Raw genomic sequence first — 57,031 nt, 5'->3', positions numbered from 1 at the left:
CCTGTATTCCCTTAGCTTTTCCCTCACTTTCCCTAGTTCTTCAAGAACCTCAGGGGTTGTCTTTCCTAGCTCCTTGGAGAGGTCGTCAGGATCTTCCCTCATTCTTAGCACTCCACCCTCAAGGGCTCCCTCTCCTACCAATGTGAAAGCCCTCTTAACGAGTTCCCTATATTCATTAGATGCACTCAGTAGCTCTTCCCATTCCCATACGTAGTACCCACCTTCCTTCTCCCCTACGTCAGCGTCAATGGAGGTCGCAAATCCTTCCCCGGTCCACATGTCCCTAAATAGGAACTGAGAAGTCAATTTAATCACGTCCAGTAGTTGAGGATCCTTACTGTACAGGTAGACGTTGACGTAATCTTCCAGAAGTTCAGCGTTGTCTATGAGCAACTTCTCGAAATGGGGTACATTCCACTCCCTATCCACTGCGTATCTATGGAAACCTCCTCCAAGCTGGTCGAAGACCCCACCTTGATACATTTTTTTGAGCGTGAAAACCGCTAGCCTGGACGTTACCTCGTCCCCTGTCCAAAAAGAGTAGGCAGTCAAAAGTTGATCAACGAGAGGGTGGGGAAACTTCATTGAGTTACCTAACCCACCATATTCCATGTCAAAGGAGGACACAACGGATGAAATAGTTACATCCACAATGTCGAAAGATATGGGGACTTGAGTGTTGGGAGAGTAGTCTATCAAGGACAGGGCTGATTTCCTTAGCCTTTCCCTGTCCTCTCTCCATAGTCTGGCCACCTCCCTCAATAGCCTTTTCATTCCTACCCTTCCGTAGGAGTCTTCAGGAGGGAAATACGTACCTCCGAAGAACACTTCGCCTGAGGGGGTCATGAAAACTGTCAAGGGCCACCCAGACTCTCCAGTAATGCTAGCCACTGCCCTCTGTAACTTTCTGTCCAGCTCAGGCATCTCATCCCTGTCCACCTTCACTGCAATGAAGTTGTTATTGATTAGCTCAGCTACCTCCTTATTGGAGTAAGTTTCCCTATCCATGACATGGCACCAGTGACACCAAACCGCTCCTACGTCAACGAGAATAGGTTTATCCTCCTGTTTAGCTTTCTGGAAGGCATCGTCTGACCAGGGAAACCAATCTACGGGTTGATCAGCTGATTCCCTCAGGAAGGAACTTTGGCTATTGGCTAATCTATTCATAAGGGGATATGTTTTTTCAGACTTTAACTCTGTTTTAGAAAACGAGCTATTCTTCATCTCCTTAAGATCCCCGTCCATAGAGCCCGTGAGGAAAATAGGGTCATTGCTAGAGATATGTGAGATTTCGATCACACATCTTCGCAGACCTCCTCGGTCAGAAGAACTGGGGTCTCCAATTACAAACTTGAAAAGGCCTACAAGATGGCTCAAACGGGAAAATACTCACAGGTAACTTAGGATGTTTTCCCTTCCTGTTATCCTCTTTCTTCCCCTGAATCCCTCCTCAACGTAGTGCCAGTACATTATGTCCTCCTCTCCTTCCTTCCAACATAGGTAGGCTGGTTTTTCGTTTATCACAGCAGGAAAGTCCACTAGACCTATGTTCACGTCCCTGACCACTATGCCCTTCTCGGTGATCTCCCTTAAGATCCTGTCAACCTCTATGGAGTAGATTTCAATATACTCCTTCTTCCCGCTTACCAGTGCCTTCTCAGCGTTTAGCTGGGCGCTCTTCAGCTCCTTCATCTTTGTTTTAACCCAAGGGAGTAATTTCCTGGCTGTCTCGAGATCGAAATACTCAAAGCTCATACGTTATTTAATAGAAAAAGCTGATAATAAATCTAAATAAAGTTTCAGCCTAGCATTATCCTCACTTGTCAGACCTTGTAAAGTTCATCACATGCACTTGAAAGGTATTTTTAATGGTTAAATAACATTCTGTGCTCCGGATAAAGAGTTGAAGAAGCTAGCTAGAGAGATCGCGTCGAAAATTTCGGGATCCAGATGTCTGCTAGTAGTCCCAGGGCATGATAGGAGGTTCGTGGATTATATCGGAGATGAGATCGACTCATCTGAGGTGATTGAGGATGAAAGATTTCAAGGTACCCTCCAAGAGGACAAAGTATACATCTCGCGGTTCCCTGTCCCAACCTCACTTAAGAAAGCACGTAAACTGATTGTTATATCGAATTTTGCTACTCCTAACCTCCTTAAATCCTTTGATCAGGTTATAGTAAAGAAATCTGAGACCCTCATGAAAGAGGGTTATCTTAGCCCATTTAAGGTGAGGTCGTTCGCGTGTAATACCCCAGTTTTCAGGCTTTCCAGTGCAAGGGTAGACTTTATAGCGTCCTTTGACGAAGCTTTAGTTCTCCCTGCAAACGAGGAGGAGGGCAGAGTCCTCCGAAACAGGGGAATAGAGGTTATTGATGTCTTTAAAGTCCCGCAGTCCCCCGAAAAAGGCGCCGTCATTTTAGCGAGGAAGTTAAAGAGTCAACCAGCTTACCTTCAAATGAGATCTTTGGCGTTGAGGGGAGGCGTCATTATAGACCTCGCAAATAACGTGGAGATGGAGGAATGGACTAAAGTCACTCTAGGGGAGCTTGGTTACTTCACACTTTTAAAGGAGGGAACCACAGGCGTAACGTCATACGATAAGTCCCCTAAGGCTCCCATACTGAAGGTTGAGAAAGATGTTAAACCCAGGGATCTCCCAGAGTTTACCTTTGGAAGGGGGATGATAGCGGTAGGCGGAAAAAGGATAGGACTATATAAAATAAGGGGAAAGAGGTTCCATTTGACGGTAAATTGCGGTGAGCAATCTACACTCTCCTCCAGCTACCCATCAATCTATCAGTTCATATCTCCTATGTCCACAGGTAAGTGTTCACTCTTTTTCTCCTGCGTTAAGGTTTTAGGAGACGTGAACTTCTGTAAGGAGGTTTCTTTCGAAGCCTATGTCAACTCCAGGAATTACGTTAACGACGTATCAAGGGTAAACTTTACTAGCGTTGCCAGGAAATACCTTAAGGGAGTCAGACTAGACAAGTTGAGGGAAGGTGTTACCCTGGAAATTAAAGTGGCAGAGGAGATAATTAGGCTTAGCCTGAGGACTGAGGGAAATAAATTCCTAGTTATGTGCAGGGACTGTGGAAACTTCAAGGAGACCGCTGTGAGGATCAGAGGAGTACCTGAAAATTACAGGAAGCTGGAGAGGGTTATAAGGGATATCCTTCTGAAGGAAATGATCACCGTGAAATCCAGAAACTAAGCCTCAATAACCTTACCATTTGAGAAGATGTTGTCGCAAGTAACAATGACCATAGTCCCCTTGTACTTATCTATCCATTCCTTTACAACATCCTTGTTTTCATCTGAAAGATGAGCCTCTGGATCTTCCAATACCACTACTCCGTTCTCGGGAGCCATATCTAAGGACAACTTCAGACCAATTAGGCTTAGCATTTCTGGGTCCACGTTGTAAAGTGGCTCCCCATCCAAGAATAGACCTTCCTTCTCGTCTATGGTGACGACGCGACCGAGAACATTGGTGGAAAACCCTTGTGGAAGCACAATGGAATTGATGTACTCAGAGATTATCCCTAATGTTTTTGGTATGCCTGAGGCACTCTCGGTTTGAAGAACAAGAAATCTGTGAAAACCTCCTAGAAATCCGTCCTTAGAACCTGGGATTAAGGAAGGTTTTGGTCTCTCAATCCCGGTGAAGTAGAAGGAGTCGACCTCAACCATTCCTCTAAGACCCGTAGAGACGTTACTAGGCTTCTCAAGTAGATCTACAGTCACCTTTAATCCATTTCCATCAATTTTTCCTGAGATCGCGAACCTCTTGGCTAGAAGCGTAAACTCCCCCTTAAGTCTTATCTTTCCTGGATCTAGATGGGAGCTTAAAATTGAGGCGTATTTCTGTTCAAAGTTCCTCTTCCATGCCTTCACAGGGTCCGAATCCGCCACCCCGTAAAGTCTAGGCATCTGGGAGAAGGTTTTTAGCGTAAAGTACAGGAGCCTTGAGGTCAAATATCTCTTTTTACCCTTTATTATGATCTTATCTGTTCCAATTGGTATTTCTGCACCGTTTATTACTACTGTTAGAGTCACAAGACAAGATTCAGGAAGCAGGTTTTATCTCTTTGTGAGCTCTATCCCAGAGGTCTGAAACCATCGGAAATGTCCTTAGATTGAGCGCGTACTTCCGTAGTGTGGTGAAATATACAGCTAATTCTAACTCTGAGCTAGGTAATTCAATAGTCGTAGGTCACCGCGAATATGGCTATCTTCGTCCATGTACGATGTTAGGAACTCCCTGGATGTTATCTTAAAGGATCAGGTGTAACAACCCCTCATCATGTCTCAGGTAAGGTTGGGTTCTTCACCAGTTGAACATATGCGTTCGGGCTAAAAAATTCTTCAAAACCAGGGGAAATTCCGTAGAGCGAGAGAGTACGCTGGCTACTCCAATAATTCCACTAAGTTATGAGTGAATATCCTACACCTCGAGTAAGCATATTTCTTCGTGACATTCTCGTTCGAGACAAGCATTCTATAGGGATATCGCGAAACCGTGAAATGTGAAATACCTTGCGTCAACTATTTTAGGAGATGGAAAAGGACCTCCAACTTGGAAGTCTACGATCTGACTTCCTCCCAGGCCCAAAAGGCAGGCTTTCCTCCTTTGTAATTGTCAAGGGAGGTGAAATACGCATTAATTTTGAAGAAAATAAAAAAGGTGAACCTAGATTTTACTCTGACCATAAGCTTAAATGGTTAAACATCAATATGTCCTCAACGTCCGCAGTGGAAGAGGATCAATTCCAGCCCGATGAGTTGAACCGTCACTTATTAGTTAATACGCTTCTTTAGGACTATTCAGGTGATGAAAGCAAAGAAATTTTGACAATCGAAGGAGATCCAACTCTAGTTAAGGACGATGAAGATAGTCTTCAGCGCTGAAAAGGTAGTCTCCTTTTAGGGCGCGAAGGAGGTCAGCTATCTCCTTCTAGTAAACCAATAAACCCCGCCTATGACAGCTAGGAGACCAATTCCACTGAAGCTGAGCCCAACGTTTGTGGTCTTAACCACTGAAGACTTAACGAACTGGGCAGTTAAGTTAGCGTTATTGTAGACAATATACCATATTTGAGAACCTGATAAACCTCCGCTCCAGTTGACCGAATACCCACTGTTTGGAACACCTACGATAGTGAGAATGGTTCCAGCTACGACTTTAATTTTTAAGGTCTCGTTGGTCTCCACTTGAGATGAGTTCTCAAAACGTACCACCACGTGCCCAGGACCTACAACTTTGATCTCTAAGAAGTAGTATGTTGGCTCAGACGTAATGTTAATGTTGTTAACCCTCCATGGAAGGAATGTAAGGTTGTCAGTCTGAACTCCATTTATAAATACTTTAGAGGAAGGGTCAAAGGAATTTACGAAAAGCTGAACTGTCCCATTAGGTACTTCGACTGTGTCGTTCCTTGATACGCTTAGGAAGCTTCCATTCACGTAAAGAAACGCGTTCACACCCTGACCGTAGATGTAAATATGTAATGTAATCCCGTGCACAACAGGGACCACCAAAAGAGGTATAAGAAGAAGCGCTCTCATCATGTTTAAGTGGTAATATCATGAATGTCACTCTCTCTTCCGATACTAACTTGTTCCAACTCAACGGGGTGACAAAATAAGTTTTGAGCTACTGGGACCATTTTGGTATCTCCATGAAATCAGAAGATAAAATTCAGAGGCGGTCTAAATCACCTAAAAGCATCATAGGTTTTCCCTTACGGAAGGTCGTTAGGTGTCCTCTTTAAGCAATGACCAGATGGACGCTTACTTAACCCCCTAGGGTTGAATAGATTCCTTTCAGGAAATTTCAAATGAACGGATCTTCAAACCCCCAAAATCAATGGAAGAATTATAGGAATAACTAAAGTTAAAACTGCTCCGCTCATCATGGCGCTTACCGAGTAGTCCCCACCAAAGATTGATGAGTATAGGCCTAGGGTGGTGTCCATCGATGTCGCGCCTCCTATGGCTATAGCAGAGTAGGGATTTGATTTAACCCTTACGAGGAGTGGAATGAGGAGGAAAGCAAGTTGTTCCCTAAAGAAGTTGGTTAGGAACGCTATTACCCCGTAAATGGGACCGTAGTACGACGAGACTATAGGCCCTGTGTAGCTATACCAACCGGATCCCATGAAGATGGCTAGGGATAGCTTAAGGTTAGGGACTATCCCCAGAGCGAATGCAACGACACTAGATATGATTGCCCCCAAGAATACTACTAGCATGGTTAATGTGGCATCCTTTGTCACGTTGAAAATCGCCCTGAATCTAATCTCGCTTCCCATGTTAAATCCTATAACAATGGCTAGGGCATAAAGCTCGTAGTCTATAAGGCTTGAAAAAGGTAGGTCGGGTCTAAACAAGAACCCTAGGGCTATGCCCAACAATAGGGGGGCACCATACTTTAATTGGTAGAGAGCTAAGTCGTGGGATCCTCTGACAGGAACGGTTTTCTTCAAGGCCAAACCTCCAGCAAAGGTAAGGAGCACCACCAACAAAGATAGTATTAAAGAGGTTGAGAGAATTCCTGTGAGAGCATTTACTGAGATTACCTTCGCCCCACCCCATAGCGATATGGAAAAAATGAGCAAAAGCACTACCGAGTCCCCAACCTTCGGAAACGACCTTTTACCAATCTTACCTATTCCTAAAAACGCCACATATAACAACATAAAAACTATGGTAAAATCCACGAGAGATGTATGGTTCTCCAACTTATATTATTTTCAGTGCGGTGAGGCTCTTGGAAGGCAGGAAGATTTGCTTAGAACCTTCCTTCACGTGCGTTACCAGACCAGAGCTCTCCAGGAGGTCCAAGTGATATCTAACGGTAGAATAGTTTAGATTCAGTCTTTTTGCAAGATCGTATGGAGTTTTTGGACTGGAAATTAATTCCTCTAGAATTCTTTTCCTTGTTTCCCATCCTTTTCCGCTTACGACTTCATCTAATTTCCGCATCATGTGATCTAGTGTGGCACAGTATATATTAATCCTAGAGTTTAGAAACGGCATTAAATTTAGTAGAACAGCCACATAATACAATTTATGTCATGAATTCCATTCAAGTGAACCGGAAAATAAGCTAAAATGGACTCCTATTATAGTTTTTAATGAAATTAAGAAGGATTAGTCCCACCAAAAGTACCACTCCAAGTAAATAAAAATCCCCATGCAACGCTAAGAGTAAGACCATAATAACTGTAATGGGAATAAATGTTTTATTCTGAAAGAAACCAAAAACAGAAAGGGAAATTGCACCGAACAAAGCCAGGGGAAACACAAGGGAAAGTAGCAGGAGGAAAATAATTAGTAATAGCAAAATGAGTTGGTAAATATCTATTTTCTGACTTATCACAACATTATTGTGAGGTAATGGAATTTAAACATTACTAACTAGGATTGAAAGTAGACCTGCCTGTTGCCTCGAAATCTATTGGTTAACTAGGAAAAAAAGGGTCGGTTAATCGCTTGGGGAACACTTCTCCTCTATTGATTAGTTCCTTTGGTTTGGGTAGCGGTTTGCGTCTGTTTAGGGTAAAGATAAACCTTGTTTCCGATCACCAAGTTGTTAGGTATTATGGCAACTGTCCCATCCTGTTTTTGAACGTATGTGAACAACGTCGTTATCTCTTCAACAATTCCCTCATCCCCAGTTACGCTAATGTGATCTTTGATCTTGAAAGGCCTTGAAAGAAGAATGAAAAGACCATCTAACGCTTGACCTAATACCTGTTGTGACGCAAAACCCACCACAATGCCTATAAATCCGCCTAGAGCTACCCCACTAGCACCTCCAGCAACTGCCCCAGCTATGGCAGCAACCAGAGCTCCTATACCAATGAGTCTGAACACGCTCCTCATAGAGGCAGCTATGGAGTGATCATACTTTAATCTAAGATTCCAATAGACAACTGATACGAAAGCCTGGATAATGAAGTAGCCAAAAAGGAGGGATAAAAGAATATTGACATATGGAGCATAAGACGCTATGCCTATCCCGGAGACGCTCGTGGAAACAAGATTAAGCCTGAGCGACTCCAGATATGGAAAGAGGAAGTTATTCACCAACGCTTCTATAACTACAAAGATGACGATGTATAATACAAGTCTACCTATACTTTCGGTTATCTTCTTCCTTATTTCGTTTACGGACACTATCTCCTCGTCTTTCATTACATTAAACGATTTCAATAAGAATATAAAGTTAGTGGGAAAAATTTCCCATATAAAGCCTTAGACATTTATTATAATATCTTTGAGAACCATGTACATTTATGACTTCTTCTTAGAGGAAGAGATTTTTAGCGATAGTCAAGGCATTATGGAGGAAAAGTTATTTGAGTTAACTAGTCAAATTTTTAAAGTTTCGTGATTTCCATATAAAAGGAGAAGGTTCCTAGATACTGTATATAATAAAAAGAACAGCAAACCTCGCCCTTCAGGACGGGAAGGAGGTCAGCTATCACTTATCTAGAATTTATAATTATTAATAATCCCTAGTTATAGTGACATGAAACCTAAAACCTCACTAGGAGGAAAGATCCTGGTGATTTCAGTAGCACAATTTTGGATATTTATGTTATTATCTGAGGAATTATATAAGGGCTACAACCTCAATCAAAACTACATCAGCGACCTTGGAGTAGGAAGCACTGCGATAATTTTCAACTCTTCCATCGTATTAATGGGCATCCTCATAATATTAAGTGGACTTCTCTTCTCAAGCAAGATCCTGAGTTCCTTCCTTATCATAGGTGCCATAGGGATGATAGGAGTGGGAGTTTTCCCGGAAACTACTGGTACACCTCACTTAATTTCGGCCCTTTTGGCATTCCTATTCTCTTCACTTGCGTCCTTTCCTGCTTTTAAGATGATCAACTCTAACCTAAGATATCTCTTCCCTATCCTAGGCGTAATTTCCCTAATTAGCTTGGTCTTCTTCATTTTCCACGACTATGGTCCCATCGGACCCGGTGGAGTTGAAAGGTTTATAGTTTTGCCCGATATTGTATGGGCAATATCCTTCGGTTCCATAATGGGGAGCAAAAATGAAACTCAAACAACCCCCTAGAATAAAGGTGTTGGAGGCCCTCGGCGCTATAGCTGACGGGAGGGTCAAGAAAATGGGGGATAGATACGTTGTTGTTTCATCTGAGGGAGACAAGAAGTATACAGTTGTCATCGAGGAAGGGAAAGTTAGTAGCGATGATAATGGTACAAAGTATAGGAACTATGTGGGATATCCAATAATAGCTGCGCTTATGATGGAGGGTAGGTTGCCCTTTGATCAGAGGATATCCCAGGCTCTCCATGGAGTTCCGTGGAGGAGGCTGAACGAGCAGATGAAAGACTACTCAAAGGTTGAGGAAGTTGTCCTTTCTCAAGTTGAGAAGAAAGGTATAACTAGGGAAGAAGTAAATGGCTTCGTGGATGCGGTGATGGAAAACGTCAGAAAACTTCGACTCAACAAAGTTACCTGAGCCCTTAATGAGAGTGACAGAAGATGTCATTAGAGAGGTTAAATTCAGTCTACAACGCGTTCATAACCATTCAGACTAGGAAGGAGGCCGTAGGTCCCCTTTCTGGACTTACATTTGGTGTTAAGGATATCATTGAGACTAAAGGGATTAGAACTACAGCTGGTTCCAGGTTGCTAGAGGGCTATATTCCTAAAAGTGATGCGTGGATAGTAAGGAGAATCCTAGATTTAGGTGGCGAGATCTTAGGGAAGACCAATACCCATGAGTTCGCCATTGGTGCTACCAATACCTCATCAGTGGCCGGTCCCGCGAGAAACCCCAGGGATCCCGAGAGAATAAGCGGGGGATCCAGCGGAGGTTCTGCTGTGGCAGTAGCACTCAAAATGACGGACATCGGTGTAGGTTCAGACACAGGGGGGTCCGTCAGGATTCCTGCGTCCCTTTGTGGAGTGATAGGCTTTAAACCCACTTACGGAATAATTCCCACTCAAGGCGTAATCCCATTTAGTTGGTCCTTGGATACCTTGGGCTTTCTCACTAGAGACGTGGAGACCATGTGGAACACTCTTAACTGGGTAATACCACAAGAAAATAAGAAGGTATTACTATCGACCTCCAAAACAGAGATACGGGTAGGTTTATTTTTATTTGACGAGAGTCAAATCTCAAGACTAATGTTGGAGAAGGTGAGGGAGTTCTTTCCCAACTTTAAGGAATTACATCTCCCTCTCATGGAGAGACTTGGATCGGAAGTCAGGAGGACAATAGCCTCTTCAGAGGGATCGTCCTATCACCTGTCTAACTTGAATAGCAGAGCAGAGTTATACTTTCCAGATGTTCGGGAATCCCTGGAGTCTGGACTAAGGGTGAGGGCAGTGGATTACATTAACGCACTGAGGGTGAGAAGATTAATCCTGGAAGAGTATGTAAAAGCCTTTGAAGAGGTCGATGTAGTGGTCTCGCCCACAACCAAAATAACTGCGCCCAAGATCTCGGAGGTAGTGGGTAGGGAGAAGGAGTATAGGTCTAAACTTGTTGCCAATACTGAGCTTTTTAACCTAGTCGGAGCCCCCTCTTTGAGCGTCCCATTCATGGAAGTAGAAGGTCTTCCCGTAGGGCTCATGTTGAGCGGGATGCCCTTTGCTGACGGTACCGTCCTAGATTTAGCAAGATACATTCTATCATCCAATTGATTTCCTTATCATAGCCATCTCTCTGATGTACTGCCTAGCCTCGTCATACCTCCTTTCCTTAAGGGAAAGGGTAAGGAGCTGAGATAGTAACGCATGTTTCTTTGATTCGTAACCCCTAGGACCGACTTTTACACCCATGGTGGACTCAAGGAAGAGCATGTCCTCCCTTATCTTCTTTGAAGTCTCCTCACTTAAAAGGCCGTAACTTGAGAGAGTGGATAGGCTCTCAGGGTTGACGAACTCAGAAGCTCTCTGAAGGTCGTTTTTAAGGAACTTATAGTTATCCTCTAATACCTCCCACTCCTCTTCCTTCAGTTCACCAAGGGACGAGAGACCAATAATTTCAGGTGGTATTCCAACGCTATACAGAGATCCCACGAAAGTGATGGCCCTTGGGAGGATCACTTTTCCGGTGCTCCTAGCGTATCCAAATAGGCTTATGTGTAGTTTTCTAGCCCTTCTTTTAGGCATATAAATCGCGACTAGGTTGATCAGGTCAGCCATCTCTTCAATTACTGGCTGATACCTGGCAGTGTACTTGTTTATAATGCTCTCAACTATCTTCTCTTCCTCTACGCTTAGGATTTTGGGGTCCTTTACTTGTTCCCTATTGATGTGGGAGATTGCACCCTTCACCTGGTTTTCATCGTAGTCGTACTTGAACGCAGATTGTATTGTAAACGTGTAAACTCCCTCATATTCCTCCATGACCCTCTGATAATTTTCGGGGTTTAGGTGCCCTCTGAAGGGTAAGGATCCTACCCCAATGATCGGATAGATAGGTATCCCGAGTTTGCTCGAAAGTTTAGCTATGGAACTTAATGCATGTTTAGCCAGTAATACTGCAGTGAGCATTCCATAGTTCATGGCAGGATCGGATCTGGCAATGAAGACCCTCATGTAAGATGGCTTTATGGCATTGTAATATCCTTCCACTATTTTTGACGTTTTTAGGAGGGAGTTCTTGTCCTCAATGAGAGGGATAACTTCTATTCGCTTCGGAAAAATTTCTCCCACCAAGTCCCTTACGTTGACGTTGTCGTAAAGTTGTATGTCCTCCTCCATAGCTACGGCTTTTTCGTAATATTTGGCAACTGAGATAATGTCCAGATCCTCCGTGGTAAAGGGTAAAATTACCTCAAACACAGGAACTATCTTTCTACCGTAGAACTTCTCAGCAACATCAAAGGTTACGGGTATGCTTTCCATGGTCTCCGCGAAGACTTTTCTTTCTGCACCTTCGATTTTAGGGTTTGGAATCCTATAAGTTAGAAATATATCTTCCCCAAGAAGGTTGGACTTGAAGTATTCACCAAACTCAGAGAAGAGTTTTCTAACCACATGCGTATCTACGTCTTTGCCCTCGGCGTCCCACATAACTTCATTAACTCCTAAGGTGGAAAAGGAGTAATATGCCTCAATGACCTCGCTCTCCCCCTCTATAACCTCCCCTTTTGCCCAATCGGGAACCAAGGCGTTGTCGGGGTGTTGGGTAGACATTGTCCTGGGAATCTTCCTCATGAGTTCAGGAATTCTGACCAAACGCTTTTAAGGTTTTCATAAGTGATGTAGAATTATGTTAAACACAGGAGAAAAATCTCCAGAATTTGAGGCCGAGTCCTCCTTAGGGAGGGTGAAGTTGTCAAACCTTAGGGGAAAGAAAGTGGTTCTTTATTTTTACCCTAAATCCTTCACCCCTGGGTGCACTAGGGAGATTCAAAGGTTTGTGGAGCTCTACGACGAGTTTAAGAAGCTGAACGCAGAAGTTTTGGGAGTCAGCGTTGACTCTGTGGAGACTCAGAAAAGGTTTAGCGAGAAGTATGGTGCTAAGTTTCCAGTGGTGTCAGATAAGGAAAAGAAAATATCTGCTGCATATGGCGTTCTTAACGACAAGGGAACAAGTGCCCAAAGGGTTACCTTTATAATAGATGAAAAGGGGGTAATAAGGTCAGTCCTCAAGAACCTAAAGAAGGCTGAGGATCATGCTGACCTAGCCCTAGATGAGCTCAAGAAGTTATGACCCTTTTGTACACCCTCTTTTTGAAAGCCTCGATGGGATTGGAAAGAACCGCGGGGATTTTCTGCACTATGTCTGATGCAGTAATGTGAGGACCTAATTCCGAGTAAGCTAAGGTACCAGCTAAGCTGTTAACTAAAGCCCCCATGTAGGCAGAGGTGAACGGGTCGATGCCTTGTGCCACGAAAGTCGCAACGATCCCGGTGAGTGTATCTCCAGTTCCTCCTGCTGTCATCCCTGGATTCCCAGCCTTATTCAGCTTGAAACTGGTGCCGTCGCTAATTACGTCCAAGTAACCTTTGAGAAGTACCACACAATTACATTCCCTAGCTTTGTCCATAACTTGTTCTATCCTTTCCCTTTCACTAGCTGAAGGCTCAGTCCCGAAATATATCTTGAACTCCCCAGGGTGTGGAGTAATTACCACGTTCCTTGAGAGCTTGGAGCCCTTCATAATCTTTAACCCGTCAGCGTCAAGTACCAATGGTTTACCCATTTTCAACACGTGTTCAACGAAAGTAGGCGTGGCCCTTACAGCGTCCTCGCTTAAGCCTAGGCCAGGACCAAATACAACCACGTTTGCCTTCTCGACCCACTGGGTCAACTGCTCGACGTTTTTCTCATTAAAATTCCTTCCCTCTAGTTTTATTGTAATTAAATCAGGTGAGTAAGATGATATTATCTCAGCCGTCCTCTCTGGGGAAGCTACGTAAACTAAGTCAGCCCCTGTCCTTAGACTAGACAGCGCTGATAGTGTGGGGGCTCCAGAGAAAGTCTCACTACCTCCCACAACGAGGACCCTCCCCCCAATTCCCTTCTTACTTTTCATTTCTCTTGGCTTCAAATTCACCATGAGATCCCCTGGTCCAGCGTAAAGGGAAGCTTCAGGGGGGATGCCTATCCTTTTGACAACTACCTTAAAGTCAGTCCGCAAGAGACCCTGTTTCATATCGTGGAATGTGACTACGAGATCGGGTTTCACGGACTCGCCCAAGTCCTTCCCAGTATCAGGATCAAGCCCAGAAGGAACGTCAATTGACACCTTAAAACCCCTAAGTTGGTTGAAAAGCTTAATGGCACTCTTAAACGGCTCCCTGATCTTGCCCCTAACCCCAGTCCCAAGCATAGCGTCCACAAGGACATCCCCGTTTAGATCTAACCCTTCAACTTCCTCGAAGTTCCTCAAGGATACGGAGAAATCCATATCTAGTATGGACTGAAGGTTAGTAACGCTGTCCTTATGTTTGATCTCGCCAAGAAGGACAATCTCGACTTTAGCTCCCCTTTCCGATAGATGCCTACCTGCAACTAAGCCGTCCCCGCCCTTACCTCCGTGACCTACGAATATCACAACCTTAGAGTTCTTCACCTCAACCTCTCTCTCTATCTCATCCGCCACAGACCTACCAGCGTTTTCCATTAGTTGGAGAGTTGAAACTCCAAAGGCCTCTGAGTTTATCTCCAGTGCCCTCATTTTAGAGGTTGTTATCATGTTTAGCTTTTTGCAACCCAGATTAAAATCTTCTCAGATTCGAGTTACATAATCATCATGTCAAAATTGGAGTCACTCATCATCTAAGCTTAAATAGTACAATAACTTTTTAACATTATCACTACTTTTCTTTATGCAGGAACCAATAACCTATTTTGAAATACACTTCTGATTTTTTGGTAAATGTATTATAATGACGATAATCAAAGTTTATTAACTTGTGTTAATACGTAATAATAGTGATCCGAATGGTTCTGGGAAAAGAGACGGAAATGGGTTTAAAGGAATTGTTTAAGGCTAATGCTGAGGACTACATGCTCCTCAGCTTCCTAGCTGACAAGCTAGAGGCAGCTGGAAAGAAGGAGGAGGCCAAGACACTCAGGGAGAAAGCTAAAGTAGAGTATGGACATGCTAGAGGAATATTTGAGAAGCTTTACACTCATGCAGGTTCCAGCTCGATGCTCAACGAGTTCACCAGAGAGGAGGCAGAAGAGCACGTAAGCGAGTACAACAACGTTGCAATGAAAGCCAAGGCAGAGGGACATATGGACGTAGAAGCGATGCTATGCGCATACGCTGAGCAAGAGAGAGACATAGCTGAGGCAACCAAGAAAGTCTCCGCGATGCTCAACGAGTTCACCAGAGAGGAGGCAGAAGAGCACGTAAGCGAGTACAACAACGTTGCAATGAAAGCCAAGGCAGAGGGACATATGGACGTAGAAGCGATGCTATGCGCATACGCTGAGCAAGAGAGAGACATAGCTGAGGCAACCAAGAAAGTCTCCGCGATGCTCAACGAGTTCACCAGAGAGGAGGCAGAAGAGCACGTAAGCGAGTACAACAACGTTGCAATGAAAGCCAAGGCAGAGGGACATATGGACGTAGAAGCGATGCTATGCGCATACGCTGAGCAAGAGAGAGACATAGCTGAGGCAACCAAGAAAGTCGCTAAAGCACTTTAACTCGAACACTCTTTTTCTCAATTTTCTATTTCTTATTTCATGCGGATTTTTCCTACTAGTTTTGCGTTTTAGCAGCTCGTAGTACACGTATGTAATATTCGCCTCTTTGGACAACTAGGTTTCAATCACTTAACCTACAATAAGCTCTGGGTTCTGTGCCAGGACGTAATACCTCCATATAAAGTATTACCTGAAATCTTCAGGTTATCTTTATAATATACGTCATGCTAACTAAATCCATGAATGTGGGCTACGTTATAGGAGAGTCCTCCCCAGAGGAGGCTCTAATGCTAGCGGAGAGACCAGTCAGAGTGGGAAGGTATGTGGTGTTGGAGTATGACGGAATGAGGGTAATAGGCTTAGTGACGTCGGTCTTCCGGGGTAGCCCTTTGCTAGACCCCACGCTTAATGATGTGAAGATAGTCCAAAGGTTAAAGACCTTGGACACCTCAATTCCCCAGTTCGTAAAGGCTACAGTTAAACTCCTTTACGAGATGAACACCGGTACTTTGCCGGATATGCCTCCTGGTCCTGGTACTCCAGTCAGGTTCGCTCAAGAGGAGGAGCTGAAGGACATCTTTGCTGAAGGAGATATAACCATAGGTACCGTCATAGGAGTCAACATCCCAGTTAACATAAAAGTGAACTCTCTCTCTAGGCACTTAGCTATCTTGGCAGCTACGGGAAGCGGAAAATCCAACACGGTCGCAGTCCTATCGCAGTCTCTAGCAAACATTGGTGGTGCTGTGGTCATTTTTGACTATCACGGTGAGTATTACAACTCCGATATACAGAATCTAAATCCTATAGAGGCAAAATTAAATCCTTTATATCTTACTCCGAGGGAGTTTGCAACATTATTAGAACTGAGATCGAATGCTATTATACAGTATAGATTTTTAAGGAATGCATTCACCACTTACGTCTCTGAAATCAGACAGAAAATTAAGGAAGGTAATGTGGATTACTCTGAACTGAATGCCAATTTTGCTCAGGATATTATTGACAAGGTGAATGAATTAGCTGGTGGTGAAAATCAAAGGAACCAGAAGGACTCTGCGCTTGAGGTCATAAACAAAATAGAGGAGTTTGTGGACAGGTATGAAGGTATTATCGATCTCACCGTCCCTGACATTCCCTCCAGAATAAGGCATTCATCGGTTAATGTAATTAGTATAAACCACCTCGATGAGGATGCCATGGACGCTATAGTTTCCCACTATCTGAGGAGGATTTTGGACTCAAGGAAGGAGTTCAAGCACAGGAGGACCGGGCTGAGTTTCCCAGTGGTGGCTGTGATTGAGGAGGCACACGTTTTCATTTCAAAGACAGAGGATACACTAACCAAATATCAGGCCTCGAAGATAGCAAGGGAAGGGAGAAAGTTCGGCGTAAGTATGGTCATAGTCAGCCAGAGGCCTAAGGGCTTAGACGAGACCATCCTGAGTCAGATGACCAACAAGATCATTTTAAGAATGGTCGAACCTACAGATAAGAAGTACGTACTTGAGGCAAGCGACAACCTTACTGAGGACCTGGTTGAGCAATTGTCTTCCTTGGGGATAGGGGAGGCCATTGTTATTGGTAATTTAGTGAAGTTGCCTGCCTTTGTGAAAGTAGCGAAGTTTCCTGGAAGACTTGGAGGCTCAGACCCCGACCTTAAGGGTGAGTGGAACGCATTGAAGGAAAGGAAAATTGAAACGGAGTTTGGGTGACCTCGTTGCAGTTCCTTCATATCTCCGATACTCATCTCGGCAAGAGAATATACAACTTGGACTCCAGGGAACAGGACGTGTATGACGCTTTTTCCCAGCTTACTGATATAATCAAGAGGGAACACGTCAAGGTAGTAGTCCATACTGGGGATCTTTTCGACGTGTACAAACCCAGCAACAAGTCCATAAAGTTCTTTATAGATAGGGTTAAACCCCTGAGGGACTCAGGTGTGGCTTTCCTTAATATTCCAGGGGATCACGACACCCCAAAAGTAAGGGAGGAGATTTACACCCAGAGGATTCTGGGAGAGTCCTTGGGTCTCATCAGGCTACTCATGGGGGATCAGGATCCAAGGTACTACGAACACGTAGAAGATAACCTCAAGGTGAGATTCTATGGTGTGAGACATCACAGTAACGTGTCAAGGGACTCTTTAGTCAACCTCCTCAACAACTTGAAACCGGAGGGAGATAGGAACGTGTTAATGCTCCACCAGGGGATAAAACCCCTTTTACCCTACGACTCCTCATGGGAGTTGGAGATAGAGTCCCTCCCCAAGGGATTTCAGTATTACGCTAGCGGACACATCCACACTAGGGTTCTAAATAGGATGCCCGATGGAAGTATCTTTGGCATTGCCGGATCTCCGGAAATCATGAGAAACGAGGAGATTGAGGGTTGGAAGAAGCTGGGAAAGGGAGCTTACCTCGTGGACTTGAGCAAGAAGGAACCTAGCGTCCAACCAATAAACGTAGAAGTCAGGCCTCAAGAGATAATTCATGTGGATGTCTCGGAAATAGATAAGACAATCTTGGATATCAAAAGCAGATATGTAGGTCTCCAGAGGAAGCCTATACTCCACATTGTCCTAGAGGGGGACTCCAACAAAAAGAGCTACGCCGTCAAGAAGCTAGTCGAGTTGAAAGATATTGCTGAACACTATAGATATGACGATAGGACCGTTGATCCAAACATGAAGACGGTAAGGGCAGAACAGACGGGAACGGTCTCAGAACTCATATCAGGCTACCTTAAGCAACAGGGGTATACCCAGGGAGAGGTAGACCTCATACTTGAGATCATTAATAAGTACGATTCAGACGACGCTGACGAACTCTTGCGGAAATTCGCGGAGGGTCAAAAATGAGGATAGAGAAATTGAGCCTTAGGGATTTCCTAAGCCACGAGAGGACTGAAGTGACCTTCAAAGGGGATATTAACGTCATAATTGGTCACAACGGAGCAGGCAAAAGTTCCCTAGTGGATGGAATACTGTTTGCCCTCTTTAGGGACGCTAGGGGTAAACAGGAAGAACTTGTAAAGAAAGGGAAGACCACCTCTGAAGTCGAACTTTGGTTGAAGGATCAGCTCTCTTCAGTTTACGTCAAGAGAGTAATACCAACCAGCAAATCCGATCAGGTTTTAATTAACGGGAGACTCGAGGCTAGATCAGCTAACGAAGTCACGAGGAAAATTGAGAGGTTGGGACTAGATGAGAAAGTTCTGCCTGCCACAGTATTTGTAAAACAAGGTGATATTGAATCCATTTTTGATAGCCTTACTGATGTACTTAAAAAGATAATGAAAATTACAAATTTAGAAAAACTTACTGAATCTGGAGGAAGGATTCCTAGCCTAATCAAGGAATACGACACCAGGATTAAACTTTCAGAGAGGGATAGACAGGATCTAAATAAAATTCAAAGCGAAAGGGAGCAAGAGGAGAAAAAGATAACAGAATTGCAGGAGAGGATTTCTAGTCTAAAGGGTGAGCGCTCCAAGTTAGAGGAGGAGAAAGGCAAACTTGAGAAGGAGATTGAAGAGCTAGGGAAGAAGAAGGAAATGTTTATAAAACTGGATCAGACTAGAAGGAACGTAATCTCGGAAAGGGAGAGGATCATCTCGGAGCTCAAGGACTTGGAGAACGTGGAGAGAGACATAAGTGAGACTCAACGTGAGATAGAGAGATTAGAGGCTTTGAGAGGGAAAAGGGAGATCCTCACCCAGTTGGAGGAAAAAACAGAGAGGAAACTGGAACTGGAGAAGAGCGTCAAGGTCTATCGACAGAGGAAGGAGAAGTTGGAATCAGACGTCAAGCTGAAGGAGTCCCTGGAACCCGTCTATAGGGAATACGTTAGGCTAAAGGAGGATAAGGAAAAACTGGGAAAATCCCACGACATGTACTTGTCCTTGAGTAGTGCTCTTAACGAAAAGAGGGACGCATTGAAGAAGGAACAGAGGAAGCTAGATCTCATTCCTACACACAGGGACTTAGAACTAATAGACAAGGAGTTGAAGTCTACAGAGGGGGAGATCACTGAGCTGAACGAGGAGATCAGCTCCCTCGCCAACGAGAAGAAACAGTTGGAGAAAAGTGTAGAGTCCCTTAAGACAGCTAAGGGCGGAAAGTGTCCAGTTTGTAACGGTCCACTCGACGACCTTCACAGGAGGGAGCTTTTGGAGGAATATACCCAACGGATAAAGGACATAGAGGGAAAAGTTTACAAGCTCAGGGCATCTCTCACCTCCTTGCAGGGTAAGAGGGAAAATCTAGAGAAGGAACTAATGGAAGCCAAGAGGTTAGAGGACAGGAAAAGAGATTCCATGGAAAATGTCAACAAACTGTCCACCGAGATAAAATCGTTAGAGGATAAGGTAGAGGAACTCAGGAGAGATGAAGAGAGCTACATAAACGTGGACAGGAGACTCAAAGAGATAGAGCAAAAGGCCGTGAAGTACCTTACAGTAGCCAATGCCAGTAGGGAGGAACTAGAGAGCATAGAGATGGAGATAGCTTCGATGGACCAGAGATTATTCGATATCGAAAATGATATCGAAAATCTAAGGAAACAGTTGGGGGACGTTACCGCTAAAGATATAGAGGAGTCTGAGAGGAAACTGAGCTCCCTTAAGGAGAGACTGTCCCTGCTTCAATCCAAGCTGGGGAGAAAGCGAGTGTTATCGGATAGGCTGGAAACACTGGAAGACGAACAGAGGAGGGTAGAGGGGGAGCTGGCTTCCCTTAACTTCAATGCGCAAGTCCTAGAAAGAAAAAACAATGAGCTGAAGGTTCTTCTCGCTCAGTTGGAGACTTTAAGTAGAGATGAGGCTACAGAGGAAGGGAGATTGACTTCATCTATGCAGAACTTAGAGAGGATAAGGAAAACAGAGGAGGAGATCAAGGAGAGGTTGTTAGAGGTAAGTAAGTTTGAGAGGGCAAAGGAGAGGCTTGAGAGGCTCAGGAAAGTTCTAGGTGAAGGTATGTTACAGTCCTACTTGATATCCACGCTGAAGGGCAGAATAGAGAACAATCTAAACGATATAGTTTCAATGTTCAACCTGTCCTTCGTGAGGATTGAAATAATAATCGAACAGACTAGGTCGCTGACTGGTAAGGTGAACCTATCAGTTCGTACACCGGCAGGGCAAACTCTATCCATCAATATGCTTAGCGGTGGGGAAAGGATAGCTATAGCTTTAGGCTTAAGGTTAGCGATAGCCAAAACCTTGATGGGAGAACTAGGTTTTATGATCCTAGATGAGCCCACAATACATTTGGACTCCCAGAGGAGGGCTGAACTCCTCGAAGTGATAAGGGAATCTATGAACGTAGTACCTCAAATAATAGTAGTGACGCATGATGAGGAGGTTCTCAGGATAGCTGATTTCGTTATAAGGGTCGAGAAGGTGGGAGAGAGTAGTAGGGTAAAGGAGGAGATACCCCAGTGATAGAGAAGGTCTATGAGGAACTGGTTGTAAATGCTCAAAATATAGCGGGTAAGCTCAACGTCACTAAGGAGGAACTAACTGAGGAGCTAGGGTCTATAGTCCAGGGTAATTGGAAGGAATTTGTCCCTTCGAGTCCAACAAGGAAGAAATTCATGGCTGTTGATGGTGGAGAATTTGTAAAGGAATTGAGGGCTGGGACGGTGTTTGTGCTTAACGCTGAAGCGTTGATCACGGAGGGAATAAACGTAGTGGATATGGCTCAGGACGTGAGGTCCGGGGTCTTTAGGCCTGGGAATAAAGCTAGGGAGAGGGTTGGGGAGCTGATGAACCTGATGGAACTGAAGTTGGCACTTGAGAATGGAGAGAAGGTCGACTGGATACTCATGGACGGTAGCGTTAAGATGAAACTAGGTGATGTGAAACCTTTGGAAGGGAAATTAACCTTCGAGGAGGGAAAGATCAATTCCCTAAAGCATCAGGACGAGAGTATTATGCTAACACACTTAGTTTATGAAAAGCAGGTCTACATGGCCAGGCTACTGAGCAGATATGGAACCAAGCTAGCGTGGATATCTAAGATGAACAAATCGAGAGATCTGTTTCGTCACGAGATTTCGGATATCGCGATCCTTGAGACTTTAACCGTTAAAATGGGAAGGACGCCAACAACTTGTAGACCTCTCATTAAGGGAGAAATTGACTTAGAGGACGAGCGAAGGGACCTTGAGAACTTCCAGGTCTGTAGCTTTTACGCTAGGCTCGAGGATCAGGAAAGGGTCCTCAGAATTGACGTCATGACTTCAGACGAGGAGGGTATACAAACTCTCATGAATGACCTGTATCACATATCTGTAAAGGGCTACCCTTATCCCTTAGTAAAAGTCCATTTTGATGTAAAAATATCTTACAACGACAGGTCCAGAATAATTGAGATCTTGAACCTCAAGAGGAAAAGAAGTGTGGATTGGTGGCCTGGACAGTTCTATTGATGGAACTTCACACTCATTAGGTTAAGACTTCCTCTGTTTTCTTAAAGGTCCTCGTTTAAAATGTCGTCGCCCCTGCCCCATGCCTAAAAATCGCTTAAGGAGGTCGACATTCATTACGTTATACCTCCAACGAACGGTAAAAAGTTGGTTAAAGTTAATTTACTAGATGGTGCATAATCTATAACAATGGAAAGCTTCCGCTCCGTTATAATTGATGTCTTTTTGTCCTCTCGGGTGAGCGATTCAGGGAGGATTATTCAGGAGGGAGTCGAAAAGCGTAATCGTTGTAACCATTATGATGGGAAATACTGTAATCTCATCAGGACAAGGGACTGGATACTTTCATCATGGGTGGCGGAGGGCAAGATCAAACCCCATCCCATTCTCTGTTTTTTGTGCCCGTATTATGGCCTCAATCTTGAGGAGAAAGTTGAAATCTCCCTCTTACAGCTCCTGAGGGATTACATCTCCCTAAGGAATAGCATAGAGAAGGAGATATCAAGGTTGGAAGGGAAGATGGGCGAAATGATTTACTCCTCGCTAATGCTGAAGAAGCGTAGAGACGAGCTCATGGGCACCATTGAGCAAGTGGACTTCAAAATTAACCTTATAAAAGTCCTTTTGAAAGAGATGGAATCAAATGTCAATATTCGATGACCCTAAGGGTTACCTTAACTGGTACAAGAATCATAAAGTAACTTATGAAAACGAGAGGCAAGCTGTGGACGCTCTTGACCTCAAGGACTGTCTAGACGTTGGCTCTGGACCCTCCGTGTTTCACGAGGCTCTAAAGGGAGAGGTTATTTCGTTGGATATCTCAGAGTTTGTCCTAAAATACATCGATGGAGATAGGATCCTAGCTGACGCTCACTATCTCCCTTTCAGGAGGGACGCCATTCCTTGCGTATTCTCCTCAGTAACCTTATGTTTCTTAGATAACTTGGAAAAATTCTTCGAGGAGGCTAATAGAGTAACGAAAAGGACATTCGTCAGTTGCATTGTTACTGCAGACTCTAGCTGGGGCGAGTTTTACCGCGATCTAGGCTCCAGAGGTCACAAATACTACTCCAAAGCTCGCTTCTTGACTAGAATGGAGTTTATGAATCTCGTAAAGAAGTTCTTTGAAGTAGAGAGAGTTGTCACAACCATAGACTATGGCCCCATGGAAGAGGAGGTTCCCGAAATCCCGAAGGAGTGGGGGAACGGAGCCTTCATGTGCATCAAGGGTATTAAACGTAACGACCAGTTTGCATACCCCAAATGAATATAGTAATCCCAAAACGTCCACCATCGCGGAGCTGGATTCCTCCACGCCATGAATAATGGGGGTTTCCTCATAGGTCCGGGTTTACAGCCTTCATGTGGGGGCAGCCGAGAGGCTCAGAGAACCCCCTACAAGTTCATGACTGCTATTACATCATTCACATTCTCATAACCGCATGGACAGTGGAAGTACTGTGGGCGACTCCTTCATCTCTTTCCCGTACTGTGGGCATCTAGCAGAGGAGTAGTTGGGGTCGAAGTAGACTACCTTGAGACCGTGTTTTTCCCCATTCAATCGGGTACTGCAGTCTACGGTGCCGCATCAAGTACAGTCTGTCCATAAACTACCTGTTAACTTTTTCACGCCTTTAATCACGTTTTTGCCCTTTAATGGTTAAGAGAAAACAAGCCAAAGACGTTGTTAAAAGACATACAAGGGTACTTACGTGACTCTAAGAGGTTCGGTATACCGTCTAAAGTTGCCCAAGACTGCTATACAGATGCAATCGCAGTATGCAAGTCGTGGTTAAACAGCCCTAAACGCAGTAGGTACTCTACAGTCCGCAACGTCTCTGTATGGTTAATCCCAACCCTATCGTTTTAAATAGATTTCGATAAAAGGAGCGTAAGGGTAACAGGAGTTGGCGAACTGTCTATAAAGGGATATCCAAGGAACCTGCCAGAATACAAGGACTAGGAAGTGAGGGAGGCTAGGCTAGTTGTGAGGAATGGTAAAGCGTACTTGAAGGTCTCCTTCCTTAAGGACCGGAAAGGACCAGAAGTTAAGGACGGTATCGCAGTCGATATCAACATGGCTAAACTCGTAGTTGGAAAAGACGACGGAAAGTACGTTAGGATACCAACTCATTTAGAGGACGCCCATCACTACAAGAGTCTGGCTGAGTCCCTACAGAAGTACGAGAAGAGATGGAAAGAGGACAGGAGGGTTCTACGCAGGATAAGGTCGTTCCACAAGAGAGCTAGGAACACCTTAGAGGACTCCGCAAAAAGGTAGGTAAGTGAATGGTAGATAATTAGGGAGAGCAGAGGGGCGGTGGGGAAAACTTAATTGGAACTGTAGCTCCGGTTTTGTTCCCACTCTTTTTAGCCTCTCCATATCATAGATATAGAGAAATGGAGAAAAGAGGTTTTATATACTTTTTATATCTCCTCCCTAAAGGGAGAGGCTTTCCCTACCTCGTAAAACTATTTGGGCTCGAGAATGGTTACGACCAAAAGATTCTTGCTCAATTTTTGCCCTAGGGATTAGAGCTCACTCTAATGGTCTAACGACCTCAAAAGATCCGAGACGCATCTAGGGAGTATTTATAATTCACAGAAGCCTCTCCCCTTAGGTCTTGGAGGAAGTCAGATAACCAATTGCAAGCTCAAAACTAAGTTCCTATGGCATCAGGGCTTCATAATCACGATATCCTGCTAAGAAGGAGTTTTAAGCTTGAACTCAAATTAGTAATTTATGGGTATTGTTAGAGAATTCATGCCCTTACGGCCGTTTGATACATTGTTATACGCCTCCAAGATCATGGTAATGGAACACGTTCCCAAATCGATCGTTATAGATGAAAACGGAAGACCTGTAGGAGCGATCACACAAAAGGATATTGTAAAGTTCGTGTACAGCATGGGTGAGGAAAGGGCAATGGAGAACGTGATGGTGTCAGAGGTCATGCGGAAGGATGTAGTGTGCGTTAACCCTAATATAGATGCTTTTGAAGCTGCTCAGATAATAGTAGACAAAAGGCAACCCCTCCTAGCAGTGTGTGACGACAACGAGAAGGCAGTGGGGATCATAATAAAGAGCGATCTTTCAAACTTCTATGCAACGCAGGTCAAGGGGATACAAAAGGTGAAGGAATTTATGAGTTCTCCTGTTATTACCATAGAACCGTCCTCCACTCTGGGCGAGGCCGTTGAGAAGATAATACAGAACAGCCTGAGCAGACTTGTCGTTTTCACACCTGGGAGAGTCTTAGGGGTTATAACTACCACAGATCTTCTCTACATGGCTCCAATTCTCAAGTACAAGGATCTGAAGGTTCAGGTTCGTGATGTGATGAGCCCTAACGTCATAGTTGTGGATGAAAACGAGGATATGTCCAACGCTGCGAGACTTATGGCTTCCAGAAAGATAAAGGGCATACCTGTCATGGAAAGAACCGGCAAACTAGCTGGTATAGTGACTACCACTGATGTAGTAAAGGCCTTGATGGACCAAGCAGTTAAGAAGTATCTTTATGAGATAAAGATGTACACGTCATCCTTTTGATAAAGGAATGACAAACCTCCCCTTTTGGGGAGGAGTCAGACTTACTCACCATGAGGGAATGACAATATCGTCACAAGGGATCACGTTAAACTATAATTAACCACTTTCTAGGATGACTGAAGCTAATTTTAATTACTACGATATAATAGTTATTACATAATGGAAATGGATATCGCTGAAATGCTCAGGAATAGAGGATTAAAAGTTACTCCTCAGAGAATAGCTGTAATAAGGGTCATGGAAAGAGGAGGTCACTTTAGCGGGGAGCAGATATTTAACGAATTAAGGAAGACGGAGCCAAGTATAAGTTTATCTACAGTTTACAACGCTCTGGAGACCCTAGAGAAGGCAGGGATAATTAGATCCTTCGAGGCGGGCGGAAAGACTTGGTATGAAATGAGGATGGAGCCACACGTTAATGTATTTTGTGAGGACATAGGCGACATAATTGACGTGGACTTGGATCTGGAGAACCTCCAGAAGAGTCTGGTTGAAAAGGGGATAGAGCCCAAGAACCTTAGCGTTATAGTATACGCCGAATGTTCTAAAATGATGAAAGGACATCAAGTAAGGCAGTCTTGAACCTTTCCCTGTCTGCCTTGAGTACAACTATAGAATTATGTTCCCTGTTGTACCAGTCGACTAGCATTCCCCCTCTGGACAAAGAACAGAGCTCGATATCAACCTTAAGCTTTCTCTCTTCCAATATAGCTTGATTGTTGTAGGCTAGGTAGACGGTTAAGGAGTCTGGATGTACACTCCCAAGATTTCCCTGTAACTTAGAAAATTCTAGAAGAGCCTTATTTGACCTTACGAAGAACTCAGACAACCTACTACCCAACTTCCCTATTTCCTCCCATTCGTTTTCATAAATCACCCCATACTTCTCGGTAACTTCCCACGGAACTATAGTAACTTCAAAACCTGCATTCAGCACAATCTTAGCTGCTTCAGGATCCACCCAAAAGTTGAATTCAGCCAATGGGGTAGTGTTACCCCTAGTGAACGCCCCGCCCATTATCCAAACCTTTTTGACTCTCTTGGTTAGGCCATTATCCCTTAGGTACGCTTGGGCTAGGTTGGTTAGGGGAGATATGGCCATTATTTCCAACTCCCCCTCATACTCCTTGGACAGTCTGAGAATTGCGTCAACAGCGTGCTCTTTCTCGGGCTTTTTTCTGTTAGGGCTGACCCTCCACCCGCTCATACCCCACTTCCCGTGGACTTCCTCAACAGTCCTCCATTGACCTAAGATAGGCCTATCATAACCAATGTAGACAGGGACGTCGTCCCTTCCAATATATTCCAAAGTGAAGAGAGCGTTGTTAACCTGATCTTGAAAGTTTACGTTACCTGCCACTATACTAACGCCCACTAGATCGAAAAGAGCCGAGGATAGTAGGATTGCTATAGTGTCATCTGTTGCAGTATCGGAGTCTACAATTACTTTCCTCCTCATATTTCTAACACCTATATCTGGTAATCATATGCTGAAAACTTAAGATAATATTTTTAAAGGAGAGTGACAAGTCTCGTATCATGAGAATTAGAATTAGCAATATAGGTGGAATAACTAGTCCTCTCGACATAGAAATAAATGAGGGTGTGAATGTATATACTGCCCCTAACGCATACGGAAAGACATCTCTGTCAAGAGCTTTAATCTCTATGTTGACGTCGGAAATAAAGCCAGAAGATCTTCTCAACGTCTTTTCTGACTCGGGATATGTGGAGGTCAAGTATAAAGATAAGGAGTACTACAGGAGAATAAGGCGGTTAAAGAACAAACTGACCGAGAGCGCTAAGCTCATCATGGACGATAAAAGGGCGTTGCTCCTATCGTATTTCTCACCAGAGAACGCGTTGTTAAACCATATTCTGTCCGGGAAAGACGATCTAGAGTGGTTTATATCTTCAACCTCAGAGATTGAGAAGTTAAAACAACAGAAACAGAGCGTAGATGAGAAGCTAAAAATCATTAAGGGAGAACACGAGGAGCTCAAGTCCAAGTATAAGGATGCTGTAACTATTCAGGCTGAGATAAGGAGCATAGAGAACGAACTGGAGTCACTGAAGAAGGAGACTGAGAGCGACAAGTTAATCAATAGCACCACTCAATCCATATCCGTTACTAGGCAGAACAAACTAGCAGAACTTAACAACAAGATAGAGCAAAAGAAAAAGGAGCTATTGGATCTCCAGACTAAACATACAAAATTGGAGTTGGAGATCCAGCAGAAAGAAGGTATGGTAAAACCAGAGCTAAAGGGAATTTTTGAAGAGCAGTTGAATCAAGTAACTGAAGAGCTTCAGAGAAAGGCTTCCCTAAGAAATGAGACTGAGATAGGGATCAAGGTTTTGGAAAGGGTTCTCGATGAGATAAAGGAGGCTGAAAAGAGCCATCTAGATACATGCTACGTATGCGGTAGTCACGTCGATCCTGAGAATTGGAGGGTGAGAGTGGACGTTATTTCCGGTGAGTTGAGACTAAAGCAAAACTCGTTTGAAGGTATAAAGAAGGAGATCGACGAACTGACCAAGAAAAAGGAGGAGATTACCAAGAAAATTGCAGAATTTGAAAACATGAAGAACGAGGTGCAGAGGTTGAAGCTGAAGAAACAGGAGCTGTTTGGTAGAATGGAAATGGTCAAAGAGCAAATAGGGGAGCTGGAAAGACAGAAGAGGGAAATGGAGGACAGATTCAACAAGAATTCGGATATGATAAGGGTTACGGGTCCTGAGAACGCTATCTCCAAGAGGATCTCCGAACTTATGAACAGGAAGAACCAGCTTGAGTACGAACTTGCGAGCCTGGGGGTACCCAGTTCAACTCTCAACAAAATCAGGGAGAAAGAGAAGGAGATAGAGGAACTTGAGTCCCAGTCCCAAAACCTTCAGATAGAATACATGAGGAGGTTATCAGTTACGAGGGAGGAGTTTGTAAGGGTAGCAAACTCGCTGATAAAGGAGTTGGAGTTTGACTTAGAGGCTGAGATTACTCCGGACTTCACCCTAGTAGCCAAGAGGAACGGGACGGTTATGGATCTCAAGAAGCTCTCCTCTTCGGAAAGGACCTCTCTAGCTCTGATACTAGTGGTGACTGCGATAAAGGCTTACTTCAAGACGCCGTTCTTCATAGTAGATGAGTCGTTCATGACCTTCGATCAAAGGAGGTTCCAGAAGTTGACCAATTATCTGAAAGATCTTACAGAGTACATTATCATAACCAGGAGCGATGAGAACGTCTCAATGAAGGTTGAGCAGAGGGAAGAAACGCAGACAGTGTCAGGCTAAGCTCACAACGTTTAGGGCAGTACTACCTCTAGTCAAGTTACCCATGATAATACGCAACGTTATGATTTTAATCGTAGATATTGATCCATAACGCATAAAATAAAAAGACCTCACTTGATAAGGAGATATTTATGGGCTCCAGGGAATTTCTAGTTTTCTCATGAGCATTTTGTTTAGGTCAGTTCTCACTGCATCGTTAACTTGCTCCGGGACGTTAGCAATAGGGGTGAACCAGCCCACAGAAGTGGACATACCTAGCTCCTCAGCCCTGTCCTTAAGCCACATGGCAACCGCCAAGGCAGCCATGGTCGGTTTAAATATTACTATGGAGGGTCCTATTGAAGAACTAGATATCTTAACTGCGTGTCTCGATATTGTTTTCCATCTAGTCTTGGTTATTATTCTTACCAATTCTTTGGCGCGGTCTTTTTCTCCTATGGCATAAAATATTATCATATGTAGAAAACAGCCAAAACCGTCTTAAAAAGTTAGCTCGAACCTGTACCACAGTTACAGTAACCGGTTTCGTCTATTTCCAATCCGCAGACAGGGCACACAACTCCGCTACCCTTCACTTCTGTCCAGTCTTTTCCGTACTGTAAAAAATGAGAATCTGAAAGTGCTCGTGCAATGTCCCTAATAGAGACTATTCCCAGTATTTTCCCGTTCTTACCTATGACGGGCAGGTGTCTGAAGCCGTTCTCAAGCATGATTTCCAGTGCGTCCTCTATTGTGGTCTCCTCTGTGACGCCTTTAACTGAAGCTGTCATGTAGTCCCTAACCTTAGCGTCAATTTTCCTATCTGCCAAAGCCCTCACCATATCCCTCTCCGTTATGATACCCACCACCTGATTGTTTGAATCCACCACTATCATGGAACCCATGTTGTGGTTTTTCATTTCAGACGCTGCTGACACGACACTATCATCTTCCTTTATTACATGAATGACCTTTGTAGCAATTTGAGAAACTGTGTGACTCATATAGGATAGAATAGGTATTAATATAATAAAAACCTTTTGAACGTTTATAGGGTATAAACTCTTGTTATATAACCGAGGAGGTTTATGGAGAATCTCACCTTCCCTTTAATAGTCCCGAGAACTCACCTTTTAAAGAAAGCGTTAAGGGATAAGAGGGTTTTCATAGGCAGCGCTAAGCGCCGCTTTCAAGGGAAATTTTAATCATTCATGTGAGAGCTAGTATTAATCTATTAGAAAGTTAATAATTTTCAGCTCATTGTATCCTATCCAATAATGAACTGATGAGCCTTTATCTTCCCCTTCTCTAGGACAATGTAAGCTGCGTGTAGTATTCCCTCGTTATGTTCACTACCCGGATTAAGGACTAGAGTTCTCCCTAACTTGTCAAACCCCCTAGACTCGTGAATGTGACCGTGAATACCCAAGAGGGGCTGTTCTTCCTCTATTACTCTCCTCACGGATTGGGAACCTACGTGGGTCATTACAATCTCTCCTCCTTTTATTACAGGTTTCAAATTGGAATCCAGCATTGGGGCATTATCCAAATTAGTGTTGTAGGGAGGAGCGTGTACATTGAATATGGCCTTTTCCATCGAGGATACCTTCTTTGCTTCCTCCTTTAACCTAGCGTAGATCTCCTCCTCTTTCATTTCTCGTGGGGTGTTCCACGGTGTCGGGTTAACGTATCCAAATGAGATCATCTCGTACCCAGATAGGTTCACTACCATATCTTCGCATCGTCTCATGATCTTGGACTCGTCTATTACGTCGAAAAGGTAAAGAGGGTCGTCATTGCCTAGGTTCACGTAAAGAGGAATGTTGGTGTCTTTCAGCTTCTCCTCTGCAATCCTTCCCCAGTTTCTCACGACCTCTACCATGGCAGTCTTGAAGGCCTCATCCACCTTCCTTTTGTCCTCTCTCATAGCCTCCAGCTCTTTTCTGTCCACAATGACATAGTAATTACCTTGTTTCCTAATCTCGTTCATGATCTCCTGGAGTCCCTCCCTACCAACAGTACTTCCATCAACCTCGTATTTACCCTCGCCCAACTCTATAATGGGAGTCAGGGACTTTCCTGCAATATCCCCTCCGATTATGAGGAAATCGACTTTGTATATTTTTCCTGCATTCAAGAATTTTTTAAAAATTACATCCGATCCGTGTATGTCTGTCGTATAAAGTATCTTTACTAGATCACCTGAAGGTTCTTGTTCCTTCCTCTTAAATAACCCCACAATATCATGAACGGAGTTAAAATTTTAAGGTTATCTCAATTGTTCCTCGGCTAAACCTCTTCAGTTTTTTCAACAATAAGATGAAATAGACATCAACGCCCGCTCATAAGACTATCTTAGGAGTTCAATACCTAGGGGGTTAAGACGAATTGTCTAAAAATCCGCGAAATTATTTTATAGTCTCATCTTAAATTGAACTCCTTGTACTCCTGTTCACAAGGTCAGCTGAAACTTAATAATAAACCTGGTCAAAATAGTGGTAAATGACACTAATCCTGTTCATAAGGCATGGTCAGAGCGTGTCCAACATCAACAAGATATTATCCCATGACGTACACAATTTTCCACTCACAGAGGAGGGAAGGGAGCAAGCAAAGAAAGTAGCCCAGGAGTTGAAAAAGATCAAAATAAATACAATATTTACTAGTCCTATACTAAGGGCCTACCAAACCGCGAGGATAATAGGTGACGAACTGGGACTAGTCCCGGTTATAGATGAAAGACTGAGGGAGAGGTGGTTGGGAGAGCTAAATAACAAGAAGTTTGATCCCACAGACCATTGGAAACTCAAAATTGCCAAAGGACAGCTGGAAGTAAGGGATCTCGAACCTTGGGACATCCTGAAAAAGAGGGTGTTAGAGTTCATTAGCTCCTTAAAGCCTGAACAAGTAGTTGTAGCCGTGAGTCATTACGACCCCATACGGGCTGTTATAGCAAGCATCTTGGACTTGGACGATATATCTGCACACGGTATATCCATCCCCAATGCGAGTGTGACTGCAATTGAGGTGATGTCCTCACCTAAGATCCTTGCCATAGGGTCCCCAATAATTTCGAATAGTTTGTTATCTAAATTGGAAAGATATATTATTAGAGCTTAATATATTGGTTATCATTTCTCTCTTTTCCCGTTGGATGCTGTCTAGAATAGCGGTATTTGGTTTTGTTACATTACGTTCTATTGCTTGAAATATAAGGTTCGAGTTTAATTCTGAAATAAAATGTTTTGAGATAATATGTGAAATACAGTTCATCTTGGCTAGGGACGAGGCTGTCCTGGAGTAATGCGGTCCCCCGAAAACTAGGTAAGTGGAAGAGCAATCTGTATTCTCAAAGTTCTCTATCCCACGAAGGACAGCTCTTGCCAGGGAGTCCACTAAGCCTTGGTTTGTCCAGAAACGCTCATCACTTCCGATTTCTACAAAGGTTACAGAGACCGGCAGGTTTGTTGGACCGTGGTGTGTAGCCTCTATTACCTTGTCCAGGTCAGTGTCCATTTTTAGTATTTCTCTAAAGATGGAGGTGAGAAGTCTAGGGTTGGCAATGCCTAGCTCCCATGGCTTTCCCCCAAGGGGCTTTCCCCCAGGGTTTCCAGGGTGGTGTACAGTTATGGTGGGAGTTCTGGACGAACTTTCATGCCTACAAATCATTATTACTGCGTCACCCTTATTGTAGCTAAAGTCGACCACGTCCTCCGTAATCTCCTCAAACTGGTACCCTAGCCTCTTCAAAGTCTTCCCTACAGGGTCCTGGGACGAAATGATTACGCTGACTTTCATTGGTAATGAAACGGGCTCTCATACCTAAATAGCTATTCTAGAAGGGTAAACAGAACCGAGCAAACCCTTAGTATCCAACTCTTGTTCTGCCAGGATGTTAGGCCTATGATCCTGTCACCAGTTTCAGAAACAGGTAACCTATTTCAGGTAACTTGACTGTCTCGTGATCCGATGGTCTAGGCACCGTTGAGAGATAGATTCCGTAGTCTTCGTGGTCAGTTTCCGATGCCGACTTGGGTTCACCGAAGGGGGAAAAGATAATAAAGTCGTCAACAGCGTTCACCAATTTCCTTAAGGCGTTATCCACTATTGAGTATGCCTGGCACTTATCTCCCCCCCTATGAAGAAGGGCGTCTAATCCAGTTATACCTGCTATTACAGGTCTTTTTTCCACTGCGCTAAGAATAGTCTCGGTGACTTTATCGAGCTCGTCCTGAAGGCTCACTTCGCCATACTTTAGGCTAACTTCACCGAATGTCGGGTTGGATATGGGGAGGTTAACAGGAACAGCTTTAGTCTCCTTAATCAGTGTAAGGTCCTCAGGACTCACGTCGAATGTGGATGGTTGGACTTCCCTCATCTCTAGGATTGAAAGCCACGATGAAGACGGATACTGGGGTCTCCTATTTAAGACCACTCCCCTAAAGGTACTACTGAACAGAGTCAATAGGAATCTCGGGTTGCATTTCATGAAACTAGAGTAACTCAAACCGTCAACTCCTATCAATAACGCCTTCATCTCAATCGCCCAGCAGACCTCTAAGTCTCAGTTCAAGCTCTTCTCTTGGTACAGCCCCTATGACTTCATCCACAGGTTCTCCATCCTTAAAGAAGATCACTGTAGGAAGGCTCATAACCCCGTATCTCATTGCCACGTCCTGATTCTCATCGGAGTTTATCTTGCCGAAACCCACCTGCGGGTAATCCCTTGCTAATTCCTCAATTACAGGGGCTAAAATGAAGCACGGGGCGCACCACTCTGCCCAAAAGTCAACAACTGCCACTTTTCTTCCCTTTATGAACTCGTCGAAGTTCTTAGAGTCTAAGTGTTTTACAGTCTCCTCTTTCTCCATGGCATTCCTATGCCCCATCATCTGTTTAATTTTTTTCTGTAACAACGCTTCCAGCTCCGGGTCCTTCTCCTCGCTCATAAACTAGATTAAACCATAAGAGATTAAAAAAGTTTATATTAGAATAACATAAAAAAAGTTGTGAATAGGCTGGTCATATTTGGGGGAGGTATAACAGGTCTTCTCACCGCACGCTATCTCCAGGACGCAATAGTAATGGATAGTGAAGGGAGACCTAGAAATTCCTTAGCTAGCCTATGGAACGTTATGCCCGGCTTGTGCGGTGATCTAGAGGATCAATGCAGGGAATCCATGATGGAATACATGAAACTTTGTGACGAGTTGGGCGTTGAATATAAGGAACTGAACCTCCTTAGGGTTCCCCCAAGAGGCAACAAGGTTTTGAGCCCAAATGAAACTAGGGAGTTGGAGCCAAAACTGCATCAAGAGAGCGAGGATTTAGGTAAAGTTCTTCACGTTAATGGTGAGAAGTTACTGTCTAAACTTTCCACTAAAGTGGTTAAGGCTGAACTCAAGAGCGTAGAGCTTGAGAAGAATAGAGTGACCAAGGCAGTCACTGACATAGGAGAGGTTCAGGCGGAGCAATACGTTTTTGCCCTTGGTTACGATAGGATGAAGTTACTGAAGAGTCTCGTTGACGTGAAGCCCTACAAGGGGCACGTAATAAAGACCCCTCCTCTGGGCATGAAAAACGTCCTGTTGCTCGAGGATAGGCTTGGGGTAGAGGGATTTGGATATACTCTATTAAATGGAGACTCCTACCCCTCGGAAGAGGAAAAAATTGATAAAGGTCAGGTTGAGAAGACCTTGGAGGTCTTTTCCAGGTACTTGGGCTTAAAGGTTAATCCAGTGGAGGTTAGGGTAGGCTTCAGGGCTGTCTCGGGGGATGGCAAACCAGTGATAACCAGACTTGAGAACGCTATTGTGGTGACAGGTTACAGGTTCGGATGGGCACTAGCACCGGTTCTAGCTAAAAAGGTCAAGAGTATGTTACGGTGACAGGTTTGGGCTGGCTCTTAGTCACGGTATTAGGAACTATTTTAGCTACCCTTGGAATAAAAGGGATAGAGGGCTAAAATTACAGAGTCCTTGTAAAGCCTCGCTCTGTCAATTATTCCGGTGAGTACACCGACAGCTCCTTCCGCTTTCTTGCTATCCCTCCTTCCGTAAAGTATGTCAGTGGCTTCCCCTAGTTCCCGCCCCTCGAGAACTAGTTTGGCTAGATTATTGGGCAGGGAGAAGGCGGGAGAAAAGGAAAAATTTTCTCTTTGATCCCTACCTATGACGTAAACTACTGCGTAAGCCATAAGCCGGTTCCTAATGAAGCATATACCCCCCTCTATCCCTACACCCAAGTTACAGCTCTCGTCCTCCATTACTTTCAGAGCCCTATTTCTAGCTCCAGCCATGGTCTCTTCGCAAAAGGGCTGCCTGTCAACTCCGGAGTCTACGTCAACCTCCTTAACCTCCCAGCCGAGACCTATTTCCTCCAACGCATCCTTGACTGCCTTGAGCTTAACTGGATTTGTTGAACCGAGACAAACTAACATTTTTATCCACAGGACTTGATATAACCCCATGGTAACAATAAAAGTTGGTGCATTAGCTGACTCCGGGGATCTATATCCCTTCATACCCTTGATGGAAGGTTGGGTAAAAGAGGACGGAATAAACCTAGAGTTTGAAGTAATCCCGACGGTTCAAGACGTTAACATGAGCGTTTTGACTAAATCAGTGGACGTATCAGTCCCTTCAGCTGCCATGTACCCTTACATTCAGGATGACTACTACATCCTCGGAAATGCGGTCGCTACTGCCGTCGACGGCATAACAGGGATGCCTATACTATCGTTGACCCCAATGAAGTTGACGGATCTGAGCAACAACGTCCTAATAGTGCACGGACCCAATACCTCGGCTTTTACTCTCTACCGACTCCTGGTTGGTAAATACAAGAGACTAAAGATCATCCCCAGGGTTCTGGATGAAATCAAAGCCTTGGGAAAAGAAGGGGACGTGTTGGTGGCAGTCCACGAAATAAAGATGATGTACGCTATGCAGAAGTTAGGTGTTAAACCTTTCGTTGTTTCTAGCATGTGGGAGATGTGGACTAAGGTATCCGGAGGATCGCCCATGCCTATGGGTACCGTGGTGATCTCCAAAGACGTTGGGAAGGACGTGGCCTTGAAGTTCAAGGAGCTGTATGAGAGGAGTAAGAGGTACGCCGAGAAGAACTTGGACAGAGTAATACCCAGGGACGTGGAGATAATGAGCGAATCCCAGAAAGTCAGTATGGACAAGGAGATAGTCGAAAAGACCATATGGGCTGACATACAGGAGTATAACGTACCTCAAGATAAGGTGATGGAGGGTCTAGGTAAGTTTTACAGACTAACATCGGAGAAAGGAATCCTTCCGGCAGTCAGGAGCCTGGACGTAATATGACTAAACCAGCCGAGTTTATATCAACTGAAACCCATCATGAGACGAGTCCCCGGAAGAACAAGACGAAGCGGTTTCAGGTACCTAGAGAGCTTTTTAGGTCCTAGACTTATCAACCATAGAGAAACTGATGCTTGAATTTCCAAACCTCTTGAGGATGTTGAGGAGAGTAGGGCCCAACGTAGAACTCATATCAAGGCTAGTTGGAGAGAGCGAGGCGGATATTATAAACCTTTTGAACTCCGTTAAGAACCTATCGTTCTCACCTGTCCCAGCCAATAAGTTCCTAAAGGTCACTTTTCATAGAGATATTAATGGCGGGATTTACAGTAGGGTTAACCTTAAGGGTAATTTCTCCATCCTCTTCTCCAAACGCGGAGCTTCCGTTGTGAAATTTGAAAATTTCTCCGGGATACCCGAGGCTTACGACGTAATGATGGACACTTGGAGATTGGATTACGAGGGGAGGTCAGAGCCCCAGGTCTACGAGTTCTCCTATGAAGGGGAGGTGGAACCTATAGACGCATCCGCTTTTTCAACAACTTCGTCCATGAACGATATACTCAAGTCTTCGCTCAACTTGGGCACCATTCAGGGTTTTGTTGTGGACTACGGCAGAAGGGATTTCATTCTCGATGTGATTACCCCATATGAGGAGATAAAGGAGAGCTTACAATATTTACCATTTTTGAGGTACGTAATGTGGATTAAGGATGAAAGTATCATTTATCTGGCTGAATTATCAATCCCCGAGGCACACGTAAAGGAAGTCATGGAAGTAATTTATGAAATAAAGAATCACGCACATTTACTTTTTTCCACCACAGCTAAGGATTTTACCAGACCCATCATTTAACGCATTTGAGATTAAGGGTGTTCTCAAAGTCTACTTTTCATCTGAATTTTATGACCTCAGACTTGCACGCGTGGTATCATCCCAAGGCGGGCTATCCTTTATGGAAACTCCTCTATGGAAATTCCTCTCAATCCTTTATCTCATCTAAAGTACATCGAATGAGGTAGCCAATTCGTTTTTTCAAATAAAGAACCAAATAGGCCCAGTTTAGGTTGAGAAGACTTGACAGAGTTAATAGACTTATTATAGAATTAATGGAGAAAAGTTTTATATCATAAAAAGATGTAGTGTATATCATGGCGAGCCGGGACAAAAAGGAGATAAATTCCTTGATTGACTTAATAAAGGCATTATTCCAGGATGGCAACTGGTATTTAGGAGGATTTATAATCCTTCTAATTTTATTTATAATCTTCGACGTTGTTGCTTTTACTCCCCACTGACCTCTCTTCTACAAGCTTTAGTTTGTAAAATACATTACAGAGATTTTATAAAGTATTAAAATGTATATATTTACGAACAAAGTTGGGAAGAGTTAACATAGCTGCAGACAGTGAGTTAATAAAGGAGTTGGAAAAGGAGGCTAAGAGTCGCGGGTACACGATCTTCTCCTTGACGAACTTAGCCCTCAGGGCTATGTTAGAGATGATAAGGATGGGAGAGGATTCGACTAAGCTGCAGGAGCTTGTAGAGTTACACAAAATATTCAAAGACCTTGACGTAGTTCCCATAACCTCTTGGTATATTGAAAGCCTAGCTAAGCTGGCCTATGAAAAGGATCAAAAGGCGTTTCAGACAGTTTGTGAGGGAGCTGGACTACAGGTGGCGTCCTATCTCAAGTCTAGAGCTTCCACTCTGGAGGAATTGATTGTAGTTTATGAGAACGTGAAGTCAGTGTTACCGATTAAGGATCTGAAAGTTAAGAAAATAGAGGACGATGAGTTCGAGGTTAGGCTTACCGGGACAGGTTTCAGCCTGGAGTCGACCTTCTGTGCCTCAATGGTATTTAAAAAGGTTCTAGAGAGCTACGGTTTCACGGTGTTAGATCTGACTCCCTCTCCTGGGGGAATAATCTACGCTAAGGCTAAGTTCTCCACCTAGAATTAAAAGCATGCGGAAAGCAGCTTACAGACTACGTGTTGGGTCTCCAAGACTTTGTCGCTCACGGACAGGAACGTTTTCGAAGACCTTTTAACTTCTTCACTGAAGTCACCGTGAGGAAAAGCCCCTATCCCAATGAACTCTCTCCTCTGGCATAGGGAATTTGCATCTGTCCTATCCCCTTTCTCGTCCAGCACAATGAGCCCTTCGTCCTTCACAACTTCGCTCAGAGTTAAATTTGTTACCTCCATGAGGGCATCTCCCGTAGGAGGAATACGCCCGTTAACTAGTAGTTGTTCCATCAAACCTACAAATCGCAGGTAATTCTTCGGAGGCCTCATTTTGCTAGAAACCCATATTATCTTAGAGTCCACCGTATGGACGTATACCTCCCCTTGGAATGAGGGGTAGGTCAACAACATCGTCAGGGCGTTGTGAAGAATGTCTGGTCTTCCTCTTTTCTCCTTATTACTGAGCTTACTCATAGCGTAGTAGTGCAGAGAAATATCTAGAAGGACCTCAGTGGGGTTCTTGCCGAACTTTCTCGCGTTCTTGACTACGCTTGGATGCCCTGATATCTCTTCAGGAACCAACTCCACAGAGGAGTCCAAGAAAACGACGTTCATTGCGAAAAGAGAGGATCTGGCTTTATAATGGTTTCCTTCCCATTTTAACCGTTGAAACGAGAGGAGGTAAGTCAAAGGGCCGTTGAGCTCATAATGGAGGCGGCGCTCCTAGCCTCCAAAGGTGAGTTAGACCTAGCGAGGAAGTACGTGGATCTAGGACTTCAATACACCTCCAAGGCTAGAGTGAAGCTCCCCTTGAGGGTAAAGAGAAGCTTTTGTAGGAAATGTAAGACCCCCTTAATCGTAGGGGTGACTGAGAGGAGAAGGATAAGGTCGAAGATTTTAATTAGAACGTGTTTAGTTTGTGGGTGGACTAGAAGATATGACACGAGAAACCAGGAGAAGCTTAAGGGAAGTGATAGAAGGGAGCGCAGAGGTAAGAATCGGAAAGAAGGGTTTCACAGAGGAGACCAAGAAAGAAATAGAAAGACACCTAAAGGAGCACGAAGTGATCAAGATCAGGTTACTTGACCGGTCCTGCGATAGGTTAGAGGTGGCCCAGTTGATCGCCAAGGAAACTAAGAGTGAACTTTTAGATATTAGAGGGAGGACCTTTATACTGAAGAAGGATGATAGCAGTTGACACCTTGACGTGCTCTGGACACCGGAACGTACTTGCTAAACATAGAAGTACCCTGGAGATAACAAGGGAGGACTATCTTACTCGAAGGGGAGACTGCATAATATGTATCAATTCCACAAAAGGCTCAACGGACCTTTCTGAAGATGTCAAGGCTATTCTGAAGAGGGGAGGTTACGGATATGTGCTGATCCATAAGGACGGAGTCCTTGAAATGGTTACCGGGAGAGGTTCGAAAGAGCTGACCTTCAGTTCTCCCGTTAAGCTAATCGTGAGGAGGTCTGACTTCATCTCTGACGCTACCATACTAATCAAAGCTGACAAGTCCGCAAGGGATCTCAGGAGGGATCTGGTACTTAAGCTGAAGGAAGGTTCAGTAGACATCTTTATCCTGGCATCGGATAACTCTCTTAGCTATGACCAAGTCCTTAGAGTAGTCGTTGACTCTTTCCCATCCCTCTTCCAGAGCCCCAAGTCTGTAGACAACAGTGAACTTCCTGCTCACCCTACATAGTTCCTGGAGGAATACGTTTATCATGGTAGGGTTATCCCCAATCACCCAATCGAAGGACTTCTCCCTAAAGGGTAGGTACCGAGCGTCATACTGCACTAAGTCCATGGAAATCCTACATGAGTTCAGTCTCAGCGACTCCCTAGCCATGTAAAGACCGTCTAAATTCAGATCGCCCGCAACTACATACCCTATCTTTCTGGCCACATGGATGGCAAGAGCCCCATAACCAGTGAAAACGTCCAGTACCCTTGACCCCTCAGGAATGGACTTGACCAACCTTAGTCTCTCTGTTGCCATGGAAGGGTTAACGTAAACTTTGGCAATATCAACAATAAACCTTAATCCACCCTCCCTGAATTCCGTCACAGTCCTCTTCTCCCCGGCTACGTGCTCCAACTCGTTTATCCTCAATTCTCCCGAGACTCTTTTCCTGATGTAAATGCTCCTTACTCCTCTGCGAAGTTTTAGTAATTTCTCCAGTTCTGCTTTGATTATCTCCTTCTTGGGGGACAGCACCATTATGTCTCCTATGACGTAGAAGGAGGAGACGTTAGGGATTAGATCCCTCAATTTAGGCGTAGTCTCCTTGGGTGCAGGGGAGCACTCCACAGCTTCATACCCCTGCTGAGGCTCCAGTACTGGAATTAATGCGAAATCTCCATCAAAAATTATTTGGTACCCAGGAGCTACCCTTATCCTTATACGACCTAATTCGCGCCTGGGTACCTTAATGCATTTCATCACAAAAGGTCTTTCATTTCTTGAACTTATCCATTTCGGAGCTATGCCCTGCGAATACTGAGGCGTTGGGATCCAGGTACTTCTTCGCGACACTGGTAGCTATTGCTGCCTGTCCGAAGCCTACAGCTATTAGCGCGAGCTTGGGGGCACCTTCCACTTGGGCTATGTCGCCAGCTGCGTAAACTCCCGGTAGGTTAGTCTCCATCTTTGTGTTAACTAGGATATCCCTTCCCTTCATATTCAAACCCCACTTCAGCATGTTGCCGAGGTCTCCCTTATGACCTATGCTAATCACTACAGCATCCACGTTTAGAACCTTCTCCTCCTTGGTACGGTTATCGAAGATCACTGCCTGAGTAACCCTGTTCCCGTCGCCCTTGACTTCCTTCAGTTCGTGCCAAGTGTAGACCTTCGCTACCTCGAACATCTCCTTAACGCTTCTCTCATGTGCCCTGAACTGATCCCTTCTGTGTATTAACGTAACTTCCTTTGCCACTGGTGCTAGGTTTAATGCCCAGTCAACCGCCGAATCCCCACCTCCAACAATAAGGACCCTCTTTCCGTTGAAATCGCTCTTCCTTCTGACGGTATAGTAAAGTCCCTTGTTCTCATACTCCTGCTCTCCCTTCGCCCCTAATCTACTTGGGGTGATCTTCCCAATGCCTGCGGCAATAAGTACCGCCTTCGTCTTGTATGCCTCGCCCTTATCTGTTTTCACTACCCACATCCCGTCTTGAGTCCTCTCGAGCATGTCAGCCCACTCCTTCACGCGTATATCAGGACCGAACATCTTTGCCTGTTCGACCAGTTTCTGAGCTAGATCGTAGGCTTGTATACCAGCGAAGCCGCCCACGTCATAGACAGCCTTCTCAGGGTAAAGGGTCACCAGTTGACCACCTAGCTCGTCTTGGGAGTCTATGAGAAGGGCTTTCATATCCCTTAGACCACTGTAGAACGTGCCGAAGAGTCCTATTGGACCTCCTCCTATAACTATTATGTCGTACTCTCCCATAATTACCAAGAATCACAAACATTTATACTATTTAAACTTTCCGACAACAATCATGAATAGTCGTGAAAGGCACAATACTAGTAAAAATAAAGAGAATAAAAGAATTAAGCTCAGTATATAGGGAGTTAACTTGAACCATTGGTAAAATTTCGCGTGAGTTGCCGCTATGGTCAACAGATTAGTAGAGACGGTCTGATTCCCTACCAGCCATGCGAGGGTTTCCCTCACCTTGTAAACCTAACCCTTAAGGCTTGGAGGAGGTCAGATCAGTATCACATTTTTATTATTCTTCAGGCTACAGTTAAAGAACCTACTAATATAGCTGCCACATAAGATAATGATATATTTTTCCTCTTTAAGCAACTACAATGCTTGCCGTGTTAGTGGCCGTGTTGACTTTCCCATTGATAGTATTGAGTAGTTTGTGGTTCAGCTATTACAGGAAGATAATGGTGGAGGCTCTAAAATTCCCGGGAAGTTCATATAACGAGAGTTTCATTCACCTTAAGCCTCTTGAGAGCGTCAAAATCCAGATAAATGGTAAGTGCGTACTTGTCGTTAACGGAGTGTCCAGTTGGGTCACAATTAGGATCAACGGAGGTCCACCTCAGAAAGTCTACAAAATCAGGCTGTTAAATACCAAGGGAGAAGTGGAGATCCTAAACGAGAGCAGGGTGTTCCAAGTTTCGCTTCTTATTAGGTTCGAGTCCTCAAGTTGAGTAAGAGCAGAAGAGGAAGCAAACTCAGTACCACCAATGTGGCCCACGAGTAGTACCCCAAGAAGCCTGCTACGAACTCGAGCCAAGTTCCTAGGCTTATATTGATGGAGTTCACCATCGCTAGGGTAACGCTTGAGTTCTTAAGGCCCACCCTCAGTGCCGTGATTGAGTAGAGGACCGAAATCGCCAGTTCGTTGGAGATCCCTAGAATCGCTAATCCAAGCTCGTAAAAGGGCGTATAAAGGAAGAGGAGGGAGAGCGAGGTCACTATGGAACTGGACAACAAGACCTTCATTCCCCCAAATTTATCTCCTAGCCATCCCATTGCCCCTCCTATGGCTGAAAAAATGAGGAGAGAGCTTGTAACCTCTGAGGCAGTCACTGAGCGTACGTGATAGAAGAAAAACATGAAGGATGGGAAAAGCTCCCCTACAGCGTAGTATATGCCCCACACTCCCACAGTGGCAACACCAAGCAGTACGACTCCCTTATCCTTCACGGCCTTCCAGGACGGTGTATAGTTGGGTAACCTTAGGTTCAAGAGCGCCGACAGGAAATCAAGGGCACCAACGAGAGCTACTCCATTTGAAAAACCGAGTTCCCTAAAGACAAGCACCCAATTGAGGCCAATGAAACCACCCACCGAGAATAGAGCGTTATAAACGCCTAGATATAGACCCACCCTCTCCTTGTTCAAGACAGAGAGAATGCTTCCTCCAGAGGAGAAGAAGAAGGACGCCCCAACACCTCCCAAAAAGTAATAGACTAAAACCTCCGTTAGACTAGAGGAAAAAGCGACTAAAAAGGAGGAGAGTGACATGAGGAGGAGGCCTAGCACTATGGAGTTCCTCTGTCCAATTTTGGTTCCAATATAGCTGGCTGGTAACTGCATGAGACCAGACCCTAGGAAGAAAGATAGGGGGATGATCCCAGCCAACTTGTAGGACTGATGATACTCGGATATCAAGTTCGGTATTTCTGGGGCCAGGTAAAACCAGTTAATCGCGTACACTGCCCTGGCGAATAATATTGTTGCTCCTTTCACACGTACATGAGACAGTAAAGAGTTATTATGAGTTGTGAAAATCTTAGAGTGAATGAGACTTAAAATAATTAGCAAGAAATCCCCTAAGGTAGAGCCTATCGTAAATAAAATAAAGGAAACCGCCTCATCTCTGGGCTTCACCTTGGATGAGAGCGAACCAGATGTGATCCTAGCAGTGGGTGGAGACGGAACGTTGCTTAAGGCAGTAAGCTATGGAAAACCGATTGTTACGATCAAGGCGGGGAGAAGGGGCTTCCTTATGGACGGGGAACCTGATGAGATAGGTAACATCCTCCAAAGGCTAGCTAAGGGAGACTATCTAGTCCAAGAGTACCCTCTCCTGAGGGCTACCCACTCTAGGGGGTCGGTGGAAGTCTTCAATGAAGTCGGGATCCTCTTTGATGAGCCTGAGAGTATCCTGGTTTCAGTAAACTACTCCGACGTGAGCTTCATCTCTGAGGGGGACGGTGTTTTAATATCCACTCCGCAAGGATCCACAGGTTGGAGCATGTCAATCACTGGGGTCTACCTGGGAGTAGATGCCCTAGAAGTTACCCTAGTTAGCCCTATCTTATCCCCCGTTAAATCTTTAATAATCCCAAGAACACAAGTTAGGCTAGTTATGGAGGATAAGGGTTACGAACAGAGGGCGAGAGTTGTGGCGGATGGAGAGATTGTCGACTTAATTAAAACAGGTGAAGGTCTACTTATAGAACCTTCACCTAAGAGGGCGGTAATTTACAGGTTCTTTAAATCAGATCCTGTGAGGGGTTTACTCAGTTGGAAAAGATAATCTTTGATACTGCAGGGTTCTTAGGGGGTTTACAAAACTCCTTCGATAAGGTATTCACTACCCCCCAGGTTGTAGAGGAAGTTAAGGACTCAAGGTCAATGGGGAACCTCTCTTTTTCCATTATAACTAACAAGATAGTGGTGATGGAACCTTCCCAGTCAGCCCTAAAGAAGGTGGAAAAAGTCCTCAGGGATCTCAACGAATTTAGCCTAACCAAGACAGATAAGTCCGTAATAGCGCTTGCTGTAGATCTGAACCCAGCTGTAGTCTTTACCGACGACTTTGCAGTTCAGAACGTTCTAATTAAACTGGGGATAAAGTTTACTCCTGTCAGATTGGGTAGGACGGCTCAAGAGATCAAATCTTTCAGTTACGTCTGCGAGAGCTGTGGTAGGACTTATCGAGAACCGAAGAGCGAATGCGAAGTATGTGGGGGCAAAATAAGGAAAACGGTGGTAAAACAGAGCCAAAGGAGAGGAAGCTGACACTCAATAATCGGGAAAGTTACATTACTTCTAGCCCAGATCTGAGAAGTATAACTGGAGTCGAAAGTAACCTGTAAAGCTGGGGGTGTACTTCAAAGTCTCAGGGACCCGTTGTGGACATGTCTAAGAAGGATAAATTACCACGGAGATTACTGACTTCCTCCCCGCCCTAAAGGCAAGGCTTCCTCTTCTTTTGTGATCTAGTTGATCGACCGCTTGTTAGGTACTCCATTAACTAAGTGCTCATACTAAGATCATAAACCTCAAATTTGTGAGATAGTTTGGGATCCTACTCTTGTAAGAAAGAACAGAAATATTTCAATCCATAGATTTGATATGGAATTTGAACGTTCATTAGCAATTTAACTAATGCTATTTTTGGTAATACTAGAAAATTTTAAGAGTATATGAATAACTAATTACCGTGTCTATTCATCAAGAGCTACTTTGGGGGATGATGAAGTATGGCGGTAACAGCTTTTGTCTTGCGGAAGTTTTGGGAGAACCATCTAAGGGGGTGACTTCCCTAATCTTAGATATGCAAAGGAGTTTAAACCTAAGGATTTTCCCGGCGGTGTTCTCAGAGGGCTTGGGATTAGGTAAGTTCTTCATTCTTGCCAATAACCAAGGAATAAAGTATCAAGTTGCCATGAGACTTTTCCATCCCATAATGAATCTGTTTAGGGGAGATGTTGAGGAGGATCTCTTCTCCATCGTGATATTTGGAAATAGACATGTAGCTGAGGAAGTTAGGAAGGTTATGGAAAAGTTGCGTAGGGGAAACTCCAATTTCGTCATCTATGAGGTGAGTAAGACAAGGAAATTCTCTAGGGATCCTTCATGTTTCAACCCGACCTCAGGTAAGTGGACATGCGAAGGCAAGGTCGAATTTAAGCAGGGTAGTGTTTTACCAAGTCCAGACGAGAAAGACGTTAACGGGATCGTAACCCTTCAGGTTAATCCCTTTGCCGATGTCAGGACCCTAAGCCACAGGTTTCACATACGGAAGATCATAACGGGTTTCATGTACACCTTAGGTAAAAAGGAGTTCGTGGTTCAGTTAATTACTAAGGATGATATCTCCGATGAAGCCCCTGACCTCATATGGATAGCTGAGGGAGATGAAGTGTTCATCTCTGAACTTCATGTGGATAGGAAGGGCCTAGAGGAGGTATCCAGAAAGTTTAGGGCCTCTTCCATAAAGATGATAATATCTCCAATGTCACCTCTTTACGCCTTAGGTTATAGCATACCAGTTGAAATCTTTAGGAACAGGTCGTGGGACTACCCAAGAATTGAAGCCAAAATTTTGTAAGCGAGTTACAGAGTTGACGAAAGCCTCGCCCCTTAGGGCGTGGATGACCAAGGACATAAAACCTGTTTCCTCCATATCTATGAACGGAGGGGCCAAAAAGAGCGGGAAAGAAATCAGAGCTATGGTTTCGATGAGGATTTCTCCCACCGCTCCCTGCTCAGTCTAATTGAAAGGTATGGAAAAGGCCTACGTTTAGTTTTAGGATGGTTAGGAGAGAACAGACGAAAGAACCTGTTAAAAGACGCACAAGGGGACTTACGAAACATTAAGAGAAGTTCGGTCTACCCTCTAAAGCTGTCCAAGACTCCTATAGCGACGTCATTGCAGTATACAAATCCTGGTTAGTTGGAGGAAGTCAGAAAAACTCAAGGGACTAATGAGGTATCTTAGGCTAAACTTATCTAGTTAGGGACAACCTCAATAAATATGTCAATAGATTTGGACGAGTTTAGAAAGGAAATTCCCGCAATAAATAATTACATCTATCTTAATCACGCTGCAATCTCACCAACTCCGGTCTTCGCCCTACTAGAGGCTTTGGGTTACCTCTACGGAGTATCATCGAGAGGAAGTGTCCACGTAAATAGGGTCGAGGAAAACGACTTTTTGGAAATGAGGCAGAGAGTGGCCAGTTTCATTGGGGCCGAGGCCTCAGAAGTCTCCTTCATTCCAAACACCAGTTTTGGAATCAATATGATAATCCACGGTCTCAACTTAGGGAAGGGGGATGTAGTTCTCACCAATAACCTTGAGTTTCCGGCGACCGTTTATCCGCTTTATAAACTAAGAGAGAGAGGTGTGGAAGTCAAGCTATTGAGGGTTGAACCGGGGAGCATTGATGAAACCATGTCGGAGAACATTGATGAGAGGGTAAGATTAGTGGTTGTGAGCCATGTGAGCTTTAACACAGGAGCCAGGATTGACATTAAAAAGATCAAGGAAAGGGCAAAGAAAGTGGGTGCCCTCCTCTTAGTGGACGCTATTCAGTCAGCTGGAGCCCTCAAGTTGGACGTCAAGGAGACCGAAGTTGATTTCCTTCTGGCTGGGGGATACAAGTGGCTGATGTCCCCTCAAGGTTCAGGTTTCATGTACGTTAGGAAAGGTCTATTGAAAGACCCTCCCTTTTATGGATGGAAAACCAGCTCTACGTTCATGAAGTTTGACAGCGAGTCCTTCGAACTGGAGACTGGACCTAGGAGGTTTGAGATTGGAACTATAGACGTATCCGCCAACTTAGCCATGAGCAAAATAGCTGAGAAATTAACGCCAGAGCGGGAAAGGATAGAGAGAAGAGTCCTAGATTTATCAGCACATACTGTTGATGAGGCGGAGGATATGAATTTTGAGGTTGTAACTCCCAAGCATAGGAGGGCAGGGATTACTGTTGTGAGGACGGAGAACCCTAAAGGGGTAGCTGAGAAGTTGCTTCAGAAGAAGATAGTTGTCTCCCCTAGGGGGAATGGGATAAGGATTTCAACCCATTTTTACAACACAGAGGATGAAGTGAGCGAGGCCCTAAAGGCAATCAAGAGTTGTTTATCCTAGACTTAATTGTGTGGTAAGCTTCTTCGATGTCCTCCATTACCCTAACTAAAGAGGCGTAAAGTAGATCATCAGGGGAGCTTTTCGTTAGCTTAACTATGTCCAGAAGCTCCTGAGCCAAGGGAGCCTGGATTACTCCACCTTTTACTAGGTTCCAAATCAAATCCTCTCCTCGTCCCTCAACTAGATTTGACGCTAACTTGAATATCAGGTTCAACATGTCATTTATGACTTCCCTCACCTTGGACTTCAGATCGTCGTCCTTAAGAAACTCCTCTTCCCTCAATCTGGAGGCGTACTCCAGGATCGAGTAATACTCCCTGAACTCCATGGGTTAATCACGTTCTACCTCTTAGTAAGGTTAATTAAGCTCTCCTTTAAAACGCATAGCGTGATCGTTGACCTATTGGGGAATCTGTCCGAAAGAATAAAGGGTAAGCTCGGACCTTTCATCCTGGTAATTGGAACTACAGATGTGAGCCTAATTCCAGGAATCAGTTTCGCTGGAGCTTCACCCGAGCTCACCATGTTTACTCCCGCTGCAGATGCCGAGTTCCTCATGACTGGGAAGTGCAAAGTAATAGATTCAGTTCCTGTGACACCTGACGGAATACCAACTCCTGCCTTAATAACGAGGGCCTCATTGTCCTTCTTGAAGGTTACCAGGCTGATCGCGAACGCAGGATCTAGGGTAAACCCCAAGATCCCCTTCATTAACTTGAACGGGGAACCGGGCAAGGACATCAGGTATGGCGGACTAAGGAGAGAAGTTGGAGAGGGAATACTGGAACAGGGTGTAATACTGGGCGAGAATCTTAAGTCAGATATCATCTACATAGGCGAATCCGTTCCTGGAGGTACAACCACCGCAGCTGCAGTGCTCTCGGGTTTAGGGTATGACGGTGTATCTTTGGTCAGCTCTTCCTCTCCCGTAAACCCAAAGGAGTTAAAGAAAAGGGTTGTGGATCAAGCGTTGAAGAGTGCACCCAAGGAAACCTTGGAGAGAATATTTTGGCTTTCAGATCCAGTGCTCATAGCAGTTGCTGGGATAGCGCTGGGGTTTAAGGGCGTCACAGTTCTCTCAGGAGGAACCCAGATGGCTGCAGTAGCTGCTATATTGAAAGAGCTAGACAAAGGGAAGCTATCGAACGTAGGGATTGCGACCACCAGATGGATCATAAATGATAGCTCCTCCAATCTGTACAGCCTAGCGAAGGAAATAGGGATTAACCTAACCTACTCCAACGTGAGCTTCGCCGAGAGCAAGTTCAATGGCCTAAGAGCCTATGAGCAGGGATACGTCAAGGAAGGTGTAGGGGCAGGGGGCTCCATGGTCATGTCGCTTAGTTCAGGGGTTTCCTCCCAGGAATTGGTGAGAAGGATAGAAGAAGTTTACTCCTCACTTATTAACGCTTAGTCCATGTATACCTGTTTCTCAGGTGTAATGTGTGAGGGTAGCAGTGACCGATGAGGGAGAGGTATCCAGGGAAATAGCCAGCAGCGGTAACTGGGAAGTGGTTGTTATAGACTCTCCAAATAAGGTCTATCAAGTTAAACCTGATGTAATAGTACACACCTTTGAGATTCCCTACTATGAAGCAGGGACGAGGAGGGATAAGGCGTGGACCTATAACGCTTGGATGGCCATCAATATTGCTAAGAGCGGGCACAAGATCGGAGCTCTAAACGTTTACCTATCCTCTTTCATGATATTCAACGGGAGGAGGGGCTTTTACGAAGAGACCTCCACGCCTGAACCCTTAAATTACTACGGGATCACAAAGCTAGCTGGAGAGATTGGGATCTCGGCGCTTGGGAACTACCTGGTCTTGAGAACGGGAGCGATATTTTCCCTCTCTTATCGTGGTTTCCTGTTTAACCACATAAGGTCCCTTCTTCTGAAGGGAAGGGCGGTGTGTAACAGAGAGTTTTACCTGTCATTAGTATCTACAAGATCTCTGGGTAGGGTAATATCATCTCTCCTAAGCAAGGGAGCCACAGGGGTAATAAACGTAGGTGGGAGAATAAGCCAGTGTGAGGCACTTGGAGAGATAGCTAAATACTCTCAGGGACATGTGATAGAGAGGGAAGGACCCAAAATGGATTTTTCCCTCGACGACTGGTTACTCAGAACGTTTGGTATAAAAACTTCCCCTAAGAATGAGATAAGGGAGACATTTGTCAGAGAGTTTCATGACAACGAGAGAAAGGATACTGTTGTTACTTAAGAAAACCGATTTCCCCCTCACAGCTAAGGAAATAATGCAAATTACAGGAATAAGAAAGGAGCAAGAGGTATACGACCACATATACCACCTGGCTTTGTCATCAAAGCACAAAAATTACGTCGTAATACTCTATCCACCAAAATGTCAATCTTGCGGGTCTGAGATTTCCCTTGAGAAGCCCAAGAGACCTAGTAGATGCCCTAAGTGCAAGTCTGAAAGAGTTAGTCCACCCAAGTTTTTAATAAGGGAAAAGGATTGAGGTTAACAATGGCTACAATTTTCGTCGACATGGGAGACACCCTTGTGAAGTTCGTTCCTAGGATGCACGAGAGAATTGCTACAACTTTGAAAGAGGAGGGAATTGAGGTTAGCGAAAGAGAAGTGTTCAGGGCCCTAGTCAAGCATTTAGGGAAATACAACTTCCCGCATCCGGAACACGATGGGCTCTCCCCGTTGGACTTCTCAGATATCTTGTTCGAATTGGGAAGGCCAGCTGACCTTAATCTTGTGAAGAAGCTATCTGAGAGGAACTACCTCTCAGACAGATATGAACTCTATGACGATTCGATCCCATTTCTAAAGGGACTAAAGGACATAGGAATGAAGATTGTCTTAGTCACGAATACGACCAGAAAAGTACACACTATCCTGAAAACCCTAGGACTTTACCAGTATTTGGACAGTGTTATAGCCTCATGCGATGTAGGGGTCATGAAACCCCATCCAAAGATCTTCTATTATGCCTTGAAGGAGTATGGAGAACCCATTTTCCACATCGGGGATGTCTATGAGATAGACTTCGTTGGAGCTAAGAGGGCTTATATCAGCCCGATCCTTCTGGATAGGTTCGATTTCTACCCCGAGATCAAGGAAAGTAAGGTGAAGGATCTATATCAGGCTCTAGACTTAATAAAAGAAAGATTGAAATATTACTAGAAAGTATACCCAATCACCCCAACCCAAAATGGGAACTGGAGCAGTATATGACTCCTTCAAGTATTGCCTCTGTCGTAGTATGGACCGCATACGTGCAGGGACAGATAGAGGGTAAGAGGGTTCTAGATCTGGGGTGTGGTACAGGTAGGTTATGTGCAGGGGTGAGTGCCCTAGGAGGATACTGCGTCTGTGTGGATGTCGACCTGGAGTCCCTTCAGGTCGCAAGATCGGCGTTCAGGGGGATGAACCTTGAAGCGGAATTTGTGGAGGCAGACTCTACCTCCTTCCACGGAAGGTTTGACACTGTAGTTCAGAACCCGCCCTTTGGAGTTGCGAGGAAGGGGACTGACCTGAAGTTCCTGAGGACTGCCCTCGAAGTGGGGAAGGCAGTTTACTCCATACATAAGAGCAATCCAGAGTCCAGGAGAATTATCATGAGGGAAGCTGAAGACAAGGGTTTCAAGGCTGAAATGATCGCGTCTTTCTACCCATTAACTCCGTATTACCCATGGCACACTGAAAGAGTCCATAGATTTCTAGTGGATATTTACGCCTTCAGGAAACCTACCGGACAGGATGAGGTCAAGTAACTCCACAACTCCATCCCCATCCTCCTTATCCAGCACGAAGTCCGCCAGGCTCTTTATCTCAGGTAAAGCGTTTTCTACCGCTACCTTGTAATCAGCCACCCTAAAGAGGGAGACGTCGTTCTCGGCGTCTCCTACCGCAACTACTTTCCCCTCGACATTCAGTTCCTTCAGTGCGATCCTAAGACCCGATCCCTTCTCGACGTTTGGGGGGAGGATCATTGCGTCCCTTCTATTCCTCTCGACTCTGGCAGATTCGAAACTTATTTCCTCTGACCAAGAGTCCACGTAAATTATTACCTCCCCAAACGAGTGGGGTATTCCCAGTTCTTTCAGTTTCCTGCTTATGGACTGTCTGATGGTAAACCAATTTTTGGGAGCATTTATGATCTTCTTGCTATTGACAACAATTAAGGATCCGTTCTCCAGTATCCAGCCCGTAGGGGACAAACCTGGAGCCAACAACTTCATGTATCTCTCCTCTCTGCCTGTGACCACAAAAAATTTGTAAATCTTAGAGAAGGAGTTAATTTTTTCCGCGATATCTTTCCTGATGACGAACTTGTCACTTTCATGTGAGAGGGTCCTGTCAAAGTCTGAAGCGACTATCCACAAGATGGTCACAACCTGTAACCTAGAGATTCAAGTACCTTTTTCATGATCAGTGCATCCTCCTCAAGTCTCGGGCTCTCGCATATCAATGAGATCGAGAGGTCTCTCTTGAGTATCTCTTTAGCGAGTGGCTCGAATGGGGGAGAGTTCCTCTCTATAGGCTCGTGGACGTCTACGTACTTACCGTTTCTCAGCTTGAGCGATTCGAAGTGGGAATTCACGTGGGTGAGACCCAGTTCCTTAACGACTCTGTCAAGTATCTCGCCATAGTCAATCTTCCCCCCTTGTCTGGCGAAAGTATGTGCCCAGTCTATATAAGGAATGACCCCTTTCAATTCCTTAGAGATCTTAATCACTTCATCTATTGTTCCAAAGGCAGTCTCCTTAGCCATGGTCTCAACACCTAATTTCACGGAGTCGATCCCTTTCTCTCTCATCTGGTCAATGACCTCTCCCATAGATGCCCTAACCATGGAGTAGCATTCCTCTGGAGTGTAGTCCCCATAGAACCCTACGTGGATAGCGATGGCGTCTGCCCCCATTGCGTGTGCTCTCTCTGCTGTGTCTAGGATCCTTTTCTTCGAGGCGTCTATTTTCTCACGTTCGGAGGAACAGAGGTTTATGTAATACGGTGCATGAACCGAAAGCCTTACCCCCATCTCCTTGGAGACTTCACCGAGTTCCTTAGCTGTTGACACTGACATTTTGACCCCCTGGACGAACTCCACTTCCATAGCGTTAAGACCCAGTTCTTTTACTCTCTTCACTCCATCCACACTGCCCTTGCCCCGACTGGATAAAGGGATCCCTGCAGGTCCCAGAAAGATCTTTGGCATTGTGAATACCTAAAGATATGTAAAGCTAATGGGGTTAAAGGTTTGCGACTCTTGAGCGCATTTAGAATCCGTTAAGACCGAGGAACTTACTCTTTGATTAGGCGATATTAAAAATATCTCCTATCATTATAGAGTGAAGATATCTCACTTAGAGAGATAATGTACAGAATGGGGGATATAAGCAAAGTTATTTAATTATTAATTTTTAAAAATAAATTTTACTAATTCAGAGTTAAAACCATCTTTAAATACCTTAAAGAAAAATAATTTATTAATGTCTATCAGGTTTTCAGTCTTCAGCATCAAGGGAGGAGTTGGTAAGTCCACTATCGCCTACCAACTCGCCAAGGAGCTCTCCAAGAGGTACAGGGTGACCCTAGTCGACAGGGACTACACCAACACGGTCAGTAGGTACTACGGACTTAGGACTGGGCTAATCAACAGCTTGGTCGACGGCGTTGAAGGCCCTTACCTAGCTGAGGACGGAAACCTAAGGGTAATCTCCCTCGTCTCCTTTCAACCGTCTTCCATCCCCTCAGCTGAAGAGTTAGCTAACTTCTACTTCCCTCTTCTGAAGGACTCCGACATCCTCATAACTGACAACCCACCTGGCGTAGACGAGATATCCAAGCTTGAGCTCAAGGCCTACTACCTATCGGCTAGGGAGCTCCGTTGCTACTGCCTCTGGGTGACCACCCCAGGTATTTCCCTTGACTTGACCCTTAGGGAGATGAACGACGTGGCCAGAGCCCTAACTTCAGCTGTACCTTCAATGGACCTCAGGTTACTGTCCCTAATAGTCAACATGGTCAAGGAAGGGACTAAACTCCCTGAGCTCCCACTACCCCACATCACAATCCCCTTCTATAGGGACCTCCTATTCAAGGGTTTCCACTCAGTAGAAATAAAGGAGATCAAGGAGGTCGCTGACCTCGCTGAAGGTGTGATAAGGAACGCGGTCCCGGAGGAACGAAGAAGTACGGGGGGGGGGGTAGGTAGGTTCGAATTCAAGTTGACCCTTGCCTTGAACTCCAACACGTGATCCACCACAAGACCCACCTCTCCTAAACCACGGAGCATAGTTACTATGCCGTTTTGAAAACTCTGCTAACTTAAGGGCGACGCGGTATATTATGCCTTTATGTTTCTATTTCTATATGGTTAATTAATTTAGTTAAAATGATAATATTATATGGATTTTATTTCAACTTAAACCTTAGGACAGTCATCAATATATTATAGTGTTAGTATTATAAAAAAGGGACTTAAATTTTATGGTAAGGAAACGGTGTTTAAAATATAATCGCCGCTTTTCTTTCCCACTCTCTGTTAAATTCATCAGATGATGAACAGGAGTCTATCGCTCCAGCAATTTAGAGAGTGAGGTCGGGACAATGGTAGTGAGGCTACTTTACAATGAATCTTACTTTCTCCTGATCCTCAAGAGCTGGGCTCTCCCCTTTTTGTAAAGGGGATGAAGCATTTCCTCATTCTTCACGGTAAGGGGGATGAGAGATCCAGATCGTAGCGCCGTAGTCAACAGTTTCCTTGAGACTGTTAAGTTTATACCTTCTAGGTTGTTGAAGTCTTTATATAGAGTAAAGGGGTCTTCCCCGGACGTTGGTCTTAACCAGAAAGGCTGGTAAGCCTAATGGACAGTCCGAGGTGTGTGGGTCTCCATACCGTCTAGGTGGGTTGGGGTCCCCCCTTGTGGGGTTAGAGCGAGTCCCCGGCTCAACTCTGGTGTCAAGGGTTGAGGGTTGATATCAAAACCATGAAATCCGATGAGACCCAAAACCACTAGCGATAAAAAGGTAGTGTCAATGGCGCTTAGCGCCAACAAGGCAACAGTAATCAAGAATAAATTCACCTTTTTTCTTTTACCACAGTTTCACGGCTAAGCACGACCATTTCTATTTTCACAAGGTGAACCCAAGCTAGACAGACTCAAGGCTTAGGTATAGAAGTTTCAAGAGTCTTAAGCCATTAAAGGAATATGGAGGGAGATCACTCCATAATGTCTAGATTATATTTATGTTCGAAATGCCGGTTAGCTCGTCAAGGCTTGCTATTGCTTGAGCAACTTTTCCCTTCAACCTAAACTTGACCTTGTGACCTGGATTCTTCCCCGCGGTTATTGTTATCCTCTTTATCCTCCCCTCCCTGCTTATGGTAAGTTCCGCTACGGGTTTGGGACGTACAGCTCTGGCAATCTCATCGAAACCTAGGATGGTGTCCTGTGGTATCAGACCTGCTATGTCTGCAGGGGATCCATCCTCCACGAAAGTTACTTTGCTTCCGTCCATAAGTAAACCAAAATACGGAGATCCAGCATCGATAAGTTCTATCTCCATCAATTCCCTCAGATAATTTAGAAGATTTGAAGCTGGCGAGTATATCATATCCTCGAAGACTTCTATCCCCATTTTTCTCAGGTAGCTGTCAATATCATTGAGTGTATACCTGTTAGGTATGTTCCTAAAGATATGAAAAATGTTTGCTCCCCTCTCCCTTAGCTTCGCATCTAAATATAGTCCCATAAGCATTCCAGCATCATAGTATGAAATTCCGGTGTTGAGGAAGTTCTCATCCTGTTTGTAGTACTTTATCCACGTCGTCCTGGAAGATTCGGCAAGGCTCATTCTAGCCCCGGGGAAGGTCAACTTGGATATGGCGTTAGCCAGGTAGTTTGCTATGTCCTCGACCTTGGTCCCCCTAGCTCTCAATGTGCTCAAAACAGCTACGTAATCAGTGACCCCCTCAGCGAATCCCAGGAGATCCGAGTAGGCTTCCACTTCTAGGTCTAGTTCTAAATCCTTCGGTCTAAACCTCTTTACGTTCCAGCGGTGAAAGTACTCGTGGGCGAATAGGGTGACTATATCATTCTTGTCCCAGGGGACGACAATGGCCGAGGAATCTGCATGTTCTATTCCACCAAAGTTTCTATCGGATCGCCTGAAAAAGAAAACGTATTTTTGTGGGGAGCCCATCTCCTTATCTATCTCCTTAATTACGTCCCTTATCCTGTCGACCTCTAAGTCATCAACGGTGGAAACCTCGTGACTCTCGTCAATGGAGATAGTCTTTAGTGCTGGACTGGCCTGAATTGGGGAATCCACGAACTCATGGTAGCTATCGCCACAAAACATGTCTTTCTCCTCACGGAGGGTGGTCTTAACGGGCCAGCTCACCTTGAGTTTGATGCAATACTTTTCATCCTTGTCCTGGAACGGGAACACTGCCGGAGGATTGATGAAGAGGTAATCATGTGTCGATATGGCTTCTCTCTGATCCTTACTGTTGGCGTACAATGTGTACTTAAAGTTCTCTCTAACATAAAAACGATTTTTGGAGACCCTAAACCCATCTATTTTAACGATGTTTCTTTCTAGCTCCCTTACTACGTAAGATCCAGGGACATAAGTGGGAAAGGTAACAGTACCCTCTCTTCCCCAGGCCTCTACCTCTATATATCTTGGTCTAGGAGTTACCTCAAATAGCATGTTAAAAAGGACAAGGGGTAAATCTTAAGTTTAAGGGATTAGAACCCCCTCTTAACAGCACTTGAGACGTACTTAAGCAAGGGTATTACGTGGGAGTTGTCTCGTTCTCCACCGTATTTCTCAAGATATGGTTAAAAAATCCCCTTAGGTCGTAACGTTCAGTCTAAATCTATCTATCTTTTCCCTGATGAGGTCTAGGAGGACTATTCCTAGGTCCCTTTCAGAGAACTCGTCTGTCGCCTTAGACTTAACTTCAGGTATAATGACGGACACAATGGAGTCAAAAGTCATTGACATGATTACTGCATTAAGTTCCTTATAGTAGGCATTAAGGACAAGTGCCCTCTCTGATGCATCGCTACTAGTTATTCTGTTGGACACCAATGAGTTTAACGTATTTTTCACAGAGACGCTAGCTTCATCCATCGCTTCAGTTATTATGGGCTCTATAATCTTCTTAAACTCGTCCAATCCCGAAGACATGAAGGACACCGTATCAGCAATCAGTGATGATCTCTTCTTTAAGCTGTCAGTTATGGACTGGACTATGGCGTTGCTCAACGTAGCCCTATCAGAATCTGCTATTTTTAGCGCTTTCTGTTCAATCTTGACTGAAGCCCCAACCTTTTCCGCTATATATTCTACAAGGGTTTTAGCGTTCACCCCTACACTTCTGAACTTAACCGCTGCCAATGGGCACAGAGTAACGAGGTTGCCATACCTCTCACCTAGAGCTTTCGCCATCATGTCAGCCCTCTTACCGACGTTCCTCTCCAAAGTGGCTCCAGAACACCCCTCCACTTTCTTGACCTTAAACCCCTTTTCTCTAAGTCGCTTCACAACCTCGTCGGAGTACGCGTTGGAGAAACAGGCAATGTGAAGGTTTATCTCTTCGTTGCCCTCTATCTGAATCGACTTGAGAAGTCTAAGGTCTAAGGGAACTACCTCAAAAGAGCTTGCCCTCCCTCCTAGCCTTGAGTACTCTTGATAGCCCTCTGTAAAGGTCTTGTAGTCCTCAGGTGAGACAGTAATCAACTCGACCACGTTAACCTTCTCGGAGTTCTTCCTAATCTTCTCGATGAACTCGTTACCGCTTCCGCTGATGTAGTCGTTAAACCCGCTATCCATCGACGTACCATAAATCTTCACCTTCAACCCTAGTTTTTTCAAGACCTCCAAAGTAGCGAACATAGTGGATGGGTTCTCTGCCAAGTATTTTCCAAACCAGATTCC

The 57,031-nt window shown here is 44.6% G+C and carries 60 protein-coding genes and 2 pseudogenes (2 of these 62 only partly in view); 35 read left to right on the top strand and 27 right to left on the bottom strand.

Annotated features, from left to right (window positions below; all coding sequences use genetic code 11):
• Positions 1-1,302: the 5' portion of a thioredoxin domain-containing protein gene (locus GWK48_RS08710; RefSeq protein ID WP_425487476.1), read on the bottom strand. 789 nt of this gene lie to the left of the window's left edge; only the first 1,302 of its 2,091 coding nucleotides appear in the window; it begins with the start codon at positions 1,300-1,302; its stop codon lies off the left edge, out of view.
• A gap of 90 nt (positions 1,303-1,392) precedes the next feature.
• The gene (locus GWK48_RS08705; RefSeq protein WP_174631441.1) at positions 1,393-1,758 is read right to left on the bottom strand and encodes a DUF2203 domain-containing protein; all 366 of its coding nucleotides are present in this window, start codon (positions 1,756-1,758) and stop codon (positions 1,393-1,395) included.
• Between the two features lie 148 nt (positions 1,759-1,906).
• Between GWK48_RS08705 and GWK48_RS08700 the strand changes: the two genes are divergently transcribed.
• Positions 1,907-3,220, top strand: a complete 1,314-nt coding sequence (locus GWK48_RS08700) for a hypothetical protein (RefSeq protein ID WP_174631439.1) — start codon at positions 1,907-1,909, stop codon at positions 3,218-3,220.
• On the opposite strand, the gene GWK48_RS08695 is transcribed toward GWK48_RS08700, so the two are convergent.
• From GWK48_RS08695 to GWK48_RS08675, 5 genes are all read right to left on the bottom strand, one after another.
• Complete coding sequence (locus tag GWK48_RS08695; RefSeq protein WP_174631438.1) at positions 3,217-4,065, bottom strand: hypothetical protein; 849 nt, start codon at positions 4,063-4,065, stop codon at positions 3,217-3,219. The genes GWK48_RS08700 and GWK48_RS08695 overlap by 4 nt on opposite strands.
• Positions 4,066-4,953: 888 nt before the next feature.
• Positions 4,954-5,577, bottom strand: coding sequence for a hypothetical protein (locus tag GWK48_RS08690; protein ID WP_174631436.1), 624 nt, complete (start codon positions 5,575-5,577; stop codon positions 4,954-4,956).
• 281 nt (positions 5,578-5,858) lie between these two features.
• Complete coding sequence (locus tag GWK48_RS08685) at positions 5,859-6,728, bottom strand: LysO family transporter (RefSeq protein WP_246263787.1); 870 nt, start codon at positions 6,726-6,728, stop codon at positions 5,859-5,861.
• Positions 6,729-6,750: 22 nt separating this feature from the next.
• Complete coding sequence (locus tag GWK48_RS08680; protein ID WP_174631434.1) at positions 6,751-6,996, bottom strand: ArsR/SmtB family transcription factor; 246 nt, start codon at positions 6,994-6,996, stop codon at positions 6,751-6,753.
• 525 nt (positions 6,997-7,521) lie between these two features.
• Positions 7,522-8,208 carry a mechanosensitive ion channel domain-containing protein gene (locus tag GWK48_RS08675; protein ID WP_174631432.1) on the bottom strand — a complete coding sequence of 229 codons (687 nt, stop codon included), beginning with the start codon at positions 8,206-8,208 and terminating at the stop codon, positions 7,522-7,524.
• 337 nt (positions 8,209-8,545) lie between these two features.
• On the opposite strand from GWK48_RS08675, the gene GWK48_RS08670 reads away from it, so the two are divergent.
• Genes GWK48_RS08670 through GWK48_RS08660 form a run of 3 tightly spaced genes read left to right on the top strand, consistent with a single transcriptional unit; the run spans position 8,546 to position 10,708 of the window.
• Positions 8,546-9,106 (top strand): DUF998 domain-containing protein, encoded by a 561-nt coding sequence (locus tag GWK48_RS08670; RefSeq protein ID WP_174631430.1) that lies wholly within the window; start codon positions 8,546-8,548, stop codon positions 9,104-9,106.
• Positions 9,084-9,515, top strand: coding sequence for a hypothetical protein (locus GWK48_RS08665; protein ID WP_174631429.1), 432 nt, complete (start codon positions 9,084-9,086; stop codon positions 9,513-9,515). The genes GWK48_RS08670 and GWK48_RS08665 overlap by 23 nt, the downstream gene beginning before the upstream one ends.
• Positions 9,516-9,538: 23 nt before the next feature.
• Positions 9,539-10,708, top strand: a complete 1,170-nt coding sequence (locus tag GWK48_RS08660) for an amidase (RefSeq protein WP_174631427.1) — start codon at positions 9,539-9,541, stop codon at positions 10,706-10,708.
• Here the strand turns inward: GWK48_RS08660 and ppcA are convergent.
• Positions 10,697-12,229, bottom strand: a complete 1,533-nt coding sequence (gene ppcA, locus GWK48_RS08655) for a phosphoenolpyruvate carboxylase (protein ID WP_174631425.1) — start codon at positions 12,227-12,229, stop codon at positions 10,697-10,699. The two genes, GWK48_RS08660 and ppcA, sit on opposite strands and share 12 nt — an antisense overlap.
• Positions 12,230-12,284: 55 nt before the next feature.
• Between ppcA and GWK48_RS08650 the strand changes: the two genes are divergently transcribed.
• Entirely contained in the window at positions 12,285-12,728 is a 444-nt protein-coding gene (locus GWK48_RS08650; protein ID WP_174631423.1) for a peroxiredoxin, read from the top strand.
• On the opposite strand, the gene GWK48_RS08645 is transcribed toward GWK48_RS08650, so the two are convergent.
• Entirely contained in the window at positions 12,715-14,217 is a 1,503-nt protein-coding gene (locus tag GWK48_RS08645; RefSeq protein WP_174631421.1) for an NAD(P)H-hydrate dehydratase, read from the bottom strand. The two genes, GWK48_RS08650 and GWK48_RS08645, sit on opposite strands and share 14 nt — an antisense overlap.
• 248 nt (positions 14,218-14,465) lie before the next feature.
• Between GWK48_RS08645 and GWK48_RS08640 the strand changes: the two are divergent.
• The 7 genes and pseudogenes from GWK48_RS08640 to GWK48_RS08610 form a co-directional block, all read left to right on the top strand.
• Positions 14,466-15,011, top strand: a pseudogene (locus GWK48_RS08640) (rubrerythrin); the annotation flags it as partial.
• Positions 15,012-15,418: 407 nt separating this feature from the next.
• Entirely contained in the window at positions 15,419-16,894 is a 1,476-nt protein-coding gene (herA, locus tag GWK48_RS08635) for a DNA double-strand break repair helicase HerA (protein WP_174631419.1), read from the top strand.
• A gap of 5 nt (positions 16,895-16,899) precedes the next feature.
• Complete coding sequence (gene mre11 / locus GWK48_RS08630; protein WP_174631417.1) at positions 16,900-18,042, top strand: DNA double-strand break repair protein Mre11; 1,143 nt, start codon at positions 16,900-16,902, stop codon at positions 18,040-18,042.
• On the top strand, positions 18,039-20,624 hold the full coding sequence (locus tag GWK48_RS08625) for an AAA family ATPase (RefSeq protein WP_174631415.1): 2,586 nt from the start codon (positions 18,039-18,041) through the stop codon (positions 20,622-20,624). Before mre11 ends, GWK48_RS08625 begins: the two co-directional genes overlap by 4 nt.
• Positions 20,621-21,613 carry a DNA double-strand break repair nuclease NurA gene (gene nurA, locus GWK48_RS08620; RefSeq protein WP_174631414.1) on the top strand — a complete coding sequence of 331 codons (993 nt, stop codon included), beginning with the start codon at positions 20,621-20,623 and terminating at the stop codon, positions 21,611-21,613. The genes GWK48_RS08625 and nurA overlap by 4 nt, the downstream gene beginning before the upstream one ends.
• Before the next feature lie 186 nt (positions 21,614-21,799).
• Positions 21,800-22,270 (top strand): hypothetical protein, encoded by a 471-nt coding sequence (locus tag GWK48_RS08615; RefSeq protein WP_174631412.1) that lies wholly within the window; start codon positions 21,800-21,802, stop codon positions 22,268-22,270.
• Positions 22,254-22,877 (top strand): class I SAM-dependent methyltransferase, encoded by a 624-nt coding sequence (locus GWK48_RS08610; RefSeq protein ID WP_174631410.1) that lies wholly within the window; start codon positions 22,254-22,256, stop codon positions 22,875-22,877. Before GWK48_RS08615 ends, GWK48_RS08610 begins: the two co-directional genes overlap by 17 nt.
• A 165-nt stretch (positions 22,878-23,042) precedes the next feature.
• Here GWK48_RS08610 and GWK48_RS11360 read toward each other — a convergent pair whose 3' ends face one another.
• Positions 23,043-23,171, bottom strand: a complete 129-nt coding sequence (locus GWK48_RS11360; RefSeq protein WP_217451747.1) for a transposase — start codon at positions 23,169-23,171, stop codon at positions 23,043-23,045.
• 405 nt (positions 23,172-23,576) lie between these two features.
• On the opposite strand from GWK48_RS11360, the gene GWK48_RS08600 reads away from it, so the two are divergent.
• The 3 genes from GWK48_RS08600 to GWK48_RS08590 all read left to right on the top strand — a co-directional run bounded on the left by GWK48_RS08600 (position 23,577) and on the right by GWK48_RS08590 (position 25,745).
• On the top strand, positions 23,577-23,891 hold the full coding sequence (locus GWK48_RS08600) for a hypothetical protein (RefSeq protein ID WP_174631408.1): 315 nt from the start codon (positions 23,577-23,579) through the stop codon (positions 23,889-23,891).
• Between the two features lie 462 nt (positions 23,892-24,353).
• Complete coding sequence (locus tag GWK48_RS08595) at positions 24,354-25,163, top strand: CBS domain-containing protein (RefSeq protein ID WP_174631406.1); 810 nt, start codon at positions 24,354-24,356, stop codon at positions 25,161-25,163.
• Between the two features lie 159 nt (positions 25,164-25,322).
• The gene (locus GWK48_RS08590; protein ID WP_174631396.1) at positions 25,323-25,745 is read left to right on the top strand and encodes a Fur family transcriptional regulator; all 423 of its coding nucleotides are present in this window, start codon (positions 25,323-25,325) and stop codon (positions 25,743-25,745) included.
• Here GWK48_RS08590 and GWK48_RS08585 read toward each other — a convergent pair.
• On the bottom strand, positions 25,708-26,622 hold the full coding sequence (locus tag GWK48_RS08585) for a nucleoside hydrolase (protein WP_174631394.1): 915 nt from the start codon (positions 26,620-26,622) through the stop codon (positions 25,708-25,710). The genes GWK48_RS08590 and GWK48_RS08585 overlap by 38 nt on opposite strands.
• An 80-nt stretch (positions 26,623-26,702) precedes the next feature.
• Here GWK48_RS08585 and GWK48_RS08580 point away from each other — a divergent pair, with 80 nt between their 5' ends.
• Positions 26,703-28,457 (top strand): archaea-specific SMC-related protein, encoded by a 1,755-nt coding sequence (locus tag GWK48_RS08580; RefSeq protein ID WP_174631392.1) that lies wholly within the window; start codon positions 26,703-26,705, stop codon positions 28,455-28,457.
• Between the two features lie 129 nt (positions 28,458-28,586).
• Here GWK48_RS08580 and GWK48_RS08575 read toward each other — a convergent pair whose 3' ends face one another.
• The 3 genes from GWK48_RS08575 to GWK48_RS08565 all read right to left on the bottom strand — a co-directional run bounded on the left by GWK48_RS08575 (position 28,587) and on the right by GWK48_RS08565 (position 30,675).
• A complete protein-coding gene (locus GWK48_RS08575; RefSeq protein ID WP_174631390.1) occupies positions 28,587-28,913 on the bottom strand; it encodes a hypothetical protein in 327 nt (108 codons plus the stop codon).
• 32 nt (positions 28,914-28,945) lie between these two features.
• Positions 28,946-29,440: a CBS domain-containing protein gene (locus GWK48_RS08570; RefSeq protein WP_174631389.1), complete on the bottom strand. Its 495-nt coding sequence runs from the start codon at positions 29,438-29,440 to the stop codon at positions 28,946-28,948.
• A gap of 263 nt (positions 29,441-29,703) precedes the next feature.
• The gene (locus GWK48_RS08565; protein WP_174631387.1) at positions 29,704-30,675 is read right to left on the bottom strand and encodes a metallophosphoesterase family protein; all 972 of its coding nucleotides are present in this window, start codon (positions 30,673-30,675) and stop codon (positions 29,704-29,706) included.
• A 263-nt stretch (positions 30,676-30,938) separates the two neighbouring features.
• On the opposite strand from GWK48_RS08565, the gene GWK48_RS08560 reads away from it, so the two are divergent.
• Complete coding sequence (locus GWK48_RS08560; RefSeq protein WP_174631385.1) at positions 30,939-31,556, top strand: 2,3-diphosphoglycerate-dependent phosphoglycerate mutase; 618 nt, start codon at positions 30,939-30,941, stop codon at positions 31,554-31,556.
• Here GWK48_RS08560 and GWK48_RS08555 read toward each other — a convergent pair.
• The 3 genes from GWK48_RS08555 to trxA all read right to left on the bottom strand — a co-directional run bounded on the left by GWK48_RS08555 (position 31,521) and on the right by trxA (position 33,385).
• Complete coding sequence (locus GWK48_RS08555; RefSeq protein WP_174631383.1) at positions 31,521-32,234, bottom strand: D-aminoacyl-tRNA deacylase; 714 nt, start codon at positions 32,232-32,234, stop codon at positions 31,521-31,523. The genes GWK48_RS08560 and GWK48_RS08555 overlap by 36 nt on opposite strands.
• A gap of 103 nt (positions 32,235-32,337) precedes the next feature.
• Positions 32,338-32,973 carry a hypothetical protein gene (locus GWK48_RS08550; RefSeq protein WP_174631381.1) on the bottom strand — a complete coding sequence of 212 codons (636 nt, stop codon included), beginning with the start codon at positions 32,971-32,973 and terminating at the stop codon, positions 32,338-32,340.
• A 1-nt stretch (position 32,974) separates the two neighbouring features.
• Positions 32,975-33,385, bottom strand: a complete 411-nt coding sequence (gene trxA, locus GWK48_RS08545; RefSeq protein WP_174631379.1) for a thioredoxin — start codon at positions 33,383-33,385, stop codon at positions 32,975-32,977.
• A 60-nt stretch (positions 33,386-33,445) separates the two neighbouring features.
• Between trxA and GWK48_RS08540 the strand changes: the two genes are divergently transcribed.
• Positions 33,446-34,324: an NAD(P)/FAD-dependent oxidoreductase gene (locus tag GWK48_RS08540; RefSeq protein ID WP_174631377.1), complete on the top strand. Its 879-nt coding sequence runs from the start codon at positions 33,446-33,448 to the stop codon at positions 34,322-34,324.
• Positions 34,325-34,365: 41 nt separating this feature from the next.
• Here the strand turns inward: GWK48_RS08540 and yjjX are convergent, their stop codons facing one another.
• Positions 34,366-34,875, bottom strand: a complete 510-nt coding sequence (yjjX, locus tag GWK48_RS08535) for an inosine/xanthosine triphosphatase (protein WP_174632702.1) — start codon at positions 34,873-34,875, stop codon at positions 34,366-34,368.
• Between the two features lie 28 nt (positions 34,876-34,903).
• Between yjjX and GWK48_RS08530 the strand changes: the two genes are divergently transcribed.
• From GWK48_RS08530 to GWK48_RS08520, 3 genes are all read left to right on the top strand, one after another.
• Positions 34,904-35,770 carry an MqnA/MqnD/SBP family protein gene (locus tag GWK48_RS08530; RefSeq protein ID WP_174631375.1) on the top strand — a complete coding sequence of 289 codons (867 nt, stop codon included), beginning with the start codon at positions 34,904-34,906 and terminating at the stop codon, positions 35,768-35,770.
• Between the two features lie 127 nt (positions 35,771-35,897).
• On the top strand, positions 35,898-36,623 hold the full coding sequence (locus GWK48_RS08525) for a hypothetical protein (protein ID WP_174631373.1): 726 nt from the start codon (positions 35,898-35,900) through the stop codon (positions 36,621-36,623).
• Positions 36,624-37,148: 525 nt separating this feature from the next.
• Complete coding sequence (locus GWK48_RS08520) at positions 37,149-37,724, top strand: hypothetical protein (protein WP_174631372.1); 576 nt, start codon at positions 37,149-37,151, stop codon at positions 37,722-37,724.
• A gap of 2 nt (positions 37,725-37,726) precedes the next feature.
• Here GWK48_RS08520 and GWK48_RS08515 read toward each other — a convergent pair whose 3' ends face one another.
• Positions 37,727-38,350 (bottom strand): 16S rRNA methyltransferase, encoded by a 624-nt coding sequence (locus GWK48_RS08515; RefSeq protein ID WP_174631370.1) that lies wholly within the window; start codon positions 38,348-38,350, stop codon positions 37,727-37,729.
• Between the two features lie 93 nt (positions 38,351-38,443).
• On the opposite strand from GWK48_RS08515, the gene GWK48_RS08510 reads away from it, so the two are divergent.
• From GWK48_RS08510 to GWK48_RS08505, 3 genes and pseudogenes are all read left to right on the top strand, one after another.
• Positions 38,444-38,821: a ribonuclease P protein component 4 gene (locus GWK48_RS08510; RefSeq protein WP_174632700.1), complete on the top strand. Its 378-nt coding sequence runs from the start codon at positions 38,444-38,446 to the stop codon at positions 38,819-38,821.
• Positions 38,733-38,933: a YhbY family RNA-binding protein gene (locus GWK48_RS11500; RefSeq protein WP_246263943.1), complete on the top strand. Its 201-nt coding sequence runs from the start codon at positions 38,733-38,735 to the stop codon at positions 38,931-38,933. The genes GWK48_RS08510 and GWK48_RS11500 overlap by 89 nt, the downstream gene beginning before the upstream one ends.
• Positions 38,920-39,255 (top strand): annotated as a pseudogene (locus tag GWK48_RS08505) (DUF371 domain-containing protein); the annotation flags it as partial. The gene GWK48_RS11500 and the pseudogene GWK48_RS08505, both read left to right, overlap by 14 nt.
• 48 nt (positions 39,256-39,303) lie before the next feature.
• Here the strand turns inward: GWK48_RS08505 and GWK48_RS08500 are convergent.
• A complete protein-coding gene (locus GWK48_RS08500) occupies positions 39,304-40,185 on the bottom strand; it encodes a class I SAM-dependent methyltransferase (protein ID WP_174631368.1) in 882 nt (293 codons plus the stop codon).
• A gap of 13 nt (positions 40,186-40,198) precedes the next feature.
• The gene (locus tag GWK48_RS08495; protein ID WP_174631366.1) at positions 40,199-41,197 is read right to left on the bottom strand and encodes an NAD(P)/FAD-dependent oxidoreductase; all 999 of its coding nucleotides are present in this window, start codon (positions 41,195-41,197) and stop codon (positions 40,199-40,201) included.
• 368 nt (positions 41,198-41,565) lie between these two features.
• Between GWK48_RS08495 and GWK48_RS08490 the strand changes: the two genes are divergently transcribed.
• Positions 41,566-41,916: a hypothetical protein gene (locus tag GWK48_RS08490; RefSeq protein ID WP_174631364.1), complete on the top strand. Its 351-nt coding sequence runs from the start codon at positions 41,566-41,568 to the stop codon at positions 41,914-41,916.
• Here GWK48_RS08490 and GWK48_RS08485 read toward each other — a convergent pair.
• Positions 41,894-42,961: an MFS transporter gene (locus GWK48_RS08485; RefSeq protein ID WP_174631362.1), complete on the bottom strand. Its 1,068-nt coding sequence runs from the start codon at positions 42,959-42,961 to the stop codon at positions 41,894-41,896. The genes GWK48_RS08490 and GWK48_RS08485 overlap by 23 nt on opposite strands.
• 52 nt (positions 42,962-43,013) lie before the next feature.
• Between GWK48_RS08485 and GWK48_RS08480 the strand changes: the two genes are divergently transcribed.
• The 4 genes from GWK48_RS08480 to GWK48_RS08465 all read left to right on the top strand — a co-directional run bounded on the left by GWK48_RS08480 (position 43,014) and on the right by GWK48_RS08465 (position 47,099).
• On the top strand, positions 43,014-43,754 hold the full coding sequence (locus GWK48_RS08480) for an NAD(+)/NADH kinase (protein ID WP_174631360.1): 741 nt from the start codon (positions 43,014-43,016) through the stop codon (positions 43,752-43,754).
• Complete coding sequence (locus tag GWK48_RS08475; RefSeq protein ID WP_174631358.1) at positions 43,742-44,239, top strand: NOB1 family endonuclease; 498 nt, start codon at positions 43,742-43,744, stop codon at positions 44,237-44,239. The genes GWK48_RS08480 and GWK48_RS08475 overlap by 13 nt, the downstream gene beginning before the upstream one ends.
• Positions 44,240-44,663: 424 nt before the next feature.
• Positions 44,664-45,554, top strand: coding sequence for a hypothetical protein (locus GWK48_RS08470; protein WP_246263786.1), 891 nt, complete (start codon positions 44,664-44,666; stop codon positions 45,552-45,554).
• A 426-nt stretch (positions 45,555-45,980) separates the two neighbouring features.
• Positions 45,981-47,099, top strand: coding sequence for an aminotransferase class V-fold PLP-dependent enzyme (locus GWK48_RS08465; protein ID WP_174631356.1), 1,119 nt, complete (start codon positions 45,981-45,983; stop codon positions 47,097-47,099).
• On the opposite strand, the gene GWK48_RS08460 is transcribed toward GWK48_RS08465, so the two are convergent.
• A complete protein-coding gene (locus GWK48_RS08460; protein ID WP_174631354.1) occupies positions 47,080-47,427 on the bottom strand; it encodes a hypothetical protein in 348 nt (115 codons plus the stop codon). The genes GWK48_RS08465 and GWK48_RS08460 overlap by 20 nt on opposite strands.
• 63 nt (positions 47,428-47,490) lie before the next feature.
• Between GWK48_RS08460 and cobT the strand changes: the two genes are divergently transcribed.
• Genes cobT through GWK48_RS08435 form a run of 5 tightly spaced genes read left to right on the top strand, consistent with a single transcriptional unit; the run spans position 47,491 to position 50,850 of the window.
• A complete protein-coding gene (gene cobT, locus GWK48_RS08455) occupies positions 47,491-48,513 on the top strand; it encodes a nicotinate mononucleotide-dependent phosphoribosyltransferase CobT (protein WP_246263942.1) in 1,023 nt (340 codons plus the stop codon).
• A 31-nt stretch (positions 48,514-48,544) separates the two neighbouring features.
• Complete coding sequence (locus GWK48_RS08450) at positions 48,545-49,324, top strand: sugar nucleotide-binding protein (RefSeq protein ID WP_174631351.1); 780 nt, start codon at positions 48,545-48,547, stop codon at positions 49,322-49,324.
• The gene (locus GWK48_RS08445; protein ID WP_174631350.1) at positions 49,275-49,583 is read left to right on the top strand and encodes a transcriptional regulator; all 309 of its coding nucleotides are present in this window, start codon (positions 49,275-49,277) and stop codon (positions 49,581-49,583) included. The genes GWK48_RS08450 and GWK48_RS08445 overlap by 50 nt, the downstream gene beginning before the upstream one ends.
• A gap of 8 nt (positions 49,584-49,591) precedes the next feature.
• The gene (locus GWK48_RS08440) at positions 49,592-50,260 is read left to right on the top strand and encodes an HAD family hydrolase (RefSeq protein ID WP_174631348.1); all 669 of its coding nucleotides are present in this window, start codon (positions 49,592-49,594) and stop codon (positions 50,258-50,260) included.
• Between the two features lie 47 nt (positions 50,261-50,307).
• On the top strand, positions 50,308-50,850 hold the full coding sequence (locus tag GWK48_RS08435; protein ID WP_174631346.1) for an METTL5 family protein: 543 nt from the start codon (positions 50,308-50,310) through the stop codon (positions 50,848-50,850).
• Here GWK48_RS08435 and GWK48_RS08430 read toward each other — a convergent pair.
• A complete protein-coding gene (locus GWK48_RS08430; RefSeq protein WP_174631345.1) occupies positions 50,797-51,462 on the bottom strand; it encodes a phosphoglycolate phosphatase in 666 nt (221 codons plus the stop codon). The genes GWK48_RS08435 and GWK48_RS08430 overlap by 54 nt on opposite strands.
• A gap of 5 nt (positions 51,463-51,467) precedes the next feature.
• Positions 51,468-52,295, bottom strand: coding sequence for a TIM barrel protein (locus GWK48_RS08425; protein ID WP_174631343.1), 828 nt, complete (start codon positions 52,293-52,295; stop codon positions 51,468-51,470).
• Positions 52,296-52,569: 274 nt separating this feature from the next.
• Here GWK48_RS08425 and GWK48_RS08420 point away from each other — a divergent pair, with 274 nt between their 5' ends.
• The gene (locus GWK48_RS08420; RefSeq protein WP_174631341.1) at positions 52,570-53,337 is read left to right on the top strand and encodes a nucleotide-binding protein; all 768 of its coding nucleotides are present in this window, start codon (positions 52,570-52,572) and stop codon (positions 53,335-53,337) included.
• Positions 53,338-54,316: 979 nt separating this feature from the next.
• On the opposite strand, the gene GWK48_RS08415 is transcribed toward GWK48_RS08420, so the two are convergent.
• Both GWK48_RS08415 and GWK48_RS08410 read right to left on the bottom strand, forming a co-directional pair.
• Positions 54,317-55,798, bottom strand: a complete 1,482-nt coding sequence (locus tag GWK48_RS08415) for a M61 family metallopeptidase (protein WP_174631339.1) — start codon at positions 55,796-55,798, stop codon at positions 54,317-54,319.
• Between the two features lie 144 nt (positions 55,799-55,942).
• On the bottom strand, positions 55,943-57,031 hold the final stretch of the coding sequence (locus GWK48_RS08410; protein ID WP_174631337.1) for an FAD-binding and (Fe-S)-binding domain-containing protein. It continues 1,881 nt past the right edge of the window; only the last 1,089 of its 2,970 coding nucleotides appear in the window; the start codon falls outside the window, past its right edge; its stop codon occupies positions 55,943-55,945.

The sequence above is a fragment of the Metallosphaera tengchongensis genome, assembly GCF_013343295.1.
GTDB classification, from domain to species: Archaea; Thermoproteota; Thermoprotei_A; order Sulfolobales; family Sulfolobaceae; genus Metallosphaera; species Metallosphaera tengchongensis.
Note: the sequence above shows the minus strand (reverse complement) of the source record. Positions and strands in the feature narration are given on the sequence as shown.

Bases quoted from the DNA above. Each gene is read 5' to 3' on its own strand.
- GWK48_RS08705 (WP_174631441.1), bottom strand. From the start codon at position 1,758: ATGAGCTTTGAGTATTTCGATCTCGAGACAGCCAGGAAATTACTCCCT.
- GWK48_RS08690 (WP_174631436.1), bottom strand. From the start codon at position 5,577: ATGATGAGAGCGCTTCTTCTTATACCTCTTTTGGTGGTCCCTGTTGTG.
- GWK48_RS08680 (WP_174631434.1), bottom strand. From the start codon at position 6,996: ATGATGCGGAAATTAGATGAAGTCGTAAGCGGAAAAGGATGGGAAACA.
- GWK48_RS08675 (WP_174631432.1), bottom strand. From the start codon at position 8,208: ATGAAAGACGAGGAGATAGTGTCCGTAAACGAAATAAGGAAGAAGATA.
- GWK48_RS08670 (WP_174631430.1), top strand. From the start codon at position 8,546: ATGAAACCTAAAACCTCACTAGGAGGAAAGATCCTGGTGATTTCAGTA.
- GWK48_RS08665 (WP_174631429.1), top strand. From the start codon at position 9,084: ATGAAACTCAAACAACCCCCTAGAATAAAGGTGTTGGAGGCCCTCGGC.
- GWK48_RS08660 (WP_174631427.1), top strand. From the start codon at position 9,539: ATGTCATTAGAGAGGTTAAATTCAGTCTACAACGCGTTCATAACCATT.
- ppcA (WP_174631425.1), bottom strand. From the start codon at position 12,229: ATGAGGAAGATTCCCAGGACAATGTCTACCCAACACCCCGACAACGCC.
- GWK48_RS08650 (WP_174631423.1), top strand. From the start codon at position 12,285: ATGTTAAACACAGGAGAAAAATCTCCAGAATTTGAGGCCGAGTCCTCC.
- GWK48_RS08645 (WP_174631421.1), bottom strand. From the start codon at position 14,217: ATGATAACAACCTCTAAAATGAGGGCACTGGAGATAAACTCAGAGGCC.
- herA (WP_174631419.1), top strand. From the start codon at position 15,419: ATGAATGTGGGCTACGTTATAGGAGAGTCCTCCCCAGAGGAGGCTCTA.
- GWK48_RS08625 (WP_174631415.1), top strand. From the start codon at position 18,039: ATGAGGATAGAGAAATTGAGCCTTAGGGATTTCCTAAGCCACGAGAGG.
- GWK48_RS08615 (WP_174631412.1), top strand. From the start codon at position 21,800: ATGGAAAGCTTCCGCTCCGTTATAATTGATGTCTTTTTGTCCTCTCGG.
- GWK48_RS08610 (WP_174631410.1), top strand. From the start codon at position 22,254: ATGTCAATATTCGATGACCCTAAGGGTTACCTTAACTGGTACAAGAAT.
- GWK48_RS08595 (WP_174631406.1), top strand. From the start codon at position 24,354: ATGGGTATTGTTAGAGAATTCATGCCCTTACGGCCGTTTGATACATTG.
- GWK48_RS08590 (WP_174631396.1), top strand. From the start codon at position 25,323: ATGGAAATGGATATCGCTGAAATGCTCAGGAATAGAGGATTAAAAGTT.
- GWK48_RS08585 (WP_174631394.1), bottom strand. From the start codon at position 26,622: ATGAGGAGGAAAGTAATTGTAGACTCCGATACTGCAACAGATGACACT.
- GWK48_RS08580 (WP_174631392.1), top strand. From the start codon at position 26,703: ATGAGAATTAGAATTAGCAATATAGGTGGAATAACTAGTCCTCTCGAC.
- GWK48_RS08575 (WP_174631390.1), bottom strand. From the start codon at position 28,913: ATGATAATATTTTATGCCATAGGAGAAAAAGACCGCGCCAAAGAATTG.
- GWK48_RS08570 (WP_174631389.1), bottom strand. From the start codon at position 29,440: ATGAGTCACACAGTTTCTCAAATTGCTACAAAGGTCATTCATGTAATA.
- GWK48_RS08560 (WP_174631385.1), top strand. From the start codon at position 30,939: ATGACACTAATCCTGTTCATAAGGCATGGTCAGAGCGTGTCCAACATC.
- GWK48_RS08555 (WP_174631383.1), bottom strand. From the start codon at position 32,234: ATGAAAGTCAGCGTAATCATTTCGTCCCAGGACCCTGTAGGGAAGACT.
- GWK48_RS08550 (WP_174631381.1), bottom strand. From the start codon at position 32,973: ATGAAGGCGTTATTGATAGGAGTTGACGGTTTGAGTTACTCTAGTTTC.
- trxA (WP_174631379.1), bottom strand. From the start codon at position 33,385: ATGAGCGAGGAGAAGGACCCGGAGCTGGAAGCGTTGTTACAGAAAAAA.
- yjjX (WP_174632702.1), bottom strand. From the start codon at position 34,875: ATGTTAGTTTGTCTCGGTTCAACAAATCCAGTTAAGCTCAAGGCAGTC.
- GWK48_RS08530 (WP_174631375.1), top strand. From the start codon at position 34,904: ATGGTAACAATAAAAGTTGGTGCATTAGCTGACTCCGGGGATCTATAT.
- GWK48_RS08525 (WP_174631373.1), top strand. From the start codon at position 35,898: ATGCTTGAATTTCCAAACCTCTTGAGGATGTTGAGGAGAGTAGGGCCC.
- GWK48_RS08515 (WP_174631370.1), bottom strand. From the start codon at position 38,350: ATGAACGTCGTTTTCTTGGACTCCTCTGTGGAGTTGGTTCCTGAAGAG.
- GWK48_RS08510 (WP_174632700.1), top strand. From the start codon at position 38,444: ATGGAGGCGGCGCTCCTAGCCTCCAAAGGTGAGTTAGACCTAGCGAGG.
- GWK48_RS08500 (WP_174631368.1), bottom strand. From the start codon at position 40,185: ATGAAATGCATTAAGGTACCCAGGCGCGAATTAGGTCGTATAAGGATA.
- GWK48_RS08495 (WP_174631366.1), bottom strand. From the start codon at position 41,197: ATGGGAGAGTACGACATAATAGTTATAGGAGGAGGTCCAATAGGACTC.
- GWK48_RS08490 (WP_174631364.1), top strand. From the start codon at position 41,566: ATGCTTGCCGTGTTAGTGGCCGTGTTGACTTTCCCATTGATAGTATTG.
- GWK48_RS08480 (WP_174631360.1), top strand. From the start codon at position 43,014: ATGAGACTTAAAATAATTAGCAAGAAATCCCCTAAGGTAGAGCCTATC.
- GWK48_RS08465 (WP_174631356.1), top strand. From the start codon at position 45,981: ATGTCAATAGATTTGGACGAGTTTAGAAAGGAAATTCCCGCAATAAAT.
- GWK48_RS08460 (WP_174631354.1), bottom strand. From the start codon at position 47,427: ATGGAGTTCAGGGAGTATTACTCGATCCTGGAGTACGCCTCCAGATTG.
- GWK48_RS08440 (WP_174631348.1), top strand. From the start codon at position 49,592: ATGGCTACAATTTTCGTCGACATGGGAGACACCCTTGTGAAGTTCGTT.
- GWK48_RS08435 (WP_174631346.1), top strand. From the start codon at position 50,308: ATGACTCCTTCAAGTATTGCCTCTGTCGTAGTATGGACCGCATACGTG.
- GWK48_RS08425 (WP_174631343.1), bottom strand. From the start codon at position 52,295: ATGCCAAAGATCTTTCTGGGACCTGCAGGGATCCCTTTATCCAGTCGG.
- GWK48_RS08420 (WP_174631341.1), top strand. From the start codon at position 52,570: ATGTCTATCAGGTTTTCAGTCTTCAGCATCAAGGGAGGAGTTGGTAAG.
- GWK48_RS08415 (WP_174631339.1), bottom strand. From the start codon at position 55,798: ATGCTATTTGAGGTAACTCCTAGACCAAGATATATAGAGGTAGAGGCC.